Genomic DNA, 53,363 nt, shown 5'->3' on the forward strand with positions numbered 1-53,363 from the left:
CGCTGCACTACGGTGACCGCATCACCCTGAACTGAAAACCGATCACCGCCTCACCCACAGACTTTCAGACAGTCCCGGCCATGAGCGGCGCTCTGTCCGGTGGCTGAATCCCATGCCTCCCACCGTTGTGCAAGAGGCCCCTTGCGGTGATCGCGAGGGGCCTCTGAGCTGGGAGCCGGCGAGGGGACTTGAACCCCTAACCTTCTGTTTACAAGAAACCGGCCACCCCACAACCAGGGCCATCACCGCAGGTAGACCCGTGTGCGCCTAGTCGTGGGTGCCAGCAGTCGTAAGCCTCTGTTGCGGTACTTCCGTGCTGTACTTCCCGGCCAGTGGCACGGGGAGGACGACGACCACCCACCGGGGCGCGCCACCCCTTCGAACGCCCAGCATGCGCCCTCTACCGGACGGCCCAGCCCGTAGACTCATGGTGAGGGCTGGCATGGGGACTGAGTAATGAGGAGGGGCGTCATGACGGCTGAACCACTCGATCATGGCCCACTCGATCCGGAAGACATCATCCGGCGCCTGCCCCACGACGACCGAGAGCGGTTCATACAGGACTACCGCAGCGCCCTCGATGCCGCACACGAGCTCTGGCGCTACCGCCAACTCCAAGAGGTCCTTCGCCTGTGGCACATGCGAGCCACTGCCTACGCCCGCCCCGACTTCGCCGAACGAGCACAGCAAGCACGCACGGGCGACCCGGCCGTCTTCACGCCCGCGAGCGAAGCGATCCCAGGATGGTCCCAGCGCACGGACGGCGCTCGTTGAACTACCGCGTCGAGCTGCACTCGACCGCACTCGCCCAGATCGCCGGCCTACCTCCCGTAGCCTTCGACGCCCTGGTGACCTCCCTCGCCGACGTGGCCGAACGCCCCTGGGACGCCATGGCCCTCGCCAACGACGAACCCGAATACCGCCAAGTCATCTTCGGCACCTACGGCCTGGTCTCCTTCTACGTCGACGACACAGCCGAAATCATCCGCGTCTTCGACATCACCTGGACCGGCTGACACCAGTACGGACCTTGGCGCGCTGGGCGGCGGATTTACAGTCCCACCGCTCAACTCCTTTGGCCTGCGTCTACGTCGAGCGTTTGGCGAACTTCGGCCTGTATTCGGCACAGTCACCTGCCAGACACTCTCCAAAGAGTCGAACCTTCTGTACTGTAGGCAGCCCTCCATGAGGAACGAGGAGCCGACATGGCCGGTCCGCGTTCGTACGACAGAAACACCCTGTCATCCTTGGGCTATCTGAGCGGCGGACTCTGCTACTACCCAGGTTGCCCTGATCCGGTGTTCCGCGAGAGAGATGGCTACTGGCACCTGATTGGCCAGATCGCACATATCCGTGCCGCTAACTGCAATGGTCCACGCTACGACTCCTCCATGACTGACGATGAGCGTCGTGCCATCGAGAATCTCATGATTTTCTGCCATCCTCATCACAGTTTGATCGACAAACTTGACAACGCGCCACGGTATCCCGTCGCCGTCCTGCACCGTTGGAAGGCTCAGCACGAAGCTGATCCCAACGAGGCAGTGAAACGTCTTCGTGAAGTCAGCCCCTCTGGACTACGGAAGATCGTCGCGGACGGTCTCCAGCAGCATGACGCCCTCATGTTGAGGGCCATCGCACGCTTGGAGACGTCCGACCAAGAAGCAGCGTCTGTGATGCGCAGCCTCATCGAGGAACTGACAGAAGCGTATGCCATACAACGTCAGAGCCTTAATCCTGAAATGGTGGAGCTGCTCAACCTGGCGGCTGACAAACTGACACACTTCGGCGGTTTTGAGAGGATCGAGCTGCTTAACCTGGCCGCTGACAAACTAGCGCACCACAGCTACGTGCCTGAAGCGCTCGACAGCGCCGTCTCACGTCTCGAACAAGCTGCCAGGCGACTTCCCGAGTACTAAAAGGACCGCTCTCGGACGCATCAGCTAGACCTGAGGCAGGTGTTGCCGCGTTCCTGCGAAGGTCGCAGCAACTTTAGATAGCTTGAAGATTTTTCGCAGGCAGCGAAGATGCCAAACCTGCTGTTTACAAGCGAGCTCAGGACCGTCCAGGGCTGTCCCCACAAGTCCCCTGGCCAGCCCCGCGACGTCCCGCCCGTCCACACCCGTCCAAGATCATCCAACCCCGTTGTTAGCACCGCCGCTAGCACGCTCAGTCGCTCGGAAGGTGACCGTCCTCTCGGAGCTTGGCGTGTGCCTGGTCGCGAAGCCGCATCAAGTCGCCGTAGTCGTAGCCGATCCTGTCCAATTGATCGCAGGCCCACCCCAGTTGCCTCGGTGAGGCCACCTTCCACAGGTACCCAAGTTGTGCAGTAGCTCGCCGGCGACGTTCGCGTCTCCGCTTGTGACCCAGAGAACCCGTGAGGCTTAGACACGCATCGGCGAGTTCGCGGATCCACAAGGCGAAGTCCTCGCACTGGTCCTGAGCGGGCAGTCCTACCGGCCTGCGCCGGCCCGCCGTGGCCCGGATCTGCATGAAGGCGACGGACACCAAGTGCGCTACCGCTTGCTCCGGCGAGGGGCGTCGCGCCCGCATGTCACTACCTCCGCATCACCAGGTCCCTGGCCTGGTGATCGTCTCAAGACGCTAGGCCCAGCGCCAGAAGTTGCACCAACCCAGGGAAGGAGGCGGCGGGCGCTGCACTGGGCCACAGCGGATTTACAGTCCCAACCGTCAAACGCGCCTGACCTGCAGCTACGCCGACCGGTCCCCAGACTTCGGCCGGTATTCGGCATGGCGAGCTTCCCCTAGGCTCTACGCTCTTCGGCCGACGCGGTCTACCGTGAGCCTCGAAGCGGCCAACCTGCTGAAGGACGCACCATGGCACAGATCGAAGTCAAGGGGTGGAGCGCCGACCACTACACGCCGAGGGCAGAGAAGAGCAGGGCGCGCAAATGTGCCCAGGGAGGTTCTGAGGTCTGCGGGCGTGAGGCGGAGTTCACGATCGTCTACCCAAACGGCGAGTCGATCGCCACGTGTCCAGATCACCTCATCACGTACGTCCATACGAGGATCAAGGACGACGGCTGAACCCCGAACCTTCAGCTTGGGAATCAAACCGATCACGGCCGTCAGGCTGCCGACCTGGGACTAACGCGTTCCGCGAGTGACCGTGAATGCCCCTTGATCACCGTGGCTAATCGCCCGCTAATCGCCCGTCGTCCGCCACTACCTACACCGAACGGCCGGCCTCCACCCGTAACCGCCAGGTCTCTTGGCGCCGGTGCGTGGCCGGCTCGCTACGAGCCTCACAAGCAAGATCCACACTCGTTCTGACCCGTCTGCTGACCTGCTAGGCAGCCCGCCCCGGAAACGCCTCGGTTCCACCAGCGTCCAGGCCCCGCTGTTAGCAGCTCCGTGAGCAAACCCGAGCACTCCGCGCCAGCCGGTGCGGACTCGTTCGCACGCACGGCGCGCAAGATGTAACAGACCGTCTCGCGCGAACGGCTGCCCCGGCTCACGGGGGACCCAGGAGCGGCGTGAGCCCCCGGTTCGACCTTGCTCAACCACCTCTTCAGCGACGCCTGCCGCATGACCTCTTCGTCCCGATCGATCGGCGATCACGGACCTTTATCGCACCACCCGGTTTGCAACGTGCCGGCGTACCGGCTACGTAAGCCGTTGTGAGCCTACGTTTGCTGTACTCAACTGCTGGACAGCAACCCTACTGACCTGCGGCAGCACCCACGGATCGGAGGGCAAACCGACTTTAGTCCGCAAGGCCAACCACGGCCCGAACACCGGAGGCGGCGCAGCGCGGGGGGGACCTCACAACCGATAGGACCAAGTGCGATTTCCGTACTAGATCGCATACGACTGCTCAGACACCAGCCTTCTACGTCAGACTGTGGATCAGAGTAACTACGGCGGTGACGAGTCCTGCTATGGCGGTGATGAGGACGGATACGGCCGTCAGATGGTCTGTGATCCTTTTTGGTTCCCGCTGAGAAGGATGTTGGTGGCGAGCCATCGTGACGGACCTGCTTTCTTGATCGGAAAGAATCTGTTGCCAGAACGCTCAGTTGGCTGGCAGACGTTCATGATGATGGCACTGGACTGAGCGGTAGTCGCGCGAGCGCGATGGAACCAATGTGACAGTTAGGCGAGGCTTCGTACCCATGAGTGGCCCGGCGGACGTGTTACAGGCCGTCTAGCTGCTGCGGAGCAAGATCGGTCAAATTTTTGACGCAAAGGCGGCCCCACCCATCGTGGACGTTTGCGCTCCACTCTGGGTGGACGTTCGCGATCACGTGGCGTGGGGACAATCGTCAGAGTAGACCGAGGCGTATACTTAGTGAGGCCCCGAATCCGGGCTACAAACGGGGAGGTTCCGGCATGATCGAATCGTGGCTGTGGGTTGCCTTCCCGACGGATTGGATGGCGCTGCACAGAGTTCGCGGGTCTACGGATGATCGACACGGCGTAGTCCGGATCCTGCGCTACAGGATCTTTGACTTCATACTGAAGGAGGCCCCGAGTTGTGCCGCCCTCCAGGAACCGAGTTGGCTCATTGACGCCATGATCTGCGCGTCGATTGAGGAGAGTCGAAGCGCGCAGCGGCTCGGAGAGGAGGTCGTCCGTCTCAGAAGCACTGGCTTTACCTGGGAACAGATTGGCGGGTTGCTTCATACGAACAAGACCGCGGCGCATAAGCGGTTTGGCCATCGTCCGATGAAAAGGGGGCCACGCGTCAACCTCTCAGAGTTCAGCGATGAGAACCTGATTGAGCAAATCTCCCCTTTGGTCTTTGCACGCGAGATCGAGTGGGCCGCACCAGTTGTGCTCCGCGATCTGGTAGTTCAAGCGCGCTGCCAGGGGCATCCTTGGTCAGAAATCAGTGCCGCACTTGGCGTAGGGGAAAGTGCAGGTCAGAAGCGCTTCGGGCAGGGGCTGCCGCCAATGCGAATAAGACAACTAATGGTTGAGCTATCTTGGGCGGCCAATGTCGCGTACTCCCCAGCGGCTCGGAAATGTTTTCGCAAGCGACTGGAGATCGCAAAGAAGCGAGGATACGGGGGCTATTGAGAACCATTACTCCTCAGGGTTGGGCTAGAAAGTCATCTCGGACGCCTTGCATTTCAAGAACGTACAGACTCATCCAGATTCGCCTTTAGCGCCTGTATTGACAACGCCCCGAGCCCCACTCGCCGACCGGTCCGGGGTGCTCGTTCGCGCGAACGACGCGCAAGGTGCGACAGACCGTCTCGCGCGAATGAGTGCCCCGGCTCGCGGGGGTCCAGGGGGCGGCGCAGCCCCCTGGTTCGCGAACGTTCGATTGGCGGCCTGTATCGACGATCTTGCAACCTTCGCCTGTGCATCGCGCGGCATGCCGACCTTCACGGATTTCGGTATGGTCAGAGGAGCAATCACCGAGCAACCAAAGGGAAGGAATCAGATGCCTCAAGATAAGCGCGACAAGGGGACAAAGCCGGACAGAAGTGAAGAAAGGGGGCAGAGGCGCGTAGAGGAGGGACAAAAGGGGCAACGAGGCGTGCGGGGAGGTCAGCAAGGGAGCGGCAAGGAGCCATCGGCCAAACCCCCCGCCCCGCCCCTTCCCCCCAAGTCTAAGGGCCAGGGGCAAGGAGGTAATTGACGGTCATCAGCACTATTTTCCTAGCGGGAACACAGACAGCACCGACAGGGTGTGGCGTCGCCTGCTCGCCGTCCGGCGGGCGGTACAGAATTGGTTCGACCAAAATCAGATCTCGATCCGGTAGGTCATCTCCTGCACGGTTGAATGATGCAAGAATCCCCTCAACGTAGGACCCATCTTCGAGGAGACAGCCTACCTGCTTATCCAAATCAGGTTTCCAGAGCTCAAAGAGTCGCCACCAAGCCGAAACTGTGGATTCATGCGGATATTCGCCTATAATTCGAGCGACCATTTGACGTGAAAATTCAGCTGTCGCTAGGAATGCCCCTAGCGTCGCAACGACCAAAAGAGCGAGTGCCCAGAAGCTGACTAGACCCGGGTGCATCCGCCAGTATTTTGCTGGGCTGGCAAAAAGGGCATTTTCGTCAAGTGCCCATGACCACAAAGGCCAGGCAACAGTGATGACGGTCAAATCAGCTACGACACCAGCCGAGACAATAGAGATCAACTCACGAAGCGCTGTCGGCTTGCGTTCGACTCCAGCACGTTCTCTACCAACCAAATATGCGAAGCCAGGGAGCAACAGCACAATGAACATAACGAGACCAGTCAGCGTCGACGGCATTGCTTTACCTCCACAGCAGACGCAGCCGAAATGATCAGGCGTGTCTTGCCTGACACCAAGGTGACCCTATCGACAGCATGCACAGTCGATGGCTTGTGTATGAAGGAAACCGCTCTGCCTGGCCGGTCGGCCCGGGGCGGGTCGGCCCGGAGAGGCCGCATGCCCGGCCCGGACCGTCCGGCGGCGGCCGCGGAGCGGGCGCCCTTGAAGACGTAGAGAAAGTTCTCATCGGGCACGGGTACGGCCTGGCTGACCTGGGGTTATGGGATGAGCTTGGTGAGGGCTCGGCGGGTCTGGTCGGCGAGGCTGACGGCGGCGCCTAGGCGGTTGTCGATGGTGAGGTGTGCGGCCTCGGGTGGGTCTTCGGTGTTGAGGCCGGCGGTGTATTCGTCCCAGTGGGCGAGTTTCCAGCCGTCGCGGGCGGCGTCGCGTAGCTCGATGTACTCGTGCATGGTGTCGATGTCGCTGTGTACCCAGATCGCGGTGACGTCCACGCCCTTGGCCTGGCAGCGGTGGGTGAGGCGTGGCAGCCATGAGGGGTTGTTGAGTTCGTCGATGAACGGGGCCGCGAGGATGATCGAGACGCCGCAGTCGATGTTGGCGTAGGCGGCGTTCATCATGCACCGGTACTCGTGCGGGCGGACCTCGGCGCGGTAGAGGTCGGTGTGGCGGTCGTGCGGGTCGCCGTTGAGCGAGATGAGCAGGCGCTCGGCCAGGCGGCGGGTGAGGGCGTCCTTGTCGAGGAAGGCCCAGCCGGACAGGTCGGAGAGGAAACGGGCGAACTCGGTCTTGCCGGATCCGGCGTAGCCGCCGACCAGGACGAGCGTGGGGTTGCCTCCGGCATTGGCGACGGCGCGGCCGTGCCAGGCGTTCGCCAGGCGCGTGGCGAGCGGGACGGTGTCGGGGAAGAACGGCGAGAGATCGAACGGGGCACCGTCCGCGCCGGGAGTCTTGCCGCGGGCCTCGGCTGCCATGCGCTCCAAGACGGTGAGCGGGACGTTATGGACGCGCGCGAGGTGTGGCAACCAGTCGTCGGGTATGCGCTCGCCGCGTTCCCAGCGGGAGATCTCGTGTCGGGTGAGGGTGTCAGAGCCGATGAGGGCGCATAGCTCGGCGGCGAGTGCGCTTTGGCTTCTGCTGCCTCGTAGGCGCCTGAGGTAGGCGCCGAAGTCCCGTCGCTTCTCGGTGGTCATGCCGTGGCCACCTCCCGTCATCGAGTGTGGCCCACACCTGGCCCCCTGTCAGGCTCCTTTGTCGATCGTGGGACGGAGGGACGCTGGTGGTCGTGCCGTTCGGGCCTGCTCGGCGGGCTCGCCGTTCGATCGCAAGGACACCCACGATGCAGACACATGCGCCAAGGGAAGACGCGGTTCTCCGCCAGCTCCAGGAGGAGTTCACGGGGCATCGCATCTGGAGGTCTCGACGCTGGGACGGGCAGGCCGGCGACTGGGTCGCCACGCTGCTCGATCGGGCGGCGGGTGTTGACCCGACGGTGATCCGGTCGGACGCTGAGGCGCTGCGGACGGCGCTCGTCGAGGAGCGCGAGCGTGCGGCCGGTACGACCAAGAGGGCCTGGTGATGGTGTCTGCTCCCGTGCCATCACCGGACGGGGCCGCTAACGAGTCCGGGGCGGCCCCGGGGGAGGTTGAGGTGGCGCGGCCGGTGCTTGTCCCCCCGGATGCACTGGCCGCGTCGCCTCGGCCGTGGCGCGCTCGGCTGTACCTGGGGCGGCTGCGGCGTGCGCTGCAGCGGGACGGGTGGACGGTTGAGCGCCTGTACACCGAGTCGCCCGTGATGCTGCGGGTGTACTCGGCGGACGCGCCGTGCCTCGGGGACAGCGTCTCGGTCGTCCGTGAGGCTGACGGCTGGTGGTTCCGGTCGAGTACCGGTGATCTGCTCGCCCCGTGCGGCCGTGTCGACCTGGCCGCTTCGGCGGTGGCGGCCTCGTTGCGGCCGCCATGGCTGGACCTGGCGATGCGGGTTCGGAGCCCAGGCGGCATGTGATGGACGCCGGGGCGGCGCTGGTCGAGCTTGCGGCGCGCTTCGGTGTGCCGTGCTGGTGGGGGACGTACACGCGGGCGTACTGGGCGATGGTGCCCGCGTCCGGGAGGTGGCGCCTGGTGGAGGCGCTGACGCTACGAGAGCTGGCCGTGGCCATCCAAGCGTCGGACGGGTGGCCTTGGCCGTGAGGACGGCCGCGCGGCAGGGTAGACGGCTGGCGTGTCGTCGGACGGCCCTGCCGCGCGGTCCACTACGTGAGGTCGGCCGGGATGGCGACGGGCTCGCCGGGGCCGGCGGCTACAGCGGCGATGACGCGGCGGGCCGTCTCTGTTGCGTCGGTGTGGTCGGTGTGGATGATCGTGTTGAAGACCGGCGTCTCGGCCGTGGTCCGGAGGTCGGCGAGGGTCTCGTCCCATGCCTCGAGGCGCTTCGGGGTGTCGCTGTCGCCTCGGTGCTCCGAGCGCTTCGCGCAGACCTCGCGCGGTACCCACAGCAGGACGCTTGTCCATGCGAGCGGGACGGCTGCGCATAGGCGTTTCAGGTCGGCGACGTTGCCCATGTGGACGACGGGGACGCGGTGGGCGTCGACCAGGGCGGCGATGTCCTGGCGGTCGATGGCGTAGACGTTGCCGTAGCGGCGCGTCTCGACGACCAGGCGGCCCGCGCCGCGGAGCGTCTCGCGTTCGGCGTCGGAGACGAGCCGGTAGCCGGTGCTGCGGCCGGTGCCGGTCTTGAGCTTCGGCAGTAGGGCGTACCGGTCGTCCAGGCGGGCGAGTTCGGCTGTGGTGGTGTCCTTGCCGCTGGTCGGCGGGCCGTACAGGATCACGCCGGGGCTGGTCATGACAAGACCCTACGCAGGGCTTCGCGCGTCTGGTCGGCGATGCTGATCGCTGCGCCTAGGCGGTTGTCGACGGTGAGGTGAACGCCGGGCGGGCTGGTCTCGGTGTTGAGTCCGGCGGCGTACTCGTCCCAGTTCGCCAGCTTCCACGCGTCGCGCGGGGCGTCGCGGAACTCGATGTACTCGCGCATGGAGTCGACGTCGCACCGGACCCAGATCACCGCGACGTCCACGCCCTTGGCCTTGCACCGGTTGGTGAGGCGTCCCAACCATGCCTCGTCGTTGAGCTCGGAGATGAACGGGGCGGCGAGGATCGTGGATACGCCGCAATCGATGTTGTCGTTCGCGGTGTCCATGAGGCATTTGTATTCCAGGGGCCTGACCTCTTTCAGGTAGAGGTCGGTGTGGCGGTCGTGCGGGTCGCCGTCCATCGAGATCAGGAGGCGTTCGGTGAGGCGGCGGGTGATCGAGTCCTTGTCCAGAAAAGCCCATCCGGACACGTCCCCGAGGAAGCGCGCGAACTCCGTCTTGCCTGATCCGGCGTAGCCTCCGACCAGGACGAGCGTGGTCGTGCCGATGCTGCCGCTCATGGCTCGGCCTCGCCATGCGCTGACCACCCGGGCCTTGAGGGCGTCGCCGGCGGTGTGGTCCCGGTCCTGGGTCTGGTCGGAGACGCGGTCGAGCCCCTGGGTGATGGCGTTGGCGGCGTCCTCGGTGGCCGCGGGGCTGAGCGGCGCGGGGAGCGGGAGCGTCAGGTCTCCGGTCTCCTCGCCGGGGAGTGGAAGGCGAAAGCCAAGCTCGGGCTCGGTGGCCTCATACATGAGGCAGTAGGCGCGGCGGTAGTGCGGCCCCGGGTACATGCTGCCGCTCTCGTGGCCCCATAGCGTCTGGAAGTTCGCCGCGACTCTGAGCCCGCCCCGCTCGGCCACTACGCGCAACTTGTCACCGGCGGCCTCAAGACTCAGGCCGTGGGTCTCTCGACGCTCGCGCAGTCTCGTGGGCTGCCAACCGGGACGCTGCTTGGTCGTGGTCATTCGTGGCCTTCCGTTTCGCCGCAGATGTCGGCACAAAAGCGCATGTCCCGAGCCTCTGCCATGGGGGTGTGAAAGCGGACGTATAAACGGACGTGAAAGAACCCGATGAGAGAATAGTGATGGGCTGGAAGCCTCCCCTGACACGAATATTGCTGTGCCGGATGAGAGTCGGATCACAGCAGGAGGCGATCGCCAGTGGCTGGCGGCGACGAGCAGGGGCGGACACCGCAGGAGCTGTTGGAGCTGGTTCTTGCCGAGCTCGACGAGCTCATTTGCCGGACTGACCAGCTCGCGGAGGCTCTGGGAAAACGGCCCGCTCGATCCGCGCGACCCGCTCTCCGAGATCGCGGATAGCGGTGAGGACTTCCGTGAGCTGCTTCATCGCCACATCGTCCTCGCCGGTCGCCGGCGCGGCCTGGACGGACGGCGGGGCGTCGGCCTGGTCGCGGACGAACACGCCCTTGCCCTGCTGGCCGATCACGGCCCCTTCGGTCCGCAACACGCTGATGGCGGCCTTCACGACCCCGGCGGACACGTCGTACTCCTCGCGGAGCCGGGCCGTCGACGGTAGGGCCTGCCCGGCGGCGAGTCGCCCGTCCCGGATCTGTTGCCGCAGGTCATCGGCTATCTGTAGGTACCCGGGCCGTCCGGTCCTCTCGACCACTCATCTGCCTTCCGTCGGGGGCTCGGACTCAAGTTCAGCACACCCGACCCGCCAAGAAAACCATGCTGTCCTTGACAACTTAGACGGCCAAGTAGACTATGTTGCCCAAGTGGTCTTCGGAACTCTGGAGGTTCCTCGTGCGCAACATCCCGGTGGATCTGTCGGCGCTCACGTTCGTGTGCGTGTCCGCGCCGCGTCCCAAGCTGGTGAATCAGGAGACGGGGGAGGTGAAGGTGGATCGTGACGGCAAGACGGTGTTCACCGTCGGGCTGTCGGCGGCCGACGCCATGGGCCGCGTCGAACTGGTCAACGTGTCGGTGCCCGGCGACCAGGACGTGACGATCGGGCAGATCGTGACGCCGGTCGGGCTGGTGGCCTTCCCCTGGGAACAGGTCATCAACGGTCAGAAGCGGTGGGGTGTCGCCTACCGGGCGTCCCGCATCGCGCTCGCCGGTCCTGTGGCTGTGCCGGACGCTCCGGCCGGTTCCGCTGCGGCGGACGTGGCCTGAACGGCGGCCTGGTCATGACTGACTTCTACCTGATGCTCGGGGTCTCGGCCGCTGCGGCGGCCGGGCTCTGGGCCTGGCGCCAGTGGCACCCGGTGTCGTTCTGGTACGGCGTCGGCTTCCCGATGCGGGCCGCGCTGGTGTACCTGACATGGCATCACGTCGCGTCCGGCTGCAAGCTGACCCGCAACCGGCGCCGGTTCCGCCTCACCTTCGACGCCGTCCCGGTGATGGGGCTGGCGTCCCGCTCGGCCGCGACCATGGTCCAGCAGAAGCGGCGGATGCGGCGAGTCGACGTCGAACGCGCTCCCCGGCTCGGTCTGCTGCGGCCGACCCGGCTGGGCTGGCGCATGCGGCTTCGCCTGCACGACGGGCAGGTCCCGGCGGACTACGAAAAGGCAGCAGAAGGCATCGCGCACGCCTGGCGCGTGCACTCAGTGCGGGTGGTCGATGTGCGGCCGGGGTTCGTGACGCTGTGGGCGACGATGCGAGACCCACTCACCGAGGTGACCCTGTCGCCGGCGCCCGCCGAACTACTCAAGGTCCGCCCCGGCAAGCTGGAGAACGGGGCCGACTGGGTGATGGACTTCCGCACCGTCCCGCACTGGCTCAACGCCGGAGCGACACAGTCCGGCAAATCCAACCTCGCGAACGCCATCATCCGTGACCTGGCCCCGCAACCGGTCGCGCTGGTGGGCTTCGACCTCAAGGGCGGGGTCGAGTTCACCCCGTACACCCCGCGGCTGTCGGCGCTGGCCACCAACCGCAAAGAGTCCGTCGACCTGCTCTCCGACCTCGTCGGCGAGGTCGAGAACCGCATGGCCCTGTGCCGTGCGCACGGTGCCCGCAACGTCTGGACGCTGCCGGAACACCTGCGGCCCGTCCCGGTGGTGGTCCTGGTCGATGAGGTCGCCGAACTGTTCCTGATGGCCGACAAGTCCGAGAAAGAGGAGGTGTCCCGGACGGCTACCGCGCTGCTGCGGGTCGCGCAGCTCGGCCGGGCGTTCGCGGTCTACCTGATCGTGTGCGGGCAGCGCATCGGCTCCGACCTCGGACCCGGCGTCACCGCCCTGCGCGCCCAGCTCTCCGGCCGGGTCTGCCACCGGGTCAACGATCCCGAGACCGCGAACATGACGCTCGGCGACCTGGACCCGGCCGCCCTGGACGCCGCCCGCGCCATCCCCGCCGAGACTCCGGGCGTGTGCGTGGTCGCCGGTCAAGACGGCGCCTGGCACCGCGCCCGCTCGGTCTACGTCCCCGAGCATGAGGCAGAACAAGCCGCGCGCGGACACGCGCACCTGACCCCGGACTGGGAAACCCTCATCTGCTCCGTCCCGGTCCTCTTCCCCGCCGCCTAGGCGCTTCTCTCTCTCCCTCTTCCGGCTCGGCGTGAGCCCTGATCGCGCCACGTCCCTACCCGACCCATGCCCGAAACCCGTCCTGGAGGCTGCCCGATGACCGCTCGCATCCGCGTCTTTCGTCCCCGTCCTCGTCCCCGGTTCGCCGTCGTCCCGTCCCCGTCCTCCGGCTCGTCCTCGCCGTCCTCGCGCTCGTCCCGGCCGTCGGCGGTGTCGTCGTGGGACGTGTGGCCGGTCGGCGTCGAGTGGGATGAGTTCCTGTCCTTGCACGTCGCTCGCTGCCAGCGGTGCGCCGAGTCGTTCGCCTCGTCCCGGCCCGGGGAGGCCGACGACTGGGCCGACACGCACCACTGCGACGCCGAGATGGCTGCGCTGCTGGCCCTGGTCGACGTCCGGCGGGCGGCATGACCCGGCGCGTCCTCGCCGTGGTGGCCGACTCCGCACCGGTGGTGGTCCTGGCCGGTATTGCGGCGGCGGGGTCGTTCACTCACATCCGTGACACGGCCACCGACCACGGTCAGCAGGGGTGGATGGCCTGGGCCATCGCCGTGTGCATCGATCTGACCTGCGTCATGGCGGCGGGGGAGCGGCAGCGCGACAAGCGCACGGGACGCCGGACGGGGCGGCTGTCGTGGCCGACGCTGGTCCTGGTCGGCGGCATCCTGCTGTCGCTGGCCGCGAACCTGGCGCAGGCGGATCGGTCGGTGTGGGGCTGGATCACTGCCGGCACTCCCGCCATGGCGTTCCTGGTCGCGGTCTCCATGCTGGAGCGCCGCAAGACCACACCTGCGGCGGAGCATCCCTCGCCCGCCCTGGTCCCGGACAGCCTGGCCGTCACGGACTCCTTCGGGGTCCCGTCCTCGGACGCGTCCGCCGTCCCGTCCTCGGCATCGTCGCCGTCCTCGCCGTGGGTGGTGTGGGAGGACGAACGGCCCGAACCTTCCGTCAGCGTCCCGGCCGTCCGGCTGACCCAAGATCACCAGACCCGCCGGGCCGACGACGACCAGGACGCGCAGGACGGGCAAACCGAAATTCCCGTCCCCGCCCCGGCCGTCGAGGAATCCCCGGCGCCCTCGCCCGATCCCGCTCCGGCGACGCCGCTGGTCGACTTCGCCCGCCGCGTCGCCTCCGAGTACGAAGACCGGCACGGCAAGCCGATCACCCGTGACGCGCTCCGCGCCCGCCTCGGGGTGTCCAACCAGCTCGCCTCTGACCTGCTCCGCCAGATCCGCACCGACCCCGTACCCGTCGCCTAACCGCCTGGAGGCATCGCACCATGACCGCGCACTCGCACCCGATCCCCGTCGTCCCCGGTGACCTGTTCGCCCGACACCAGGTCATCACCGGCCTGCGGGCGCTGGCCGACTTCCTGGAGGCCAACCCCGCCGTCCCGGTTCCCGAGTACGGCGAGACCTTCGACGTCTTCCCCCGCGACTGCGACGACGACTGCTCGGCCGCGCTGGTCGACCACGTCGCCGCGCTCCTGGGCGTCGAGCCCGACGACGACCGGCCCCTCGGCGGGCACTACACCGCGTCCCGCTCCTTCGGCCGCATCATCTACCGCATCGTCCATGTCCCCGACCGCAACCGCCGCGAGCTCGACGCGCAACTGAGCTACCGCGACAACATCCGCATCGGCACCGACCAGGACGAGCAGGGCGACGCCGGGCGGGCGGCCTGATGCGCGTCGTATGGGGCTGGGTCTGCGGGACCTGCGGCGGGGGCGGGGTCGCCTCCGACGGGTCGACCTGCCCCGACTGCGACGGCCACGGCCACACGCTCTGAAGGGATGACCTGATGTTCCTGCGCCGCTGCGGCTTCGCCGCCTTCTGGCTCGTCCTAGGCCCGTTCGCCCTCAACCACCCCGAGAACGCCGCGCACGCCGTCCGGGCCATCTTCGGCGGCCTGGCGCTGCTGGCCGACGCGCTGTCGCGGTTCGTGACGGCGTTCTAGATCCGCCCCCGGCGTGGCCGCACAGCCGGCAAGCACACACGGCCACGCCGGGGCCATCCCCACTAGCCACCTGAACGGATAGGGAGACCCGTCCATCGTGCCGCACGCTGTCCCACACGTCTCCGAGATCGCCGCGCGCGACATGGCCGAACGTTTCAACCGGCCCGACTTCCGAGCCTGGGCCCACCGCGCCCACACCACTGGCGGGTGTGCCCAACCGATCCACCTGCGCGGCGGTGTCGACCACATCGACCCGATGACCGGCGCCGTGCTACATCGCTACTCGACCGCCCGTGAGCCGGGCGGGATGCTGCGGGTGGCGTGCAAGACCCGGCGGGCGTCGCGGTGCCCGGCCTGCGCCGAGATCTACCGCGCCGACATCTACCAACTCGTCCGCGCCGGACTCGTCGGCGGCAAAGGCGTCCCCGACACCGTCACTCAGCATCCGGCGGCGTTCGTCACGCTCACCGCGCCCTCGTTCGGGCCGGTGCACTCCCGCCGCACCGGGGCCGGCGGCGCCGTCGCCTCCTGCCACCCCCGCCGCAACGGCGGCACCTGCCCGCATGGGCGGCCGGTGTCGTGCACCGTCCGACACTCCGCCGATGACCCTCGCCTCGGGCAACCGATCTGCCCGGACTGCTTCGACTACTCCGGCGCCGTGCTGTGGAACGCACACGCCCCCGAGCTGTGGCGGCGGTTCACCCTCGCCTTCCGGCGGTACGTCGCCCGGTCGGCGGGCCTGCGCGTCGCCGAGTTGCGCGAGGTGCTCACCGTCTCCTTCGCCAAGGTCGCCGAATACCAGCGGCGCGGCCTGGTGCACTTTCACGCCGTCATCCGCCTCGATGGACCCGGCGGCCCCGACGCACCCCCGCCCGCCTGGGCCACGCATGAGCTTCTCAAGGCGGCCGTCGACCATGCAGCGGGCGCGGTGCGGGTGTCGACTCCGGCTGCGGGCGACGTCCCGGCCATGACCCACGCGTGGGGCTCTCAGGTCGACGTGCGGCCGATCACCACGTCCGGGGACCTGACCGATAACGCGGTGGCGGGCTACATCGCCAAGTACGCCACCAAAGCCGCCGAATGCGTCGGCACCCTCGACCGCCGGATCAGGGCAACTGACGACCTGGCCGACCTGCCCGTAACCGCGCACGCCCGGCGACTCATCGCCGAATGCCTCCGCTTGGGTGCCCTCGACGAATACGCCGGGCTGCGCCTCGCCGAGTGGGCGCACATGCTCGGCTTCCGCGGCCACTTCTCCACCAAGTCACGGCGCTACTCCACCACCCTCGGCCGCCTGCGGGCGGCCCGGTTCGAGCACAACCAGCGCGAAGACGCCCACGAGATCACCACCGGACGCCTCCCCTTCGACGACGACCAGGTCCTCGTTGTCTCCCACTGGCGCTACCTCGGCCAAGGCATGACACCCGGCGAAGCACTCCTCACCGCTGCCCTAACCGGCAAGCCCCTTCCGCCCTTCGACCCGTCCACCGCGCCGTATGGGAGCACGAGTTGACCGACCTGGTTCTGACCGTCGACGAAGCGGCCGAACGGCTCCGTGTGAGCCGCTGGACGCTCTACAACCTCATCCGCTCCAACCAGCTCCGCACGGTCAAGATCGGCCGCCGCCGTCTTGTCCCCGTCAACGCGCTCATCGAGTACGTCGACCAACTCACGGAAGAGGCTGCCTGATGCCAAGAACCGCAATCGCCACCCCTGACGAGCCGGAGGACGGAAAGAGGCGCAAAGGCGCCCGGCGTAGTCGAGCCAACGGGGAGGGCTCGATCTACCCCTACCGGAACGGCTATGCGGCCTACGCCTGGGTGACCACTCCCACCGGGGAGCGCAAGCGGAAGTACGTGTACGGCAAGACGCGCGACATCGTCCATGACAAGTACATCAAGCTCCTCAGCGCGGCAGCTCAACGTCCGGTCGCCACCACGGTGCCGACCGTTGAGAAGTACCTGGCGTACTGGCTGCGTGATGTGGTCGAGCCCAACCGGGAACCCAATACCTACTCGAACTACGAGCTGATGTGCCGTCTTCACATCGTTCCTGGCCTGGGTAAGAAGCGCCTCGACCGGCTCACTGTGCGGGACGTCCAGACCTGGCTGAACAAGCTTCCGGGTGCCTGCCAGTGCTGCGCACAAGGTAAGGACGTGAAACGGCCCGCTGAGCACGATGACCCTCGGAAGCGGCGGCGCTGCTGCGCGGTCGGGGAGTGCTGCGAGAGCTTTCCGAGTCGACGGACGATCACGTCGGCCCGGAACACTCTGCGGAACGCGCTCAACCACGCGATGACGGAAGAGATCATCGCGCGGAATGTGGCGAGTCTGGCCAAGGTGCCGGCGGCCCGGAAGCGCGCTCGCAAGTCGTCCACCTGGACGGTTGAGGAGGCGCGTCGGTTCCTGGAGCACACCCGAAAGACCAACGACCCGTTGTATGCCGCGTGGGTCCTGATCCTCCTCATGGGCATGCGCAAAGGCGAGGTGTTCGGCCTGCGCTGGGCAGATGTCGACTTCGCGGCAGACGAACTCAGCATCGGCTGGCAGCTACAGCGCGTCGGCTCGCGCCTGATCCACAAGGAGCGGACGAAGACAGACGGCTCCACGGACGTTCTACCGCTGCCCTCCCTGTGCACGGCTGCGCTGCAGCTCCGTGAGGGGCAGCAGACGGCGGAGCGGGAGGCGTGCAACGACTGGCACGGAAGCGATCTCGTCTTTACGACCAGGACGGGCCGACCGATCGAGCCGCGCAACGTCAACCGGGCCTTCGAGTCGCGCTGTGCCGCTGCCGGCGTCAAGCTCATCCGGGTCCATGACACTCGGCACACGTGCGGGAAGCTCTTGGCCGCGCTGGACGTCCATCCCCGAGTGGCGATGCAGATTCTCCGGCACAGCAAGATCAGCCTGACCATGGAGATCTACACCGAGGTTCCGACCGAGCAGACCAGGGCGGCACTCAAGCGGCTGGGGGAACACCTGGAGGCCGGCAACGACGACAGTGAAGGGACGTCGGCGTAGCTGTACTTCGCTGCTGTACCTGTTAGCAATGAGGCCCTCTCCGGCATCGGAGGGGGCCTCTGAGCTGGGAGCCGGCGAGGGGACTTGAACCCCTAACCTTCTGTTTACAAGACAGATGCTCTGCCAATTGAGCTACGCCGGCGGGCTCGTCCCGCATCGTAGTCGACCGCGTGGGGGGTTCGCGCGGGGGTTTCGGGTGCGGTGCGCAGCGTCGGATGGGGGCAGGGAGGCGGGCGTGAGCAGGTGATGTTCGGCCCGGGGTGATTTGCGGTGGGGAGTGGGCACATCGGGTGCAGCACTCTGAGGGAGGGCACGTGAACATCACCGGGATCATCACCGCGATCGTCATCGGGGCGATCATCGGGGCGCTGGGGCGGCTGCTGCTGCCGGGACGGCAGCCGATCGGCATCGTGCTGACCGTGCTGATCGGGATCGTGGCGGCGATCGTGGGGACCGCGATCGCGCAGAAGGCAGGGGTCGCCACGACGTCGGGGATCGACTGGATCGAGTTGGTGTTCCAGGTCGGGCTGGCCGTGGTGGGGGTGGCGGCCGTCGCGGCGTGGAGACGGAACCGGGGCCATACCAGGTGAGTTAGCGGGAGAGCGAAGCATTCGTTGGGCGGCCCTTGCGGCTTGGGCGGCGGGGGCCGCCCCGACCATGCGGTGGATCTTGCCGGCTTTGCTGGTCAGCTCGGAGGCGAGCCAGAGGGCGCCGGTGGTGGTGCCTCGAAGGTGCTCGTCGACTTGGGTGTGTCGGGCGGCAGGGTGCTGGGGTGGGGGCCTCTTGTGCGCCGTTCGTTGTTGCGGTGAGCTGGGGTGTGGGAGGCGATGATGGGCATGGTGGCCGGGCCTTCGGGGGCGGAGGCGGTGCGGTGGTGGGCGCGGATGATGCGCGATCCGATGGACGCCTACGGTGGCCTGTTCCGCCGGTACGGCGACGCGGTGCGGTTGCCGCGTGATCGGAGACGGGCGCTGTACCTGCTGTCGCGGCCGGAGCACGCGGAGCATGTCCTGGTCGCGAAGCAGGACAACTACGTCAAGGCGTTCACCTACCGGCCGCTGCGGGTGTTCCTCGGTGACGGGCTGCTGACCAGCGAGGGCGAGACGTGGCGGCGGCATCGGAGGCTTGTGCAGCCGGCCTTCGCGCAGCGGCACGTGACCGCGTTCGCGCCCGGGATGGCCGGGGTCGCGGCGCGGGGCATCGGGCGGTGGCCGGACGGCGTGATGCTGGACGCCGCCGCGCACATGCGCCGGATCACCCTGGACATCGTCGGGCGCGTGCTTTTCGGCAGCGAGCTCGCCGCGGAGTCCGACGCCACCGGCCGGGCGCTGGCGGATCTGCAGCGCAGCGCCGTGATCGGCCTCGGCGCTACGTTCTTGGGGGACGCCGGGCTGCGCCGAGTGTTCCGGCTGGTGCCGGGTGCGCAGCGGGCGGGGGCGCAGCTCGACGGGATAGTGCGGCGGGTGATCGATGAGCGCCGCGAGGCGGGCCCCGGCGGGGAGCCTGACCTGCTGGATTTGCTGATGCGTGACGACGACGCGCCGCTGTCGGACGCGGAGCTGCGCGACGAGGTGCTGACGCTGCTGCTCGCCGGGCACGAGACGACCGCCGCCGCGCTGACCTGGACGCTGATCCTGCTGTCGCGCTACCCGGCGGCGCGCGACCGGCTGGAGGCGGAGGTCGACGAGGTCCTCGGCGACGGCCTGCCGGACGCGAAGGACCTCGACCGCCTGCCGTGGACGCGGGCCGTCCTGTCGGAGTCGATGCGGCTCTACCCGCCCGCGTGGACGATCGAGCGGGACGCGGTCGCCGACGACGACGTCGCGGGGGCGGAGGTGTCGGCGGGCTCGACCATCGTGATCTCGCCCTATCTGCTGCATCGCAACCCGGATCTGTGGCCCGATCCGGAGGGGTTCCGGCCTGAGCGGTTCCTCGGTGAGCAGGACCGTCCCCGCCACGCCTACCTGCCGTTCGGCGGCGGGCGGCGCATCTGCGTCGGGGCGAGTTTCGCGATGATGGAGGCGGTGCTGGTGCTCGCGCTGATCGCTCGGGAGGCCCGCCTCGATCTCGCGCCGGGCGTCGCCGTCCCGTCGCGGGCGGAGGTGACGCTGCGGCCGGCGCGGCCCGTCCCGATGCGCGTGTCGCGGCGCTAACTGGACGGCTAATCGAAAAGGGGTCTTGGCAAAAGGGGGTGGCGGCCCTACATTCCGGGAGCGGCGGTAAGCGGGCGCTTGCCGCGTCCACCCCGGGAGGCTCCTGTGAAGAGGTACACCCGCGCGCTGCGCGGCCTGGCCGCAGCGGCGCTGGCGTCCCTGCTCGGCACCGCCGCGGTCGCGGCGCCCGCGCGGGCGGCCGACAAGTACCCGCCCGGCGACATTGGGACGTCGCTGGTGAACTTCTTCAACAGCCCGGACGCGGTCTCCGGCGCCAACGACTGGAACTGCAAGCCGAGTCCCGAGCACCCGACGCCGGTCGTGCTCGTCCATGCCACGTTCGTGAACCTCGGCACCAACTGGAGCGTGCTGTCGCCGATGCTGGCGAACGAGGGCTACTGCGTCTTCGGCTTCAACTACGGCATGACGCAGCTGTCCCTCGACCGAATCGGCGGGCTCGGCGACATCGCGGAGTCCGCGAAGACGCTGGACGCGTTCGTCGACAAGGTCCTCGCCGCGACGGGTGCGAAACAGGTCGACCTGGTCGGGCACTCCCAGGGCGGGATGATGCCGAACTACTACATCAAACGGCTCGGCGGCGCCCCCAAGGTCCGCACGTTCGTCGCGCTGGCGCCCAGCAACCACGGCACGACCATCCTCGGGATCGTCGACCTGGGCAAGACGCTGAACCTGCTCGGCTTCGCCAACCAGGCCCTGACCGAGGCGGGCGCGCCCGGGCTCGTCCAGCAGGAGGCCGGGTCGGACTTCCAGAACGCCCTGTTCGGTGACGGCGACACCGTTCCCGGGCCGCGCTACGTGGTCATCGAGACCAAGAACGACATCGTCGTCACCCCGTACACGAACGCGTGGCTGAAGGGGGACGGTGTCACCAACGTCCTCGTCCAGGACCAGTGCCCGGACGACTATGTCGGCCATGTCGGGATGTTCAACGACAGCCCGGTCATGCAGAACGTCCTTAACCAGCTCGGTGCGAACGCTCCCGGGTTCAAGCCGACGTGCACCGGCTACGGCCTCCCCATGTGACCGCTCAGCCGGAGGCCTGTTCCACCTTCCGGGTCTTCGGTACCGGGAGGCGGAACAGGCCGCCGAGCCTGCGGACGGCCTCGGCGTCGCCCGACACCGAGGCGCTTCCGTCCTCGATCGCCGCGCCCAGCGACGACCGGCCCGCCGCCATCGCGATCAGCGCGTCCTCGCTCATGGCGATGGACGCGTCGGGCCGCTGCGCCGGCCCGTGCACCATCCGGACCTGGCCGTCGTCGACGAGCGCATGGAACATCTCGTCCCCGACGCGGAACTCGTACACCGAATGCAGGCCGGCCGAAGCGTCCGGGACGAAGCAGGCCTCCAGGCCGAGCACCGCCCATCCGGGATGGAACGTCTCGCCCTCGCGCGGTTCGCCGAGCGCCCACGTCATGCCCCAGCGCGCCAGCGCCAGCACCGCCGGTCCCAGCTCCTCGCCCGCCTCGGTGAGCGCGTAGGCGGCGGCGCGGGCGGGCGGCGGCAGCGTGACCTTGTGCGCGAGCCCTTCGCGTTCGAGGTGCTTCAGCCGCGCCGCGAGCAGCCCGGTGCCGAGGCCGCGCAGGCTCGCCTGCAGGTCGCCGAACCGTTTCGGCCCGGTCAGCAGCTCGCGGATCAGCAGCAGCGTCCAGCGCTCGCCGATGATGTCGAGGGTCCGCGCCGTCGCGCAGTACTGGTTGTAGGTCCGCTGCTCCACCGCATCACTCTAAGCGCCCGCCTCCAGGATCAGCCTTGCCAGGACGTCCGGGCGGGTAAGCATCACGTCGTGCGGGCCGTCGATCGGGACCGTCCGGTATCCGATGGCCTTGCCGCACTGCTCGAACGGGACGGTCTGCGGCCGGCAGAAGATCGCCGTGCCGGGGATGCGGTCGACGGCGCCGGTGAGCCGGGTCGGCTCGGTGAACGTGCGGGCCGGCTGGGGGCGCATGCGGCCGGACAGCCAGGCCGCGTCGTCCGGGTCGTCGATACCGAAGGCGGCGGGCGGGGGGACGGCGACCCGCCCGTCCGACGTGCGGTCTTGAAGCGCCTGGACGAACGGGCTGGGCGCCAGGTCGTACAGGCTCGTCCCGCCGGGCCCGGCCCAGCCGTCCACGAGGACCATATGGCGGACGCGTTCGGGCCTCTGATCGGCGGCCTCCCGGACGACCAGTCCCGCATAGCTGTGCCCGACGAGCACGACGTCGTCGTCATCGACGCCGTCCAGCGCCGCGACGACCTCGCCGGCGTGGTCGTGGAGCCCGACGTCTCCCTCCCCGAGCGCGGGGGCGAGCGTGCGGGCGCCGGCGTCGCGCAGCAGCGGGACTACCCGGTCCCAGGACCAAGGGCCGTGCCAGGCGCCGGCGACGAGGACGAACGTGGTCATGACGAAACCTCCATGCGGACGAGGGGACGGACGCGACCGGCGAACTCTTCGAGGGCGGTTTCGTGGTCGTCGGTCGCGAAACGGACCACGATGTGGCGGGCGCCCGCCTCGACGTACCGGTCCAGCCAGGCGGCGGCGTCCTCCGGCGTGCCGGCGAACATCGCCTGGATCGAGGCGACGAACTCCAACGGCGCGTTGTAGTAGCGCTCGATGCTCTTCCGGAGCCGCTCCCGCGCGCGCTCTGGGTCGTCGTCCAGGCAGAACGTCGCGTACAGGGCGGAAGTGACCGGACGTTGCGCCGCCTGCCGGATCGTGTCCGCCTCGTGCGCGTAGGTGCCGTGGTCGGGCGGATAGGGCAGCCAGCCGTCCGCGATGCGGGCGACCCGGCGCAGCGCGGGCCCGCCGCCGGCGAGCCAGATCGGCGGGCCGCCGGGCCGGGCGGGCGGCGGCGCGATGCTCACGTCCTCGAAGGCGAAGTGCTCGCCCTTGAACGAGACGGCCTCCCCGGACCAGAGCAGCCGCATCGCCTCGATCGACTCCTCCAGCCGGCGGCCCCTGGTCGCGAAGCCGACGCCGAGCGCCGTGAACTGCGCCCTGGTCGCGTCCGTCGGGAAGCCCGCGCCCATGCCGGCGATCACCCGTCCGCCGCTGAGCCGGTCGAGGGTGCCGAGCTGGTGCGCGAGCAGGATCGGATGCCGCAGCGCGGGCAGCAGCACCGCCGTGCCGAGCGCCACCCGTTCCGTGGCCTGCGCGACGGCGGCCATGAGCAGCAGCGGGTCCGCCCGCTGCCGGGTGATGGGGCTGTCGCCCGCCCAGACCGAGTCGTAGCCGAGCGTTTCGGCGAGCCTTGCCTGCTCGACGAGCCGGCGCGGCGCGTGCTCGCCCGTGACGGTCTGGTCGCGGGTCGGCAGCAGGTAGCCGAACCGTGTCTCCGCCATGAGTCACCTCCGTGGTCGTTCCGGAGTGATCCTAGACATTGACTTCCTGTTTTTGAAGTCTATGATTCAGTTTCAAGAAGTCCATCGAAGGGAGCACGGATGACAGCGCCGCTCTACACGGCCGAGGCGCGCGTGACCGGCGGCAGGAACGGGCACGGCCGCACGTCCGACGGCCGCCTCGACCTCACCCTGCGGATGCCCAAGGAGATGGGCGGCGACGGCGAGGGCGTCAACCCCGAGCAGCTCTTCGCCCTCGGCTACGCCTCCTGCTTCGGCTCCACGCTCAGCGTGCTCGGGCGGCGCAAGGGCCTCGCGGCGGACGACGCCGTGATCGACGCGAAGGCGATGCTCATCCCGTCCGGAGGCGGCCCCTTCAAGCTGGGCGTCGAACTCGCCGTCGAACTGCCCTCGCTCGACGGCCCTCAGGCGGCCGAACTGGCACGCGCGGCGCACCGGTCGTGCCCGTACTCCAGTGCGACGCGCGGCAACATCGACGTCGCGATCACCGTCAACGGGACGCCCCTGTAGCCGCCCGTTTCTCCCGCTGGTCCCGGCCCCGTGCCCGGACCAGCGGGAGGAACATCTCGTCCACGATCTCCACCAGCACCCCGTCGGGCACCGGACGGTCGGTGAGGAGCATCTCGTGCCGGACGAGGTCGGCCGGCATCCTGGCGATCCGCGGCGTCACCGCCTCCGCCGAGACCTCGCCCCGCTCGGCTGCGCGGCCCAGGATGATCGCCATCGCGTCCGGGATCACCTCGAACGTCTCCGGATCCAGCTCGTGGGCCTCCGCCATCAGGCCGTGGACCAGGTCCGAGCCGAACTCCCGGAAGCGCCGCGCCATGTGCCGCAGGACGGCCAGGACGTCGCCGCGCAGGCTCCCCGTGTCGGGCACGTCGTCCGCGATCGAGGTGTACCGGTGCCGCATCGCGGCCAGCGCGAGGTCGGCGCGGTTCTGCCAGCGCCGGTAGATGACCTGCTTGCCGGTCCGCGCGCGCGCCGCGACGTTCTCGATCGTCAGCCCCGCGTAGCCGGACGCGTCGAGCTCGTCCCAGGCCGCGTCCAGGATCGCCGCCTCCAGCGCGGCCCCGCGCCGCCGCGCCTTCGCCTCCCCGGTCACGGCCCCTCCTCCCATAAGAGACCTTGCGTCTCTTGTTCGAGTCAGCCTACACTCCCGGTCGTTAGAGACGGTTCGTCTCTTAAGGGAGGTCCGCATGACCACCGGCACCCGCACCGCCGCGCCCGAACCGCTCGACCCCGCCCTGCTCAAGCTCGCCGGGATCCTCGTCGCCGGCGCCATCGCCCCGCTGCTCGACAGCACGATCGTCAACGTCGCGATCGCCCGGCTCGGCCACGACCTCCACGCCCCCGTCGCCACGATCCAATGGGTGATCACCGCCTACCTGCTCGCCCTCGGCATGGCGATCCCGCTGACCGGCTGGGCCGAAGGGCGATTCGGTGCCCGCCGGATGTGGCTGTCCTCCCTCGGCCTGTTCCTGCTCGGCTCGGTCCTGTGCGGGCTCGCCTGGAACGTGGCCTCGCTGATCGCCTTCCGCGTCGTGCAGGGCGTCGGCGGCGGGCTGATGATGCCGGTCATGCAGACCTTGCTGATGCGCGCGGCCGGAGGCCGGCAGATCGGCCGGCTGATGGCCGCGATCAGCATGCCCGCGCTGGTCGGGCCGATCCTCGGCCCCGTCATCGGCGGCCTCATCGCGGGCAACGCCAGCTGGCGGTGGATCTTCTACGTCAACGTGCCGCTGTGCCTGGCCGCCCTGGCCCTCGCCTGGCGCGGCCTCCCCGACACCCCGCCGCGCGGCGGCACAAAGCCCGACATCACCGGAATGCTGCTCCTGTCGCCCGCGCTCGCCGCGCTCATCTACGGGCTCTCGCAGGTGAACGGCGGATTCGGGTGCCCCTCCGTGCTCGTCCCCCTCGCCGCCGGGGCCCTGCTGCTCGCCGCGTTCACCGTCCACGCGCTGCGCACGCCGTCCGAACCCGCCATCGACCTGCGCCTGTTCCGCAAGCGCACGTTCGCCGCGTCCGCGGCCTTGCTGTTCCTGTCGGGACTGTCCCTGTTCGGCGCGATGCTGCTGCTCCCGCTCTACTACCAGCAGGTTCGCGGCCACGGCGTGGTCGAGGCCGGTCTCCTGCTCGCGCCGCAGGGCCTCGGGAGCCTGCTCGTCCGCACCCGCCTCGGCGCCCTCACCGACCGCCTCGGCCCCCGCCCCGTCGTGCTGGCCTGCCTCGTCCTGACCGTCCTCGGCACCCTCCCCTTCGCCGTGGCGGGGCCGGACGCCGGCGAATGGCTCCTCGGCGCGTCCCTGGTCGTCCGCGGGGCCGGGCTCGGCGGCGTCACCCTCGCCGTCATGACCGCCGCCTACCAGGGGCTCGGCCCGGCCGAGATCCCGCACGCCAGCAGCGCCACCCGGATCATCGTGCAGATCGGCGGCTCCTTCGGCGCAGCCGTCCTCGCCGTCGTCCTCCAGCGCCAGCTGGCCGGCGGCGCCGCGCCGTCCACCGCGTACGCGCACACCTTCTGGTGGTCCCTCGCCTTCACCGCCCTCGCCGCCGCCCCCGCCCTGACCCTGGCCGGACCGGGCCAGATTCGCGATAGCGAACCGGCCGACCACGGAACGTGAAAGCCTGCCGCCCAGGCCGCTCCCAGCCGTGGTCACGACCGCGGCGGCCTCCAGTGAACGCTCGACGCGGGGAGTGGCACGTGCAGCAGATGCTCAAAGGGGCCAATGCGGAACTGGCGAAACTGACCGAGGCGCCGGGCCCGGTCACCGTGGCGCTCCGCTGGTCCGACCCGTCCGGGACGGGCGAGGCCGACGTGGCGGCGCTGCTCCTCGGCCCGTCCGGCAAGGTCCGGGGCGACGCGGACTTCGTCTTCTACAACCAGTCCGCCACCGACGACGGCTCGGTCCAACTGCTCGGCAAGTCACCGACCGGCGGGGGCGGCGAGGACCGCATCGTCCTCGATCTCGCCGTGCTGTCCGCCGACGTCGAACGGGTCGTGCTGACGGCCAGCCGGGACGCGGACGCGACGTTCGGCGAGCTCGACGACCTCGGCCTCACGCTCTACGACGGCTCCGGCGCGGCACTGCTCGGCTTCGACATCTGCGACGCCGGCCCGGAGACCGCATTCGTCTTCGGTGAGCTGTACCGGCGCGGCGGGGGCTGGAAGTTCCGGGCCGTCGGCCAGGGATACGAGTCCGGACTCGCCGGTCTGGCCACCGACTTCGGCATCAACGTCGACGACTCCGGCGAGGAGGACGCCGGCACGGCACCTCTGGACGTCCCGGTCGCCGAAGAGAGCCCGGCGGGGCCCGCGCCGAAACGGCCCGCGCGGGTGCGCACCGCGAAGCGGCGCAGCACGCTGCCGAAGGCGCCGAAGACCGATCTCGCCGACCATCCGTCCTGGCAGGGCGCCCGGCTGTTCCCTGTGGCGGGGCTGCGCAACGACCACGAGCGGGAGGCGCGCGCGACCTCGACGCTGCTGGCCGTCATGGCGCAGGTCCCCGAGTTCGGACGGCGACTCACCGCCCGTTTCAACGCACCGGCCGGGACCGTCCAGACCTTCGTGGAGACCTCGTTCAAGACGGGAGGCCGACCGGGTTCGGCCGGCCGCGAAGAGCAGGGGGAGACGAAGGTCCGGCCGGACGGGGTGATCCGCGTCGCCCGCGCCGGGCGGATCTGGACGGCGCTCGTGGAGACCAAGACCGGCGGCAGCCCGCTCAAGGCCGACCAGGTCGAGGCGTACCTGGAGGTGGCGTCGCGGAACGGTTACGAGGCCGTGATCACGCTGTCGAACGACCTGGCGCTGGACGGCGAGCATCCCCTCACGGTCGACAAGCGGCGGCTGAAGAAGGTCGCCCTGCGGCACCTGTCGTGGGCCGAGGTCGTCCACGAGGCGCACATGCTCTGCCACCACCACGGGCTCGCCAATCCCGTCCACACGTGGATGCTCGGCGAACTGCTGCACTATCTGCGTCACGACAACTCCGGCTGCCAGGGATTCCAGGACATGGGCGCGTCGTGGGTGCCGCTGCGGAACGCGATCAAGGCGGGGACGCTGCGGCCCGGCGACCGGCATGTCGCCCGGGTCGCCGAGAACTGGGAGAAGCTCGTCCGGCAGTTGTGCCTGCGGCTGAGCGGCGAGACCGGCCAGACCGTCGCACCGGTCAGGCGCAGGGGGCGGGGCGGGGACGCGGCGGCTCGCCGCGCCGACACCGTGGCGTCGCTGATCGAGACGGGACGGATGGCGGCGCAGGTCCGGATGCCGACGGCGGGCGGGCCCGTCCGCATCGAGGCCGACCTGCGGACGGGGCAGATCGAGACCTCGGCGCAGATCCCGTCGGCCGAGCGGGCCCGCGCGCTCACCCGCGTGCAATGGCTGCTGCGGCAGCTGACGGAGGCGCCACCGGAACTGCGGATCGAGGCGCTCGGGGAGGGGCGGGACGCGGGGCCGTGCGAGCTGCTGAAGAACCTGCACAGCGAGCCCGGCCTGCTCGTCCCGGCGGACGGGGCGGGGATCGCCTCGTTCCGGCTGACGCTGCCGACCGGCATGGGCACCAAGCGCGGGACCGAGGAGGCGGGCTTCGTGCGCAGCGTCGACGCGGCCGTTGACCGCTTCTACCAGCGGGTTCTTCGCGCCGAAGGGAGTGAGATTCATGTTTCTGTCTAAGTCGGCACTGTGGTGCGTGAATCTTTGATCTCATAGAGCAGCGAAATCAGCACATAGAGTCACGTCGGGTCTAGGGGGGACTATGGTCGGGGACTCGAAGGTGTCGCGGGACGGGGCGGGCCGGCGCGGGGGGGCCGATCGTCCCGGGCGTTATGCGCCGCTTGCGCGGGACGCGCGGTTCATGCGGCTCAGGAGGAGGTTCCTGCGGGCGGCCGTGGGGATCACGGTCGTGTTCTTCGGGTGGTACGCGGTGTACGTCGCGCTGTCGGCGTTCGCGCGGGGGTTCATGGCGCGTCAGGTCGCCGGGCCCGTCAACGTGGCGCTGCTGCTCGGGCTGCTGCAGTTCGCGTCGACGTTCCTGCTGGCCTGGGGGTACGTGGCGTACGCGCGGCGGCGGCTGGACCCGCTGGCGGCGGAGCTCCGGGCGCGGCGCCCGCCGTCCTACGGGAACGGGGCGGCGCGATGATGCCGGCACTGGACGGGCGGGCGCTGACGTGCACGCTGTTCGTGGTGTTCGTGCTGATCACGCTCGGCATCACGGTGTGGGCGCGGGCCAACACGAGCGGCGCCGACGACTTCTACGCGGGCGGGCGGACGTTCAACGGCGCCCAGAACGGGATCGCGCTCGCCGGTGACTACATGTCGGCGGCGTCGTTCCTCGGCATCGCCGGCCTCATCGCGCTGTCCGGGTACGACGGGTTCCTGTACTCGATCGGCTTCCTGGTGGCGTGGCTGCTGACGCTGCTGCTGGTCGAGCTGATGCGCAACGCCGGGCGGTTCACGATGGCGGACGTGCTGGCGCACCGGGTGCGGAGGCAGGCGCCGGTGCGCCGCGCGGCGGTCGTGTCGACCGTGACCGTGTCGGTGTTCTACCTGCTCGCGCAGATGGTCGGGGCGGGCGCGCTGGTGTCGCTGCTGCTCGGCATCCACCGCGGCCGGGAGTTCCTCGGCATGTCCGCCGGGACGGCGCGGACCGCCACGATCATCGCGGTCGGCGCGCTGATGATCTGCTACGTCATGTTCGGCGGGATGAAGGCGACCACCTGGGTGCAGATCATCAAGGCGGTGCTGCTGATGGCCGGGGCGCTGGTGCTGACCGCACTGGTGCTCGCCCGGTTCGGCTTCGACTTCGGGGCGATGCTCGGGTCCGCCGCCGACGCCAGCGGCAAGGGCGACGCGTTCCTGCGGCCCGGCCTGCGGTACGGCGCGGACGTGCCCGGCGACGCGTTCCAGACGATCGTCAACAAGCTCGACTTCATCAGCCTGGCGATCGCGCTGCTGCTCGGCACGGCGGGCCTGCCGCACATCGTCGCCCGGTTCTTCGCGGTGCCGGACGCGCGGGCCGCGCGGACGTCGGTGTCGTGGGCGATCGGTCTCGTCGGCGTGTTCTACCTGATGACGCTGGCGCTCGGGTTCGGCGCGGCGGCGCTGGTCGGGCGCAAGGCGATCGTCGAGCAGGACCCGTCCGGCAACACCGCCGCGCCGCAGCTCGCGCAGGCGCTCGGCCGGCACCTCGGCGGCCAGGTCGGCGGCGACATCCTGCTGGCGTTCATCGGCGCGGTGGCGTTCGCGACGATCCTCGCCGTGGTGTCGGGGCTGGTGCTGGCGTCGTCGACGTCGCTGGGGCACGACTACTTCGGCCAGGTGCTGATGTTCGGGCGGCCGCGCGAGTCGCAGGAGGTGGCGGTGGCGCGGTTCGCCGCGTTCCTCGTCGGTTCGCTGGCCATCGTGCTGGCGGTCGTGGCGCGGAACCTGAACGTGGCGTTCCTGGTGGCGCTGGCGTTCGCGATCGCGGCGGCGGCGAACCTCCCGGCGATCGTGCTGACGCTGTTCTGGCGGCGGTTCAACTCGGCGGGCGTCGTCGCCGGCATCTACGGCGGGGTGATCAGCTCGCTGGTGCTGGTGTTCTTCTCCCCGGTCGTGTCGGGGAAGGTCGACCCGGTGACGGGGCAGAATCTGGCGCTGTTCCCGAAGGGCGTCGACTTCCATCTGTTCCCGCTGGAGAACCCGGGCATCGTGTCGATCCCGATCGGGTTCGCGTGCGCCGTCGCCGGGACGTTCCTCGGCCGCGAGAAGTCCGACCGGGCGCTGTACGACGATCTGTCGGTGCGGGCCCTGACGGGCGCCGGCTCCCACTGAGGCGAGCGCGGGCCGGGCGCGGCGGCGGTTACGGCGCGGCGGCCCGCGACGCGGTCGCGCGGTCGGGTTACCATCGGTCGCGGACCTTGGTTACCGGCTGGTAAGGGACGACTGACTCCGGGTGCGCGGACGACCTGATCCGCGCTGTCCCGGACCGTCCCCGAATGTGCCGAGTGCCCGGGCGTCCGATCGATCGCGTGGCAGAATGTCAGACCGCGCCGTGGACCACGGCGGGCGGCCGGGAGGAGGTGCGGCGGCGTGTCCCATGCCGGTCGGCGCCGTGCCCCGCGCGCACGTCCGGCGGCGCGGGCGGGTGCCCGGACGACCGCGGTCCTCGCCGTGCTCACCCTGGCCGCCGCGGTGGCGGTGCCCGCGTCCCTGGTCCGCGACGAGGCCGACCCCGCCGCGCGCTCCGTCCGCGGCGCGGCGGCGGGCGCGGCGCTGCGGACCGCGACCGACCAGATCCGCGCCCGCGAATGGCACCTGACCGCGCTGCGCGCCCAGAAGGCCTGGCGCTACTCCAAGGGCGCCGACGTGACGATCGCCGTCCTCGACACCGGCGTCGACAAGGGCCACCCCGACCTCACCGGGCGGGTGCTCAGCGGGCCCGACCTGACCGGCGGCGCGCGCAGCCCCGGCGGCCGCTACTGGGGTCTGCACGGGACGTCCATGGCCAGCATCATCGCCGGTCACGGCCACGGGCCCGGCCTCGCCCAGGGCATGCTCGGGGTCGCGCCGCAGAGCCGGATCCTGTCCGTCCGGGTGACGCTGGAGAACAACGACCCGCTGCGCAAAGCCGGCGCCCAGGCCACCACCGGCGCGCGCGACGCCGTCGCCCTCGGCATCCGGTACGCGGTCGACCACGGCGCCGGGATCATCAACATGTCCCTCGGCGGCGGGCGGCAGTCCTACAACGGCAACCCCGCCCAGGAGAGCGCGATCAAGTACGCGCTGAGCAAGGGCGTCGTGCTGATCGCCTCGGCGGGCAACGACGGCTCCGGCGCCGACCGCAAGAACTTCCCCGCCGCCTACCCGGGCGTGATCGCGGTCGGTGCGCTCGACCGCAAGCTCCGCCTGTGGAAGGACAGCAACCGCAACTCGCACGCCGCCGTGTGCGCGCCCGGCGTCGACATCGTCAGCGCCGACGCCAGCAACGGCTACGTGGTCGGGACGGGCACCAGCGCGTCGTCGGCGATGGTCGCCGGCGTCGCCGCGCTGATCCGCTCCCGCTACCCCAAGCTCAGCCCCGAGGAGGTCCGGCAGGCGCTGGTCAAGGGCTCCCCGGCCCGCCGCGGCCACCCGACCGGCTCGCCGAACTGCGCCGGGACGGTCGACGCCGTCCGCGCCCTCGTCGCCGCGAACACCCTCAACAAGACCTCGCGGGGGCCGGTGGAGCCGGCGCCGGCCGCGTCCGCCACGCCGGCGCCCGCCGCCGACTCCCCGGCCAAGGACTCCGGCGTCCTGGTGCCGCTGGTGCTCGGCGGCGGCGGTGTCTTGGTGATCGTCGGACTGGTGCTGGGCTGGCGGCAGCGGCGCCGCCCGGGCGACGAACCCGACGACGTGCTCCCGTTCGACGACGATGGGCTCCCCGACGACGACCCGACGCCCGGTTACCGGCTGCCCGGCGCGCCGTCCGAACCCGCCTCCATGCCGTCGCCCGGCGCGGTGCCCGGTGGGGCGCCGCCGATCGCGCCGGTCAACACCGCCCCGTTCCAGAGTTCGCACCCCTACGCCGGCCCAGGCCTGCCGCCGCCGGGTGCCTACCCGGACGCCCCGGCGGCGCCGCCCGGTCTGCCGCCCGTGCACGGCCGGCCGCCCGTCCCGGAACCGGTCGCCGAGGCCGAACCGTACGTGCCGGAGCACGCGCTCCCGCCGGACCAGTGGGACGAGACGCCCTGGCAGACCGGCCCGCCGCCGGACGGCATCCCGCCCGGACCGCCGAGCCAGCCCCCCGTCATGGCGAGCGAGCTGCGGCCGTTCGTGCCGGGCGAGTTCCCGGTCGGCGACTTCCCCGTCGGCGGGCTGAACGGCGCGCTCCCCGGCCCGGTGGAGGGCTTCTCCCCGAACGGGCGGCACCTGCGCGAGGACCGTCCGGTCAACGGCCACGACCACGGCAACGGCCGCCATCCCGCGAACGGCCGCAACGGCCACGACCCGCGCAACGGCCACGACTTCGGCAGCGGCGAGGACCTGAGCGGCGGGCTCAACGGCTCGGCGCCGGGCGGCGCGGGCCCGGCGCCCGCCGACGACGTCCCGGCCCTGGACGACGAGGACTGGGAGAGGTTCCGGCGCAGCGCCCTGGAAGGATCCGGGCTGCCCGAAGCCGAGTTCCCCACCGCGCCGCAGGACCCGCCGGACGCCGGGCCGCGGCCGCCCGTGGCACCGCCGCACGCCGTACCGCCGCTGGACGACGCCTCCACCGGCGGCTTCCCCGCGCCGCCGCCCGTCCCTCCGGTGCCGCCCGCCCCGCCCGCCGGCCCCGGGGACGACGACCCGCGCGGACGCCGGACGCACCGCCCGTACTCCTCCAACGAGGACGACGACTACCGTCCGCCCTGGTGGTGAACACAGCGGTGAGCACCGCGGCGGGGGACACCGAAGGCGGCGCCGTACTCCGGCGGGCGTAGCGCGGGAGCCTCCCGCCGTCCGATTCGCACCCCCGGACCCGTCGCGCAGCATCGAACCATCCGCTCACAGGAAGGTCGATGAACGATGGTGACGACACTCGCGACGCATCCGGGCCCGTGGCATGACGGCGGCGCCCCCGGCTACTGGCCCATCTTCCCGATCATGTTCGGGCTGTTCTGGCTGGCCGTCCTCGGCACCGGGTTCTACCTGATCCGGCGCAGGACGGCGACGGCCGCCGCGTCCGCCGCGTCCAGCGCGGCCGCTGCGGCCGCGTCCGACCCGCTGGCGAAGGCGCAGGCGCTCCTCGCCGAGCGGTTCGCGCGCGGGGAGATCGACGAGGACGAGTACCTCATGCGGCAGTCGACGCTGCGCAACGGCGGCTGACCGGCCGCGGTCAGTCCAGCCCGGCCTCTTCGAAGATCTTGTCGATGCCGTCCGGGTCCATCGGGTCCCGGGCGGCGGCGTCGGCGAACCGGGTGAGCAGCCGCGCGAACTCGGCGCGCTCGGTGTCGGTCCAGTCGTTCATCAGCCCGTGGTAGTAGGCGCGGCGGTACCGGTCGGCGACCTGCTTGACCCGGCGTCCGGCGTCGGTCAGGCCGAGGTTGGCGCGGCGCGCGTCGACGGGGGAGGGGCGCCGGGACACCAGCCCGGCGTCGATGGCGTGCCCGACGAGGCGGCTTGCGGTGGACGGGTCGATCTCCAGCCGGTCCGCGACGGCGCCGACGGTGATCTCGCAGGACGCCTCCCCGTCGTCACCGACGCCTTCGCCGACGGCGCCGACGGCGTCATCGGCGGTGTCGCCGGACGGTTCGGGGGGCGGGTCCTCGGTGAGCGCGGCGACGGCGTTCACCACCATCAGGTTGGAGATCTGCAGGGGCCGTCCGCCGGGTCCGCCTGCGGTGCGCGCGCGGATCCGCTTCATCATGTCGGGCTTGATCCAGACCCGGCGCAGGTGGAACAGGGCGGCCCCGATCGCGGCGAGGACGGGGTCGGGCCGGTCGCCGCTCACCGGACGCCTCGGACCGTTGTCCAGCCTGCGGTCTCGTGGCGGGGCGTGTCCGTCGCCATGCAAGGGTCTCCCGTTCAATTCCTGCCACCGCGGACAGCGGACGGTGCGCGCCTTCAACTCTAACGGCTGTACGGTGCATATGTTCTTTATGCGCCCTTTATCCCGGCCGTTCGGGCCGAATCCGGGACTGTGGTGACCGTCGTGCCCGCGGTGCGGCCTGGGACACGGGACAATGGAGAGCCGCAGGTGAAGCGGGATGTGGTGCACTGAACGACCGGCCCGCGTTCCCCCGGAACCGCCGGACGATGTCGGCCCGGACGCGTAGCATGGCACCCGGCCGAACCCGGACGACCCGGGATCAGTGACCACAGAGGGGACCTGATGCGAGCGGCGAACGCCCCCGGCGACGTCCCCGGCGACGTCCCTCCCCAGGACGGCGGCGACGGCGGCATGGACGACGGCTCATCCCTGAAACGCGTGACCGACCAACCGACCGACCCATCCGCGACCGGTGAGGACGGCCTCGACGAGGACACCGTCTTCCCGGCCGACCTCCTCTCCGAGCGCGACCGCCGGATCCTCTCCTTCGAGCGGAAGTGGTGGAAGTACGCCGGAGCCAAGGAGCAGGCCATCCGTGAGACCTTCGACATGTCGGCGACGCGGTACTACCAGCTCCTGAACATCCTGATCGACCGGCCCGAGGCGCTCGAGTGCGACCCGATGCTGGTCAAGCGGCTGCGCCGGATGCGGTCGCAGCGGCAGCGGCAGCGCGCCGCGCGGCGGCTCGGCATCCGGCCGTAAGTCGACCACCATAGGTCGGCGTGAACTCTCCCCGCTCTGTGACGGCCGTCGGCGCCGACGGCCTGGACGCGATCCGTACCGACCCCTCCCGGGCCGTGCTCGGGTTCGACTTCGACGGCACCCTCGCGCCGATCGTGGACGATCCCGCCGCGGCCCGGGCCCATCCCGAGGCCGCGCCGGCGCTGGCCCGGCTGGCGCCGCGGGTGGGCGCGCTGGCGATCATCACCGGCCGGCCCGCCGCCGTGGCCGTCGAGTACGGCGGCTTCGAGGGCGTCGACGGGCTCGTCGTGCTCGGCCAGTACGGGCTCGAACGCTGGGAGTCCGGCGTGCTCACCGAGCCCGACCCGCCGCCCGGGATCGCCGAGGCGCGCGCGAAGCTGCCCGGCGTGCTGGAGGCGGCGGGCGCCCCGCCCGGGACGTTCGTCGAGGACAAGACGCACGCGCTCGTCGTGCACACCCGGCGCTGCGCCGAGCCGCAGGTCGCGCTGGACCGGCTGCGCAGCATCATCGCGGCGCTCGCCGAGCGCACCGGGCTCGCGGTCGAACCCGGACGGTACGTGCTGGAGCTCCGTCCACCGGGTGTGGACAAGGGGCGGGCGCTGCGCTCGCTCGCCGACGCGTTCGCGGCCGGGCGCGGCACGGCCCCGTCCGCGGTGCTGTTCGCCGGCGACGACCTCGGCGACCTGGCGGCGTTCGATGCGGTGGACGCGCTCCGCGCCGAGGGCGTGCCGGGGGTCACGGTCTGCAGCGGCTCGAACGAGGTGATCGAGCTCGCCGAGCGCGCCGACGTGGTCGTGGACGGCCCGGCGGGCGTCGTCGAGCTGCTCGGGACGCTGCTGGACGGCTGATTCCGCGCCGGAGTGACAAGTGCCGTAACCAGATTTGTCGCATCTCGCGTGACTCTTGTGGCAGGTGTGGACGCAACGTCCAATTGCGCCAAAATATGGTGGATTGCGGTATGTGTGGTTCATCGGGGGGCCACGCGAGCGACCACGGGAGGTTGGACGGTGGACACGGATCCGGGAATCCCACGCCGTCCGGGCGACATTCGGGACACGCCGCCGCGCGGCTTCGCGGCCCCGGCGGCGGATCCCGCGCTGGCCGGGCCCATCCCGCCCGGCGCTCCGGCACGCCCGATCGTCCACGCACCCCCGCCCGGCGGGCCGTACGCCGCCGGGCCGTCCGGCGCGGGAACGCCGCCCCATGCCTGGGGCCCGGTACCCGCACCCCAGCCCACCGGCCCGACGCAACCGCCCGGTCCCGCGCAACAGTCGGGGCCTGCGCGACCGCCCGGGCCCGTGCCATCGCCAGGGCCAGTCCACACAACGGGGCCCATCCACACGACGGGACCTATCCGTTCCACCGGGCCCATGCGTTCAACGGGGCCCGTGCAGGGCGTGTCCCGGGGGGACATGGCGTGGTCCGATGTTCCCGCCGCGCAGGACGATTTCGCTGCGCGCGACGCCCCCCGGCGCGGGGAGGCGTCTGAGGAAGGGCCCGTCCCCGGTCCGATGGGTGCGCGGGAGACCAGTGGCGTTCAGGTGCGGCTCGGGTCCCGGGCGCGCGCCCGGGAGGAGCGGTCGCGCGGGGGCGGTGGCCGTCGTGGTGGCCGCCGCGGCGGTCTGATCGCGGGCGGCGTGCTCGCGCTGGCCGCGCTGGTCACGGCGGGGCTCGTGCTGGCGCCGGGCTCCGGCGGCGGCAAGGGCGGCGACGGCGGGCTGGCGCCGACCTCGGCGGAGCAGCGGCCGGCCGGCGGGTCGGCGAAGCTGCCGCGCACCGGCACGCCTGTCGAGGTGGGCACGGCGGACGGTTCCAAGTACCGGCTCGCGACGGTCGGCGGCGGTGTCAGCGACGACGGCGTGGTGACCACGTTCCAGTCGTCGCCGCCGTCCGGGACGTCGTTCGCCTACATCGAGTACGTGCTGACGAACCCGACCGGCCAGAAGGTGCTGCTGGACTACCCCGGCGACATCTTCGTGAGGCGCGACCTCGTCACGAAGACGGCGCGCGGACGGTGCATGCCGCAGGCCGGCGTGCCGGAGGACATGTGCACGCCGCCGACGCAGAGCCGGGTCGTGCGGAAGCTCGCCGGCGGCGACCTCATTCCTGGGGACGGCGGGGACAAGTACCTGTCACCGGGCGCGTCGTACCTGGTCCGCGCGACGGTGGACGTGCCGGTCGCGCGGCGGCTGACCCGTGCGGACATGGGCCTGTACGTCTGGAAGCAGCTGTACATGGCCGACCAGCTCGCCAAGCAGGTGCCGTTCCCCAGCAAGTAAGCGGGTACGCCGAGGCGGCCGAAAGACGCCCGGACACGTGGACGCCGTGACCGTCCGGGTGATCCGGACGGCCACGGCGTCGTCGGCCGATGGCCTGCCTGGGGGCGTGCGGCCGCAGGGTCGAAGGACCCGCGGGCGCGGACCCGCGAGGGTGGCTACTCGGCCTCGGGGTCATCGGCGAGGATCCCGTAGAGGCGGCGCCGGGCGTCGTTGATGACGTCCAGCGCGCGCGCCTTCTGGGCGTCGCTGCCGACGGCCATGACCTGTTTCATGGCGCCGAGGAGCTGGCCGAACGCCTCGCGTTCGCGCAGCGCGTTCGCGCCCGCGGCCTCGGTGACCTCGTCCCAGGGGGCGGTGGTCTGCGCCGCGGCCTGCTCGCGGCCGGTGTCGGTGAGGGAGAACAGCCGCTTGCCGCCCTCCTCCTGGCTGGTGACCAGGCCCTCGTCCTCCAGCATCTGCAGGGTGGGGTAGACCGAGCCGGGGCTCGGCCGCCAGACGCCGCCGGTGCGCTCGTCCAGCTCCTGGATCATCTCGTAGCCGTGCATCGCCCGCTCGTTGAGCAGGGCGAGCAGTGCCGCGCGGACGTTTCCGCGCCGGGTGCGCCGGCCTCGCCCGCGTCCGTGGTGGCCGGGGCCGAAACCGGGACCGCCCGGACCGAATCCCGGGCCACCGGGACCGCCGGGGCCCCACGGGCCGAACGGATCTCCGCGGCGCGCGCGCCCTTCGGGTCCGCCTGGTGCGCCGGGTCCGCCGGGGCCGCGCCTTCTCATGGTGTGCTCACGCATCGCTGTCTCCTTCGTTAGGCCCGATCACGCCAGTCGTGATCGGTTGCGATGCATTAACGATATATCGGAACCGCTCGCGATGCAACACCCAGGAGGCGGGGCGGCCCTCAGCGCAGCCGGGGAAGGAGATCGGCGACCCGGCCGAGCTGCTCGCCGATCTCGTCGAGGCCGGTCGCGCCGAGCCGCAGGACGAGGTGCCGGGCGCCCGCGGCCGTGTACTCCGACAGCCGCGCCGCGACCTCGTCCGCGCCTCCGGTGACCACGGCCTGGATCTGCCGCAACTGGTCCAGCGGCAGCCCGTAGTTGGCGAGGGCGAACCGCTCCAGCGTCCGGTTCCCCTTGACCGGGTCGTCCTCGACCAGGACGGACGTGAAGAGCGCCGGGGTCACGGCGTCCTGAGCGCGCCCGTGCTCCTCCGCAGCGCGGTGGACGCCGGACAAGGCCGCCTTGTAGTCGGCGGGGTCGGGCGGGTAGGGGAGCCACCCGTCGTACATGCGTCCGATGCGGGACAGCGCGGTGGGCGTGATGCCGGCCAACCAGATCGGCGGCCCGTCCGTGCGGAACGGCGCCGTCATGGTGGGCAGATCGTCGAAGTGCAGCAACTCGCCGTGGAACGACTTGTTCTCCGGCTCACGCCACAGTTGCCGCCAGAGCGACACCGTCTCGTCCAGCCGGGTGAACCGTCTCTCCCACGGAACCTGGGACGCCGCGTACATCGGCTTGCCGAAGCGGCCCGGGAAGCCCGCCCCGACCGTCACGGTAAGGCGCCCTTGCGAGAGCAGGTCGAGCGACGCGAGCGTCTGCGCAGCCTGCACGGGACGGCGGAGAACCGCCATGAGCGCGGCCGTCCCCAACGTGACGCGCTCGGTTACCGCTGCGGCGGCGGCCAGCATCGACAGCGCTTCGATACGCGACTCGGTGATGCCGTCGTTCACCCACAGGGAGTCGAAGCCGAGCCGTTCGGCGCGTGCGGCGAAAGCGATGAGGTCGCGTGGATCCGCCCCACCCCACTGGGCTTTTCCTATGGGGATGAGGACGCCGATGCGGACGTCGTCGTTGTTCACAGGGTTCATTCGGTCCATGGGCCGCCATCCTGCGAGGCCCTCGGAGCAGCGGCAATTCCCTACGGGGAATGGCAGGGACGCCGGTCCTGCGGCTAGAACTGCTGCTGTGAGCTTCCCTCAGGCGCTACGCGAGCGCCGCCGCCATCGCCGCCTCAGCCAGCTCGAACTCGCCCTGCGCGCCGGCACGACGCAGCGGCACGTCAGCTTCCTGGAGAGCGGGCGGTCCGAGCCGGGACGGGCGATGGTCGTCCGGCTGGCGGAGTCGCTCGAACTGCCGCTGCGGGAACGCAACGAGCTGCTCACCGTCGCCGGCTACGCGCCCGTCTACCCGCGGACGCCCCTGGACGACCCCGCGCTCGCCCCCGTCCGCACCGCGATCGAGCACGTCCTGGCCGCGCACATGCCGTACCCGGCGATCGTCATCGACCGGTACGGCGACCTGGTCACCGCGAACGCCGCGTTCGGCGTCCTCACCGAGGGCATGGCACCGGAACTGCTCCAGCCGCCCGTCAACGCCTACCGGATCGCCCTGCATCCGGACGGGCTCGCGCCGCGCGTCGCCAACTTCGCAGACTGGGCGCGGCACGTCCTGGACGCCCTGCGCGACACCGTCCAGCGCAACCCCGACGACCGGCTCGCCGCCCTCCACGCGGAGCTGACCGGGTACGTCGGCCCGCGGACGGAGCCGGCCGGCGCGCTCGGCTTCGCCGTCCCGCTGCACCTGCGGTCACCGGACGGCGACCTGCGGCTCATGACGACCATCACGACGTTCGCCACGGCCACCGACGTCACCATCGCCGAGCTGAAGCTGGAGGCGTTCCTGCCGGTGGACGAGGCGACCGCCGCCATCCTCGCGAAGCGGGCCGCCGACCGGCCGTGAGGCGCTGGAATCGACCCGGACGGCGGGCTCAGGGGCCGGTGACCTTCAGGTTGTCGAGGATGTCCTTGGTCGCGTTGCGGTTGTCGGTCTCCTTCACGCGGATCCACAGCCCGAACTTGCCCGACTTGTCCTTGAGGCCGACCTCGGTCACCGTCGGCGTCCCGCTCTTGCAGGCGGTGAACCGCATGATCGTCCCGGTCAGCGCGCCGTCCGGCGTGGTGTAGTTCTCCGGCGGGCTCTTGGTGCACTGCGCGTGCACGGCCGCGGTCGGCGGCGGCAGGTGCCCGGCCTGGGCATCGGTGGTCACGCCGATGAACACGCCCGGTCCCGCCCCGTTCCCGAGGAACTGCAGCTTGTTCGGCGTCGCGCGCAGCACCGGGCGCGGGCCCGCGTCGTTCAGGTGCACGGTCGACGGCACCCAGGTCTGCTCCTGCTGCATCGGCCACGCCTTCGGCACCGCGGTCTTGATCTTGCCGGACGCGTCCGCGACCGCCGCGAAGTCCTTCGGGACCTTCGGCGCCTTGCCGGCCTTGTCCTTGCCGTCGCCGCCGCCACCCGACAGCATGCCGAGGGCGAGCCCGACGACCAGCGCCAGCACGAGGACCACCGCGGTGATGATCAGCGGCGTGACGAACTTGCGCGACGACCCGCCGCCTCCCTGGCCTCCCTGGCCGCTCGGCCCTCCCGGACCGGACGGCCCGCCCGGACGGGCCGCGCCACCGCCGCCGGAGCCCTTGAGCTTGCCGAACAGACCGCCGCCCTTGCCCTTGCCCTGGCTCTGGCCGGGGCCCGGGGGCGGCTGGAAGCCGGTGGGCGGCGGGCCGAACCGCCCGCCCGGCCCCGGCCCCATCGGAGCGCCCTGAGGGCCGCCCTGCTGCTGCGGCGGTGGCTGCGTCGGGAACACGGCCGTCTTGTTGTCGCCGCCCGTCTGCGGGTTCGGCGGGACGGGCGGAGGCGGCTGCGCGGACGGGTAGGACGCGGGGCCGAACGACCGCGTCCGGTCGTCGTCGGGGGAGGTGGGCGCCTCCTGGTGTCCGCGCGGGTCGCTGCGGCCGCCCGGGTCGTCCAGGATCGTCTGCTCGCCGCCGCCCGGCGCCGGCCGGCCCGGCCCCGCCGGGAGTTGCAGCTGCGAAGTGCGGTCGTCGTCGGCGTCCTGCGTCTGGTCGAGCCGGGTCCGCAGCTCCGGCGGCGCGCTCGCCTGCGCGGGCGGCCCCTGCGCGGGCGGCCCCTGCACAGGCTGGCCCGGCCCGGCGGCCATGGTCTGCCCCGGCCCGGGCGCCTGGACGGGCGCGGGCGGGCGGTCCTGGTGCGATCCGCCGTGGTAGTAGTCCTGGAGGGTCTCGTCAGGCTCGATCCGCGGCGCCGGCGGCGCGTACCCGGCCGGCGGCGGTGCGTTCGAGGGCGCCGGTGCGCTCGACGCGGCCGGGCTCCCGGCGGACGTCGGCCGCAGCGTCGACAGCGCCTCGGCGAACGCCTCGGCGGTCGGCCACCGCTTCTCCCGCTCCGTCTCCAGCGCCCGCAGCACGACCTGGTCGAACGCCGGCGACAGCCCCTCGCGCAGCTCGCTCGGCGGCGACTTCACCGGCGCCGGGCCCGGGGCCCGCCCGGTGAGCATGTGATAGGTCAGCGCGCCCAGCCCGTACACGTCGGCCCGCACGTCCAGCCCGCCGCCGAACCGCGCCTGCTCGGGCGACATGTACCCGGGGGTGCCGACCGGCAGCGTGAACGCCCCCGACGCGTGCGCCAGCGCCTTGGCCAGCCCGAGGTCGGCGATCAGCAGCTTCTCGCCGCCGTCCCGCGTCGACTGGAAGAGCACGTTCGACGGCTTGAGGTCGCGGTGGATCACGCCCAGCGTGTTGATCACCTCGACGCCGTAGGCGATCTCCTCCGCCATCGCGACGGCCTCGCTGACCGGAAGTGGCCGTTCGCGCATCCGGTCCGCGAGCGTTCCGCGGTCGGCGTAGGACATCACGAAGTAGGGTCGTCCGTCGGGGAGCTCGCCGATGTCGTGCACCCGCACGAGCCGCTCCGAGTCGGCGCGGCGCAGGATCCGCGCCTCCTCCAGGAAGCGGTTGCGCACGTCGAGGTCGTCGAGGAGGCTTCCGGACAGCACTTTTATCGCGACCTGTGAGGCCAGCGCGTCGTCGTGCCCCAGCCACACGGAGGCGAACGCCCCGGAACCAAGGACGCGATCGATTCGGTAACGGCCGACAGTAGGTGGGAAGGACACTCCCGTATCATGCCCAACAAACGGGGTGAGTGTGCGAACGAGCATTGAGGCACGGCATGGCATTCGATGAGCGGACCGAAGAGCTGGCAGTCAAGGCCGCCCAGGGTGATCAGGCTGCCCTCAACGAGCTGCTGCGCAAGATCGAACCGGACGTACTGCGGCACACCGCCCGGTTCCTGCCCTGCCGGCAGGACGCCGAGGAGGCGTGCCAGGACGCGTTGCTGCAGGTCGCGAGGAACATCCACCGGTTCGAGGGCCGGTCGCGGTTCAGCACGTGGCTGCACGTCGTGGTGGCGAACTCCGCCCGCTCCACCTACCGGTCGCTGAAGCGCCGGTCGGTCGAGCAGGCCGGCGAGCTGCCGCAGCAGCGTCCCGACCCGCGCCGCACCAGCGTCATCGCCGGCTCCCGCGTCGACATCCTGGACGCCATGGAGGACCTGGAGGCCCGCAAGCCGGACCTCATCCAGGCGCTCGTGCTCCGGGACGTCTCGCAGCTGGAGTACGCGGAGATCGCCGAGCAGCTGAAGCTCCCGCTCGGCACGGTGAAGTCGCGCATCCACGAGGCCCGCAAGCAGTTCCGGGAGACGCTCGGAGAGTCCTACACCTGACCCTCCCGCCGTCCCGCCGCCGGAACCCGTGCGGGCCGGCGCCCGTCAAGCATCGGTAATCGCGCGGCAACCGTGCGTTCAGTCGCCGGATCCGGCGGCGGCCGCTCCGCCAGCATGCGGTGCATGTCATCCGGCCTCGACACCCCGTCCGAACGACCGATCTTCGTCTTCGGCTGCCCGCGCTCAGGGACGACGCTGCTGCGGCTCATGCTGCACGCGCATCCCCGCATCGCGATCCCCACCGAGACGCGGTTCGTGCTCCCCGCTTATACGGCGCGGGCACAGTTCGGTGACCTCGCGGACAGCGAGAACAGGCGCGCGCTCGCCGACTGGCTGACCGCGCGGCCGGCCACCCGGTTCCGCGACCTCGGCCTGGACGCCCGCGAGATCACCGAGGAGATCGTCGCGGGGCCGCCCACCCTCGGCTCCGCCCTCGCGGTCGTCTTCCGCGCCTACGCCCGAAGGCATGGCAAGGCCCGCTGGGGCGACAAGCGGCCGAGCTACATCCGGCACGCCGGCGCGCTGCTGCGGATGTTCCCGGACGCCCAGTTCGTCCACCTCGTCCGCGACGGCCGGGACTGCGTCGCCTCCCTCAAGGAGATGCCCTGGTACGACCAGGACGTCAACCACGCCATCTCGGTGTGGCGCGAGGCGATCGACACCGGCCGGCGGCTGGCCCTGCGCCTCGGCCCCGACTCCTTCTACGAACTGCAGTACGAGCGGCTCGTCGCCGACCCCGCCGACGAGCTGCCCCGGCTCTGCGAGTTCCTCGGCGAGGACTACCACCCGTCCATGACGGCCCCGCAGGCCCTCGCGCAGCAGACCGTCCCGCTGCAGAAGAAGTGGCACGGCCTGACCCGCGACGCCGTCACCTCCACCCGCGTCGGATCCTGGGCGCAGCGGCTGGACGCCTGGGAGATCAGCCTCGCCGAGGCCGCGTTCGGCGACCGGCTCGCCGAGTACGGCTACGAGCCCAGCGGGCTGCCCAAGCCGACCACCGCCCGGCTCGCCCGCTTCGCGCGGACGGCCGCGCACCGCCGCATGGCGCACCGCAAGGCCGACCTGCGCGAGCGCTGGCAGCGCCGGCACGAGCCGAGCCCCGTCGACTGCCGCCTCGCCCCGGCCGCCGTCCCGGCCACCGCACCGCAAGGGCGGCCGGACTAGCCGAGCGACCCGGAGCAGCCGAGCGACCCGGAGCAGCCGAGCGGTCCGGAGCAGCCGAGCGGAGGGTCAGTCGAGGGCGGCGAGCTGGTCGGCGAACCAGCGCCCCGGCGGGAGGGCGGTCGCGGCGGACGCGAGCCGGGCGCAGCGCTCGGCCCGCTGGTCGCGCGGCATCAGCAGTGCCTGGTGCAGCGTCTCCGCGGTCTGGGACACGTCGAACGGGTTCACCATAAGGGCGTCCTCTGACAGTTCCGCCGCGGCGCCTGCCTCGCGGGACAGCACCAGTGCGCAGCCCCGCTCCGACAGGACGGGCCCCTCCTTCGCGACGAGGTTCATCCCGTCGCGGATCGGATTCACCAGCAGCACGTCGGCCAGCCCGTAGGCGGCGAGCGACCGCGGATAGTCGTCGTTCACCTGGAGGATGAGCGGCTCCCACGTCGCGGTGCCGAACTCCTCGGTTATCTGCTTGGCCATCCGCTGCACGGCCGCCGTGTACTCCCGGTACTCGGGCAGGTCGTAGCGCGACGGATAGGCGAACGCCAGGTGCACCACCCGTCCGCGCCACTCCGGATGGTTGACGAGCATCTCCCGGTAGGCGGCCAGCCCGCGCACGATGTTCTTGGACAATTCGGTCCGGTCGATGCGGACGATGAGCTGCCGGTCGCCGACCTGCTCGCGCAGCGCGCGCGCTCGCTCCGCCACGTCCTGCTGGGCGGCCCGCTGACGCAGCTCCGTCCCGTCCACACCGAGACCGTGCACGCCTACACGCGTCGTATGCCCCGCGCATGTGACGGTACGGGCGGCGCGGTCGACGCGTGCGCCGAGCACCACCTCGCAGCAGTCGAGGAAGGCCGAAGCCCACCGCTCGGTGAGGAAGCCCGCGTGGTCCGCGCCGAGGATGCCCTGCAGTATCTGCGCGCCGATGTCGTCCGGCAGGAGACGGAAGTATTCGGGCGGCGCCCAGGGCGTGTGCGAGAAGTGCACGATCTTCAGATCTGGGCGCCGTTCGCGGAGCATCCGCGGTGCCAGCGACAGGTGGTAGTCCTGGATCGCTGCCTTCGCGCCCTGCGCCGCGTCCCGCGCAAGGGCGTCGGCGAACGCCGCGTTGTACGCCTCGTAGGACTGCCAGTCCCGCCGCGCGCGCGCGTCGAAATGCGGGCTGCGCGGGGTGTCGTACAGCAGGTGGTGGACGAACCACAGCGTCGAGTTGGCGACCGCGTTGTACGCGCGGTGGAACGTCGCCGCAGGGATGTCGAGCATCCGGACGGCCGCGCCGCCGGTGTCGTGTCCCGCGAGGTCGATTCGCCCGTCCGGTGCACGACGCGCCGCCGTCCGGTCGGCCTCGCCGAGGCTCGAGCACACCCACAGCACGTCCTGCTTGGACGCGACGCCCGCCAGGCCCGACACCAGGCCGCCGCCGCCCCGCCGCATGGTCAGCCCGCCGTCGTCGGACAGCGAGAACGACACCGGGCCGCGGTTCGAGGCCACCACCACTTGGCTCATACCGGCAGGGTCTCAGTTGTGACGGGGGTGCTTCAAAGTGGCGAGGGGGATGACTTCGGCGCCGCGTGAAAGGTAGGCATCTGTACCGATCCCGTTGTGATTACGGTGATCTGCTCCGGGTACCCGGGCGGAATGAGCCGGTCCGAGACGACCAAGACCGTCCTCGTCGCCGGGGCGGCGAACCTGATCCTCGCCATCGCCAAACTGATCGCCGGAACGCTGGCCGGATCCAGCGCGATGCTGGCCGAGGGCGCGCACTCCGTCGCCGACACCCTCAACCAGGGCTTCCTGCTGACCTCGCTGCGCCGCAGCGCCCGCCCGCCCGACCGCAGCCACCCGTTCGGCTACGGAAACGAACGCTACTTCTGGTCGCTGCTCGCCGCGTTCGGCATCTTCGTCGCCGGCGGCGGCTTCTCCATCTTCGAGGGCGTCCTCGCGATGACCGGGCACGGCGGCTCCGAGGGCGACGTCTGGATCGCCTACGGCGTCCTCGGCCTCGGCGCGCTGCTGGAGGGGACGTCCTGGGTCCGCGCGTACACGCAGGCGCGCCGCGAGACCCGCGAGAACGGCCGCGACATCGTCGACCACGTCCGCCGGTCACCCGACGTCACCTTCAAGGCCGCCCTGTTCGAGGACACCGCCGCCATGATCGGCCTCGCGTTCGCCGCCGCCGGGCTCGTCCTGCGGCAGCTCACCGGGTCGCAGTTCTGGGACGGCCTCGCCTCCGTCCTGATCGGCCTGCTGCTCGTCGTCGTCGCGTTCGTGCTCGGCCGCGACAGCATGGGCCTCATCATCGGCCGCGCCGCCGACCCCGCCGCGCTGCGCGAGATCCGCGCCGAGATCGCCGCCGCGCCCGGCGTGACCGGCATCGACGAGCTGCTCACCATGCACTTCGGCCCGGACGAGCTGCTCGTCGCCGCCCGCGTCAACTTCTCCGACGACATCAGCGCCGACCAGGCCGAGGACGTCGCCGGCGAGATCGACCGGCGGCTCAAGGAGCGCGTCCCGATCGTCCGGCACGTCTTCCTCGACCCCACCCAGCGCACGCCCGGCCGCGCCCCCGCCACGGACGCCGCCGACGCCGCGGGCGAGCCGGCGTGATCAAGACCACCTCGGGGTAACGTCTCACTGGCCGGACCCGCCTGTCTGCCATCCGGTCACGTCATGTAAAGTTCGCATACGAGCTCAAACGGCTCGACCACAACTGAATACCGCTCATCCAGAGGGGTGCAGGAAGCGCAGTGGCCGACGGGCCGGTCTTCCAGCTCAGCCCCCTGACAACTGAATACCGCTCATCCAGAGGGGTGGAGGGACCGGCCCTGCGAAGCCCCGGCAACCACCCGGCTGACGCGCGCTCGCGATCCTGCGAGGCCGGCCGGGAGATGGTGCCAACTCCGGCCTGCGACCAAGGTGGCGCAGGAAAGATGGGGAGAAAGGCCTCGCCCTCATGGCACTCACGTCTGCCACAGACCTCGGACCCGCTACCGCCCTCGTCTGCCGCGAATGCGGCTCGAAGCGCGACCTCGGCCCGTTCTACGCGTGCGAAGAATGTTTCGGCCCGCTGGAGATCGCCTACGACTTCGGCGGGATCACTCGCGCGGACATCGAGTCCGGCCCCCGCAACATCTGGCGCTACCGCGGGCTGCTGCCCGTCCCGTCGACCGTCGCCGACACCCCCAACACCGAGCCCGGCCTGACCCGGCTCGTCCGCGCCGACAACCTCGCCGAGAGCCTCGGCCTGCAGCGCCTGTGGGTGAAGGACGACAGCGGCAACCCGACCCACTCGTTCAAGGACCGCGTCGTCGCGGTCGCGCTCGCCGCCGCCCGCGAGCTGGGCTTCAAGGTGCTGGCCTGCCCGTCCACCGGCAACCTCGCCAACGCGGTCGCCGCCGCCGCGGCCCGCGCCGGGATCCGCAGCGCCGTGTTCGTCCCGTCCAACCTCGAGTCGCAGAAGATCGTCACGACGGCCGTGTACGGCGGGACGTTCGTCACCGTCGACGGCAACTACGACGACGTGAACCGGCTCGCGTCCGAGATCGCGGGCGAGCAGGAGGACTGGGCGTTCGTCAACGTCAACGTCCGCCCGTACTACGCCGAGGGCTCCAAGACGCTCGGCTACGAGATCGCCGAGCAGCTCGGCTGGCGGCTGCCCGACCAGATCGTGGTCCCGGTCGCGTCCGGCTCCCAGCTCACCAAGATCGACAAGGCGTTCCAGGAGCTGATCAAGCTCGGCCTGGTCGAGGAGAAGCCGTACCGCGTGTTCGGCGCGCAGGCCGCCGGCTGCGACCCCGTCTCCGCCGCGTTCAAGGCGGGCCACGACGTCGTCCGGCCGGTCAAGCCCGACACCATCGCCAAGTCCCTGGCGATCGGCAACCCCGCCGACGGCCCCTACGTCCTCGACGTGACGCGCCGCACCGGTGGCGCCGTCGAGGACGTCACCGACGCCGAGGTCGTCGAGGGCATCCGCCTCCTCGCCCGCACCGAGGGCATCTTCGGCGAGACCGCCGGCGGCGTCACCGTCGGCTGCCTGCGCAAGCTCGTCGGGTCCGGCGCCCTCGACCCGTCCGCCGAGACCGTGATCATCAACTCCGGTGACGGCCTGAAGACGCTGGACGCCGTCGCCCCCGTCGCCAAGCCGAGCGCGAACATCGCCCCGACGCTGGAGGCGTTCCGCGCCGCCGGCCTCGCCTGAGAACGAGAAGGAGCCAGCACATGAGCAGCGTGTCCGTCCGCATCCCGACGATCCTGCGGACCTACACCGGCGGCGAGGCGGAAGTGAAGGCCGAAGGCGGCACCCTGCGCGACGTGGTCGCCGACCTGGAGGCCAGCTACACCGGCATCTCGGCGCGCATCCTGGACGACGCCGGCAAGATCCGCCGGTTCGTCAACGTCTACGTGGGCGACGAGGACGTCCGGTTCGCCGACGGCCTGGACACCGCGACGCCCGCGGGCGTCCAGATCTCGATCATCCCCGCCGTCGCCGGCGGCTGACCGCCACCGGCCAACCGCCCTTCGTCCCCGGGCACCGTCGTAGCCGCCGGGTAGGGTCGACTCCGATCACGCCGAGTCGACCCCGCCCGCGGCGCTGCGCCGCGGAGACGCGGATGATCCGCGGTCCCCGCGAGGGCAGGGGCGGGGCATGGTCGAACGGCGGGCTGGGGAATGGCGCAGGGCACGGTCAAGTGGTTCAACGCCGACAAGGGGTACGGCTTCATCGCCGTTGACGGAGGCCGTGACGTCTTCGTCCACCACTCGGCGATCCAGATGGACGGTTACCGCATCCTCGAACAAGGCCAGCGCGTCGAGTTCGAGATCACCCACGGCGACCGCGGCCCCCAGGCCGACACCGTCCGCCCCCTCTGACCCCACCCGCGGACCACCGATGAGTTCGCCCGTTCCCACCGGTCTCAACACGGGACGGCAACCCTGAGGGAGGGTCCTGTGGGCAAGGTGATCGTTTCCACCCAGATGACGGTCGATGGCGTGATCGACCGGATCGACGAGTGGTTCACGCCGGCGGGCGAACACGAGGAGTCCGGCAGCTTCGACCAGCTCTTCGCCGCCGACGCCCTCCTCCTCGGCCGCAAGACGTACGAGGGCCTGGCGAGCGTCTGGCCGACCATCACGGACACCCGGGGGTTCGCGGACCGGGTCAACGGCATGCCGAAGTTCGTCATCTCCCGCACCCTGCAGGGGCCGTTGGAATGGAACGCAAGCCTGCTCGAAGGCACCCTCGCCGAGGCCATCTCCGAGCTGAGGCAGCGCCATACGGGGAACCTCGTGTCCTACGGCTGCGGTGAACTGGCCCATCACCTGGCCACCCAAGGCCTCGTGGACGAGATCCGGTTCTGGGTCCACCCCGTCATCCTCGGCCACGGCACGCGTCCGTTCCACTCCCTGGAGCCGCCGGTGCACCTGACCCTGACGGGCACCACGACGTACCGTTCAGGAGTAACCCTCCTGACCTACCGCCCAAATCCCAAATAAGAAGCACGAACGCTCGGGTCCCTCGCAAGCCTTTGCTGCACGCTCCGGGCGGTCAGACGCAGGGCCGCGCAGCGGACTGAGCGCCGCCACCCCTTGACGGCAGGACGACGGGCGGCGGAGTTCATCAAGCGGCGTCATCACCAGCCTCAAGGCTCGCGCGGACGGTGTGAAGCGTCCCGTTCCGGCCAGTCCTGAACTGGTCGCCATCCTGCGGGCGCACATGGGACGGCTGAGGACGGTCGGCTGCTGCAGCGAGGGCGGGAATCGACTGGCGCCCGTCAACTGCGAGACGGTCTGGCGGCCCCAGTTCGCTACGCCGCTGGCGGAACGGCCGTACGACCTGCGGCATGCGTGCCTGTCGCTGTGGCTGAGCGGCGGCGAACGCGGCTGCTCGTGCTGGGCACTCCATCGCCATGTTGCAGAGCACGTATGCTCACTGTATTGACGGCGATGAGGACATCATGAACCGGCGCATCGATGCAGCGCTGGGGGCTCCTCCTACTCCGGTCGCGGAACGCGCGGAACGGATCGTCATCCCTACCTCCCACCCTCGGGCACGTGTTCCGCGAATACCGGCGCACGGTCGCACACGGCGGATCACCTCGACACATGTCCGGCGGCGAGTCGCGTCCCTCCGGCGCAGGTCAGGGCGACGCCGAGCAGGTGGATGAGGACGACTGCGGCGTGGATGCGCGACGCTTGCACTCGGCAGGGTAGAGTGCTAAAAAACGGTTGGCACTCTACTGTGGAGAGTGACAGCTTCACAGTCTGGGTCGGGGCGATGAGGCCCCAGTCCGGTGGCGGAATGGCAGCCGCCGGAGCGGGGGCCGTCCGTCGCGGGCGTCGGCTCGATCCTTTAAGCCACCTTGTTCCGGGAGGACTAGGAGCCTATGGCTGCAAAGATGATCGCGTTCGACGAGGAGGCCCGTCGCGGCCTCGAGCGCGGCATGAACCAGCTCGCCGACGCCGTGAAGGTGACCCTTGGTCCCAAGGGGCGCAACGTCGTGCTGGAGAAGAAGTGGGGCGCCCCCACGATCACCAACGACGGCGTATCGATCGCCAAGGAGATCGAGCTCGAGGACGCCTGGGAGAAGATCGGCGCCGAGCTCGTCAAGGAAGTAGCGAAGAAGACCGACGACGTCGCCGGTGACGGCACGACGACGGCGACCGTCCTCGCCCAGGCGCTGGTGCGCGAGGGTCTGCGCAACGTCGCGGCCGGCGCGAACCCGATGTCGCTGAAGCGCGGCATCGAGGCCGCGGTCGAGCGGGTGAGCGAGGAGCTGTCCAAGCTCGCCAAGGACGTGGAGACCAAGGAGCAGATCGCCTCCACGGCGTCCATCTCCGCGGGCGACCCGCAGATCGGCGAGATGATCGCCGAGGCGATGGACAAGGTCGGCAAGGAAGGCGTCATCACGGTCGAGGAGAGCCAGACCTTCGGTCTGGAGCTCGAGCTGACCGAGGGCATGCGCTTCGACAAGGGCTACATCTCGCACTACTTCGTGACCGACCCCGAGCGGATGGAGGCGACCCTCGAGGACCCGTACATCCTGATCGTTCAGGGCAAGGCGTCGGCCAACAAGGACCTGCTGCCCGTCCTCGAGGGCGTCATGCAGTCCGGCAAGCCGCTGCTGATCATCGCGGAGGACGTCGAGGGCGAGGCCCTGGCGACCCTGGTCGTCAACAAGATCCGCGGCATCTTCAAGTCCGTGGCCGTGAAGGCCCCGGGCTTCGGCGACCGCCGCAAGGCCATGCTCGGCGACATCGCCACGCTGACCGGCGGCCAGGTCATCAGCGAGGACGTGGGTCTCAAGCTCGAGAACACCACGACCGACATGCTGGGCCGCGCCCGCAAGGTCGTCATCACCAAGGACGAGACCACCATCGTGGACGGCGCCGGTGACGCCAACGAGATCGCGGGCCGGGTCAACCAGATCCGCACCGAGATCGACAACACCGACTCCGACTACGACCGCGAGAAGCTCCAGGAGCGCCTGGCCAAGCTCGCGGGCGGTGTGGCGGTCATCAAGGCCGGCGCCGCGACGGAGGTCGAGCTCAAGGAGCGCAAGCACCGCATCGAGGACGCCGTCCGCAACGCCAAGGCCGCGGTCGAGGAGGGCATCGTCCCCGGCGGTGGCGTCGCGCTGCTGCAGGCCGGCACCAAGGCGTTCGACAAGCTGGAGCTCGCGGGCGACGAGGCCACCGGTGCCAACATCGTCAAGCGCGCTCTGGAGGAGCCGCTGAAGCAGATCGCCGTGAACGCCGGCCTCGAGGGCGGCGTCGTGGTGGAGAAGGTCCGCAACCTGACCCCGGGTGAGGGCCTGAACGCCGCGACCGGCGAGTACGTCAACATGTTCGACTCCGGGATCCTCGACCCGGCCAAGGTGACCCGGTCCGCGCTGCAGAACGCCTCGTCGATCGCCGCGCTGTTCCTGACCACCGAGGCCGTCATCGCCGAGAAGCCCGAGAAGAACCCGGCCCCGGCGGGCGACCCGTCCGGCGGCATGGGCGGCATGGACTTCTGATCAGGTCCTGAGCCGTACGGTCGTTCCCGGCCGTCCGCGCGTCCTCGCGCGGACGGCCCGGCGACCCGGTGACGAAAGGGGCGGTTCCCTCGCGGAACCGCCCCTTTTCGCACGCCCGGGGACCGGCGGATGCTGTGGGCGGCGCGAACGTCTCGGCGCGCTGGACACGAAATATTCGGAGTACCTCGCCGCCGACTTCCCCGAGACCCTGCCGGGCCCTGTGAGGCGGGCACTCGGCATCACCGCGGGACATCGTCGTGGAGGGCCGGCTGCCCTAACCGACGCGTTTCCGCACCTGCGCCACCCGGTGTTCTCCGGGACGCTGCGGCAGAGCCCGGACCCGGCCGTCCAGGTCGTGCAGGACGACCCCGTCATGTGGTGCGAGAGCTGCAGTGGCAGGACGGCAAGGGCATCTGGATCGTTGGCGGTTCTCTGTAGTCCGAGATCGATCGCCTCATCGTCAAGATGGCACCGCTCACCATCGGCAACCCGCGTCCCGCTCTTCAACGCGGCGCTGACTTCGGCCCGTGTACCTGGCGCCTCGCCGACCACGTCGTGATGGGCAGTGGCGCGATGCACCTACGACCGCGCCTCCGCCGAAGGCGAGCCCGCCTGGCCGGCGAGCACGCCGGAACACCCTGTGGGAGGCCCCGGGGCGACCGCGGGGCACAGGAGCATCGCCCCGGCGCTACATCGTCCAGTGGCCGTCCAGGTCAGGCGGCTGCCGGTGCCGGCCTCGCGGGCTCGCGCGCCGAAGCGGGACGGCGAAAGACCTTCCGCTGCGGAGCCGGGCTTGGCAGGATCGCCGCTTGGACGGCGCGGCACCCGCGCTGTGCGACGGACGTGAAGGGCGGCCCGCGTGCGCGGCCGATGAGGCAGGAGAACGCGTGAGCGAAGTGTTCAGCTCCCCGGTGCTCAGGGTGGAACAGCCCCGCAGGGGTCCGTTCGCCAAGTCGCGATACCGGGTCCTCGACGGCGAGGGCACCGTCCTGGCCGTCGCGGGGGAGACCGGAGAGAAGAACCGCGCGGAGACGCTGCGAAAGCTGTTCCCGGGCAAGTCCGACCTCGACGCCCACGTCGTGCTGCTGACCACGCCCGGCGGCGACCCGCTGTTCGTGGTCGACAAGCGGCGGGGACGGGAGCTGACGGAGGTCTCCGACTCCGAGGGCGTCCTTGTCGGCTCGTTCGTCACCGAGCGCGTCGGCCGCCGGTACGTCCTCAGGGACGCCAAGGGCGGCCGGCTCGGCACGGTCGCGGTGGACCTGCCGCGCAACAACTTCGAGGTGATGGACGCCGACGGCGGCAAGGTGGCGCACGTGCGCAAGAAGTGGGCCGGGCTCGCCACCCACCTGCTGACCACGGCGGACAAGTACTCCATCGAGATCTTCGGTCCCGTCCGCGAGCCGCTGCGCACCATGGCGGTGATGACGGCGATCGTGATGGACCTGAACCTGCACGAGTCGAAGGACATCACCTGACGAGTGCCCCCGCCCCCTTCCGGCCGAGGCGGGCGCCATCCCTCCTGCGCGCCACCGCAAAGAAATCTTTTCGACCGGATGGAACGCGTGGAATGCCCCTTTCGGGGCGGACGTTCCGGGACAAACGCCAAGGTCACAGCGGCCTGACGGGGAAGGCCGATGCCGGAGACGTCCGAACCGTCCCACCCGGTTGTCGCGAGCCGGTTTGACGTCGGCGGACGGTGGGCATACTGTTCACTTCGCCCCACGGGGAGCAGGACGCCGACAGGCGGCCGGCCCGGAGGGGAAACCACCACTCAGCAGCCGACGCGGCTTCGCCGTGTCAGCCGTGCCATGGTGGGGTCGGAGAAGGCCCGATTTTGCAAAACGAGCCGGATCTGATGAAATGGCTTCACCGCCCGGAAGGGACGCGCAAGCGGACCAGAAAGGCAATCGGAAAAGCCCGGAAATTGACACTCCGAGCGGATCTGATAAAGTAAGAGCAGTCGCCCCGGGGCGGG

The 53,363-nt window shown here is 70.4% G+C and carries 55 protein-coding genes, 1 tRNA gene and 1 riboswitch; of the genes, 40 read left to right on the forward strand and 16 right to left on the reverse strand.

Features of this window, described 5'->3' with window-relative positions; translation table 11 throughout:
• The first annotated feature begins 471 nt into the window (after nucleotides 1-471).
• The 5 genes from ABD296_RS32455 (at nucleotide 472) to ABD296_RS32475 (ending at nucleotide 5,043) form a co-directional block, all read left to right on the forward strand.
• Nucleotides 472-774 carry a DUF6247 family protein gene (locus ABD296_RS32455; RefSeq protein ID WP_344275953.1) on the forward strand — a complete coding sequence of 101 codons (303 nt, stop codon included), beginning with the start codon at nucleotides 472-474 and terminating at the stop codon, nucleotides 772-774.
• Nucleotides 771-1,016, forward strand: coding sequence for a type II toxin-antitoxin system RelE family toxin (locus ABD296_RS32460; RefSeq protein ID WP_344275956.1), 246 nt, complete (start codon nucleotides 771-773; stop codon nucleotides 1,014-1,016). The genes ABD296_RS32455 and ABD296_RS32460 overlap by 4 nt, the downstream gene beginning before the upstream one ends.
• Nucleotides 1,017-1,205: 189 nt before the next feature.
• Nucleotides 1,206-1,919 carry a hypothetical protein gene (locus ABD296_RS32465; RefSeq protein WP_344275959.1) on the forward strand — a complete coding sequence of 238 codons (714 nt, stop codon included), beginning with the start codon at nucleotides 1,206-1,208 and terminating at the stop codon, nucleotides 1,917-1,919.
• 919 nt (nucleotides 1,920-2,838) lie between these two features.
• Nucleotides 2,839-3,048, forward strand: coding sequence for a hypothetical protein (locus tag ABD296_RS32470; RefSeq protein WP_344275962.1), 210 nt, complete (start codon nucleotides 2,839-2,841; stop codon nucleotides 3,046-3,048).
• Between the two features lie 1,305 nt (nucleotides 3,049-4,353).
• On the forward strand, nucleotides 4,354-5,043 hold the full coding sequence (locus tag ABD296_RS32475) for a hypothetical protein (protein WP_344275964.1): 690 nt from the start codon (nucleotides 4,354-4,356) through the stop codon (nucleotides 5,041-5,043).
• Between the two features lie 539 nt (nucleotides 5,044-5,582).
• Here ABD296_RS32475 and ABD296_RS32480 read toward each other — a convergent pair.
• Both ABD296_RS32480 and ABD296_RS32485 read right to left on the reverse strand, forming a co-directional pair.
• On the reverse strand, nucleotides 5,583-6,236 hold the full coding sequence (locus ABD296_RS32480; RefSeq protein WP_344275967.1) for a DUF6338 family protein: 654 nt from the start codon (nucleotides 6,234-6,236) through the stop codon (nucleotides 5,583-5,585).
• A gap of 260 nt (nucleotides 6,237-6,496) precedes the next feature.
• Nucleotides 6,497-7,429: an AAA family ATPase gene (locus ABD296_RS32485; RefSeq protein WP_344275969.1), complete on the reverse strand. Its 933-nt coding sequence runs from the start codon at nucleotides 7,427-7,429 to the stop codon at nucleotides 6,497-6,499.
• Between the two features lie 146 nt (nucleotides 7,430-7,575).
• Here ABD296_RS32485 and ABD296_RS32490 point away from each other — a divergent pair, with 146 nt between their 5' ends.
• The 3 genes from ABD296_RS32490 (at nucleotide 7,576) to ABD296_RS32500 (ending at nucleotide 8,425) form a co-directional block, all read left to right on the forward strand.
• Nucleotides 7,576-7,815, forward strand: coding sequence for a hypothetical protein (locus ABD296_RS32490; RefSeq protein WP_344275972.1), 240 nt, complete (start codon nucleotides 7,576-7,578; stop codon nucleotides 7,813-7,815).
• Between the two features lie 83 nt (nucleotides 7,816-7,898).
• On the forward strand, nucleotides 7,899-8,240 hold the full coding sequence (locus ABD296_RS32495; RefSeq protein WP_344275975.1) for a hypothetical protein: 342 nt from the start codon (nucleotides 7,899-7,901) through the stop codon (nucleotides 8,238-8,240).
• Nucleotides 8,240-8,425, forward strand: coding sequence for a hypothetical protein (locus ABD296_RS32500; protein ID WP_344275978.1), 186 nt, complete (start codon nucleotides 8,240-8,242; stop codon nucleotides 8,423-8,425). The genes ABD296_RS32495 and ABD296_RS32500 overlap by 1 nt, the downstream gene beginning before the upstream one ends.
• A gap of 62 nt (nucleotides 8,426-8,487) precedes the next feature.
• Here ABD296_RS32500 and ABD296_RS32505 read toward each other — a convergent pair whose 3' ends face one another.
• The 3 genes from ABD296_RS32505 to ABD296_RS32515 form a co-directional block, all read right to left on the reverse strand.
• On the reverse strand, nucleotides 8,488-9,078 hold the full coding sequence (locus ABD296_RS32505; RefSeq protein ID WP_344275981.1) for an ATP-binding protein: 591 nt from the start codon (nucleotides 9,076-9,078) through the stop codon (nucleotides 8,488-8,490).
• On the reverse strand, nucleotides 9,075-10,109 hold the full coding sequence (locus tag ABD296_RS32510) for an AAA family ATPase (RefSeq protein ID WP_344275984.1): 1,035 nt from the start codon (nucleotides 10,107-10,109) through the stop codon (nucleotides 9,075-9,077). Before ABD296_RS32510 ends, ABD296_RS32505 begins: the two co-directional genes overlap by 4 nt.
• 268 nt (nucleotides 10,110-10,377) lie before the next feature.
• The gene (locus ABD296_RS32515; RefSeq protein ID WP_344275987.1) at nucleotides 10,378-10,773 is read right to left on the reverse strand and encodes a winged helix-turn-helix domain-containing protein; all 396 of its coding nucleotides are present in this window, start codon (nucleotides 10,771-10,773) and stop codon (nucleotides 10,378-10,380) included.
• A gap of 137 nt (nucleotides 10,774-10,910) precedes the next feature.
• On the opposite strand from ABD296_RS32515, the gene ABD296_RS32520 reads away from it, so the two are divergent.
• The 9 genes from ABD296_RS32520 to ABD296_RS32560 all read left to right on the forward strand — a co-directional run bounded on the left by ABD296_RS32520 (nucleotide 10,911) and on the right by ABD296_RS32560 (nucleotide 17,610).
• A complete protein-coding gene (locus ABD296_RS32520; protein ID WP_344275990.1) occupies nucleotides 10,911-11,282 on the forward strand; it encodes an SCO3933 family regulatory protein in 372 nt (123 codons plus the stop codon).
• Nucleotides 11,283-11,296: 14 nt separating this feature from the next.
• Entirely contained in the window at nucleotides 11,297-12,637 is a 1,341-nt protein-coding gene (locus tag ABD296_RS32525) for an FtsK/SpoIIIE domain-containing protein (RefSeq protein ID WP_344275993.1), read from the forward strand.
• A 96-nt stretch (nucleotides 12,638-12,733) separates the two neighbouring features.
• Nucleotides 12,734-13,045 (forward strand): hypothetical protein, encoded by a 312-nt coding sequence (locus tag ABD296_RS32530; protein ID WP_344275996.1) that lies wholly within the window; start codon nucleotides 12,734-12,736, stop codon nucleotides 13,043-13,045.
• On the forward strand, nucleotides 13,042-13,893 hold the full coding sequence (locus ABD296_RS32535; RefSeq protein WP_344275999.1) for a DUF2637 domain-containing protein: 852 nt from the start codon (nucleotides 13,042-13,044) through the stop codon (nucleotides 13,891-13,893). Before ABD296_RS32530 ends, ABD296_RS32535 begins: the two co-directional genes overlap by 4 nt.
• 20 nt (nucleotides 13,894-13,913) lie before the next feature.
• Nucleotides 13,914-14,318 carry a hypothetical protein gene (locus tag ABD296_RS32540; protein WP_344276001.1) on the forward strand — a complete coding sequence of 135 codons (405 nt, stop codon included), beginning with the start codon at nucleotides 13,914-13,916 and terminating at the stop codon, nucleotides 14,316-14,318.
• A gap of 116 nt (nucleotides 14,319-14,434) precedes the next feature.
• The gene (locus ABD296_RS32545) at nucleotides 14,435-14,590 is read left to right on the forward strand and encodes a hypothetical protein (RefSeq protein ID WP_344276003.1); all 156 of its coding nucleotides are present in this window, start codon (nucleotides 14,435-14,437) and stop codon (nucleotides 14,588-14,590) included.
• A 97-nt stretch (nucleotides 14,591-14,687) separates the two neighbouring features.
• Nucleotides 14,688-16,103, forward strand: coding sequence for a replication initiator (locus ABD296_RS32550; RefSeq protein WP_344276006.1), 1,416 nt, complete (start codon nucleotides 14,688-14,690; stop codon nucleotides 16,101-16,103).
• Nucleotides 16,100-16,279: a helix-turn-helix domain-containing protein gene (locus ABD296_RS32555; protein WP_344276009.1), complete on the forward strand. Its 180-nt coding sequence runs from the start codon at nucleotides 16,100-16,102 to the stop codon at nucleotides 16,277-16,279. The genes ABD296_RS32550 and ABD296_RS32555 overlap by 4 nt, the downstream gene beginning before the upstream one ends.
• On the forward strand, nucleotides 16,279-17,610 hold the full coding sequence (locus ABD296_RS32560; RefSeq protein ID WP_344276012.1) for a site-specific integrase: 1,332 nt from the start codon (nucleotides 16,279-16,281) through the stop codon (nucleotides 17,608-17,610). The genes ABD296_RS32555 and ABD296_RS32560 overlap by 1 nt, the downstream gene beginning before the upstream one ends.
• Nucleotides 17,611-17,679: 69 nt before the next feature.
• On the opposite strand, the gene ABD296_RS32565 is transcribed toward ABD296_RS32560, so the two are convergent.
• Nucleotides 17,680-17,752 (reverse strand) — tRNA-Thr (locus tag ABD296_RS32565).
• A 172-nt stretch (nucleotides 17,753-17,924) separates the two neighbouring features.
• On the opposite strand from ABD296_RS32565, the gene ABD296_RS32570 reads away from it, so the two are divergent.
• From ABD296_RS32570 to ABD296_RS32580, 3 genes are all read left to right on the forward strand, one after another.
• A complete protein-coding gene (locus tag ABD296_RS32570; protein WP_344276015.1) occupies nucleotides 17,925-18,200 on the forward strand; it encodes a GlsB/YeaQ/YmgE family stress response membrane protein in 276 nt (91 codons plus the stop codon).
• Nucleotides 18,201-18,425: 225 nt separating this feature from the next.
• The gene (locus tag ABD296_RS32575; protein ID WP_344276018.1) at nucleotides 18,426-19,763 is read left to right on the forward strand and encodes a cytochrome P450; all 1,338 of its coding nucleotides are present in this window, start codon (nucleotides 18,426-18,428) and stop codon (nucleotides 19,761-19,763) included.
• A gap of 105 nt (nucleotides 19,764-19,868) precedes the next feature.
• Nucleotides 19,869-20,807 carry an esterase/lipase family protein gene (locus ABD296_RS32580; protein ID WP_344276021.1) on the forward strand — a complete coding sequence of 313 codons (939 nt, stop codon included), beginning with the start codon at nucleotides 19,869-19,871 and terminating at the stop codon, nucleotides 20,805-20,807.
• A 4-nt stretch (nucleotides 20,808-20,811) separates the two neighbouring features.
• Here the strand turns inward: ABD296_RS32580 and ABD296_RS32585 are convergent, their stop codons facing one another.
• Genes ABD296_RS32585 through ABD296_RS32595 form a run of 3 tightly spaced genes read right to left on the reverse strand, consistent with a single transcriptional unit; the run spans nucleotide 20,812 to nucleotide 23,102 of the window.
• A complete protein-coding gene (locus ABD296_RS32585; protein WP_344276024.1) occupies nucleotides 20,812-21,498 on the reverse strand; it encodes a winged helix-turn-helix transcriptional regulator in 687 nt (228 codons plus the stop codon).
• 9 nt (nucleotides 21,499-21,507) lie between these two features.
• Nucleotides 21,508-22,164: an alpha/beta fold hydrolase gene (locus ABD296_RS32590; RefSeq protein ID WP_344276027.1), complete on the reverse strand. Its 657-nt coding sequence runs from the start codon at nucleotides 22,162-22,164 to the stop codon at nucleotides 21,508-21,510.
• The gene (locus ABD296_RS32595) at nucleotides 22,161-23,102 is read right to left on the reverse strand and encodes an LLM class flavin-dependent oxidoreductase (protein ID WP_344276030.1); all 942 of its coding nucleotides are present in this window, start codon (nucleotides 23,100-23,102) and stop codon (nucleotides 22,161-22,163) included. Before ABD296_RS32595 ends, ABD296_RS32590 begins: the two co-directional genes overlap by 4 nt.
• A gap of 99 nt (nucleotides 23,103-23,201) precedes the next feature.
• On the opposite strand from ABD296_RS32595, the gene ABD296_RS32600 reads away from it, so the two are divergent.
• Nucleotides 23,202-23,630 (forward strand): organic hydroperoxide resistance protein, encoded by a 429-nt coding sequence (locus ABD296_RS32600; protein ID WP_344276033.1) that lies wholly within the window; start codon nucleotides 23,202-23,204, stop codon nucleotides 23,628-23,630.
• Here ABD296_RS32600 and ABD296_RS32605 read toward each other — a convergent pair.
• Nucleotides 23,611-24,222 carry a TetR/AcrR family transcriptional regulator gene (locus ABD296_RS32605; RefSeq protein WP_344276036.1) on the reverse strand — a complete coding sequence of 204 codons (612 nt, stop codon included), beginning with the start codon at nucleotides 24,220-24,222 and terminating at the stop codon, nucleotides 23,611-23,613. The two genes, ABD296_RS32600 and ABD296_RS32605, sit on opposite strands and share 20 nt — an antisense overlap.
• 94 nt (nucleotides 24,223-24,316) lie before the next feature.
• Here ABD296_RS32605 and ABD296_RS32610 point away from each other — a divergent pair, with 94 nt between their 5' ends.
• The 6 genes from ABD296_RS32610 to ABD296_RS32635 all read left to right on the forward strand — a co-directional run bounded on the left by ABD296_RS32610 (nucleotide 24,317) and on the right by ABD296_RS32635 (nucleotide 32,940).
• Nucleotides 24,317-25,741: an MDR family MFS transporter gene (locus ABD296_RS32610; RefSeq protein ID WP_344276039.1), complete on the forward strand. Its 1,425-nt coding sequence runs from the start codon at nucleotides 24,317-24,319 to the stop codon at nucleotides 25,739-25,741.
• 89 nt (nucleotides 25,742-25,830) lie between these two features.
• Complete coding sequence (locus tag ABD296_RS32615) at nucleotides 25,831-27,789, forward strand: TerD family protein (protein ID WP_344276108.1); 1,959 nt, start codon at nucleotides 25,831-25,833, stop codon at nucleotides 27,787-27,789.
• A gap of 181 nt (nucleotides 27,790-27,970) precedes the next feature.
• Nucleotides 27,971-28,255 carry a DUF485 domain-containing protein gene (locus tag ABD296_RS32620; protein WP_407061538.1) on the forward strand — a complete coding sequence of 95 codons (285 nt, stop codon included), beginning with the start codon at nucleotides 27,971-27,973 and terminating at the stop codon, nucleotides 28,253-28,255.
• Nucleotides 28,252-29,928, forward strand: coding sequence for a solute symporter family protein (locus tag ABD296_RS32625; RefSeq protein ID WP_344276045.1), 1,677 nt, complete (start codon nucleotides 28,252-28,254; stop codon nucleotides 29,926-29,928). The genes ABD296_RS32620 and ABD296_RS32625 overlap by 4 nt, the downstream gene beginning before the upstream one ends.
• Nucleotides 29,929-30,186: 258 nt before the next feature.
• Nucleotides 30,187-32,493: a S8 family peptidase gene (locus ABD296_RS32630; RefSeq protein WP_344276049.1), complete on the forward strand. Its 2,307-nt coding sequence runs from the start codon at nucleotides 30,187-30,189 to the stop codon at nucleotides 32,491-32,493.
• A gap of 147 nt (nucleotides 32,494-32,640) precedes the next feature.
• The gene (locus tag ABD296_RS32635) at nucleotides 32,641-32,940 is read left to right on the forward strand and encodes an SHOCT domain-containing protein (RefSeq protein WP_344276052.1); all 300 of its coding nucleotides are present in this window, start codon (nucleotides 32,641-32,643) and stop codon (nucleotides 32,938-32,940) included.
• Nucleotides 32,941-32,950: 10 nt separating this feature from the next.
• On the opposite strand, the gene ABD296_RS32640 is transcribed toward ABD296_RS32635, so the two are convergent.
• Nucleotides 32,951-33,565: a MarR family winged helix-turn-helix transcriptional regulator gene (locus ABD296_RS32640; protein WP_344276055.1), complete on the reverse strand. Its 615-nt coding sequence runs from the start codon at nucleotides 33,563-33,565 to the stop codon at nucleotides 32,951-32,953.
• A gap of 450 nt (nucleotides 33,566-34,015) precedes the next feature.
• Here ABD296_RS32640 and ABD296_RS32645 point away from each other — a divergent pair, with 450 nt between their 5' ends.
• The 3 genes from ABD296_RS32645 to ABD296_RS32655 all read left to right on the forward strand — a co-directional run bounded on the left by ABD296_RS32645 (nucleotide 34,016) and on the right by ABD296_RS32655 (nucleotide 36,645).
• Nucleotides 34,016-34,366, forward strand: coding sequence for a DUF3263 domain-containing protein (locus ABD296_RS32645; RefSeq protein ID WP_344276111.1), 351 nt, complete (start codon nucleotides 34,016-34,018; stop codon nucleotides 34,364-34,366).
• A 20-nt stretch (nucleotides 34,367-34,386) separates the two neighbouring features.
• On the forward strand, nucleotides 34,387-35,214 hold the full coding sequence (otsB, locus tag ABD296_RS32650) for a trehalose-phosphatase (protein ID WP_344276058.1): 828 nt from the start codon (nucleotides 34,387-34,389) through the stop codon (nucleotides 35,212-35,214).
• 693 nt (nucleotides 35,215-35,907) lie between these two features.
• Nucleotides 35,908-36,645, forward strand: a complete 738-nt coding sequence (locus ABD296_RS32655; RefSeq protein WP_344276061.1) for a hypothetical protein — start codon at nucleotides 35,908-35,910, stop codon at nucleotides 36,643-36,645.
• Nucleotides 36,646-36,800: 155 nt separating this feature from the next.
• Here ABD296_RS32655 and ABD296_RS32660 read toward each other — a convergent pair whose 3' ends face one another.
• Both ABD296_RS32660 and ABD296_RS32665 read right to left on the reverse strand, forming a co-directional pair.
• Nucleotides 36,801-37,430 carry a PadR family transcriptional regulator gene (locus ABD296_RS32660; RefSeq protein WP_344276063.1) on the reverse strand — a complete coding sequence of 210 codons (630 nt, stop codon included), beginning with the start codon at nucleotides 37,428-37,430 and terminating at the stop codon, nucleotides 36,801-36,803.
• Nucleotides 37,431-37,537: 107 nt separating this feature from the next.
• Entirely contained in the window at nucleotides 37,538-38,503 is a 966-nt protein-coding gene (locus tag ABD296_RS32665; RefSeq protein ID WP_344276065.1) for an LLM class flavin-dependent oxidoreductase, read from the reverse strand.
• Between the two features lie 97 nt (nucleotides 38,504-38,600).
• Here ABD296_RS32665 and ABD296_RS32670 point away from each other — a divergent pair, with 97 nt between their 5' ends.
• On the forward strand, nucleotides 38,601-39,374 hold the full coding sequence (locus ABD296_RS32670; RefSeq protein ID WP_344276068.1) for a helix-turn-helix domain-containing protein: 774 nt from the start codon (nucleotides 38,601-38,603) through the stop codon (nucleotides 39,372-39,374).
• 28 nt (nucleotides 39,375-39,402) lie between these two features.
• Here ABD296_RS32670 and ABD296_RS32675 read toward each other — a convergent pair whose 3' ends face one another.
• Complete coding sequence (locus tag ABD296_RS32675; RefSeq protein ID WP_407061539.1) at nucleotides 39,403-41,535, reverse strand: serine/threonine-protein kinase; 2,133 nt, start codon at nucleotides 41,533-41,535, stop codon at nucleotides 39,403-39,405.
• Nucleotides 41,536-41,660: 125 nt separating this feature from the next.
• Between ABD296_RS32675 and ABD296_RS32680 the strand changes: the two genes are divergently transcribed.
• Both ABD296_RS32680 and ABD296_RS32685 read left to right on the forward strand, forming a co-directional pair.
• Complete coding sequence (locus ABD296_RS32680) at nucleotides 41,661-42,212, forward strand: RNA polymerase sigma factor (RefSeq protein ID WP_344276074.1); 552 nt, start codon at nucleotides 41,661-41,663, stop codon at nucleotides 42,210-42,212.
• A gap of 123 nt (nucleotides 42,213-42,335) precedes the next feature.
• Nucleotides 42,336-43,376, forward strand: coding sequence for a sulfotransferase family protein (locus ABD296_RS32685; RefSeq protein WP_344276077.1), 1,041 nt, complete (start codon nucleotides 42,336-42,338; stop codon nucleotides 43,374-43,376).
• A 66-nt stretch (nucleotides 43,377-43,442) separates the two neighbouring features.
• On the opposite strand, the gene ABD296_RS32690 is transcribed toward ABD296_RS32685, so the two are convergent.
• On the reverse strand, nucleotides 43,443-44,876 hold the full coding sequence (locus ABD296_RS32690) for an alpha,alpha-trehalose-phosphate synthase (UDP-forming) (protein ID WP_344276080.1): 1,434 nt from the start codon (nucleotides 44,874-44,876) through the stop codon (nucleotides 43,443-43,445).
• 132 nt (nucleotides 44,877-45,008) lie between these two features.
• Between ABD296_RS32690 and ABD296_RS32695 the strand changes: the two genes are divergently transcribed.
• The 7 genes from ABD296_RS32695 (at nucleotide 45,009) to ABD296_RS32725 (ending at nucleotide 52,863) form a co-directional block, all read left to right on the forward strand.
• Nucleotides 45,009-45,977, forward strand: coding sequence for a cation diffusion facilitator family transporter (locus tag ABD296_RS32695; RefSeq protein ID WP_344276083.1), 969 nt, complete (start codon nucleotides 45,009-45,011; stop codon nucleotides 45,975-45,977).
• A gap of 188 nt (nucleotides 45,978-46,165) precedes the next feature.
• A riboswitch (SAM riboswitch) is annotated at nucleotides 46,166-46,307 on the forward strand.
• A gap of 16 nt (nucleotides 46,308-46,323) precedes the next feature.
• Nucleotides 46,324-47,568, forward strand: a complete 1,245-nt coding sequence (thrC, locus tag ABD296_RS32700) for a threonine synthase (RefSeq protein ID WP_344276086.1) — start codon at nucleotides 46,324-46,326, stop codon at nucleotides 47,566-47,568.
• Between the two features lie 20 nt (nucleotides 47,569-47,588).
• Nucleotides 47,589-47,867 carry a MoaD/ThiS family protein gene (locus ABD296_RS32705; RefSeq protein WP_344276089.1) on the forward strand — a complete coding sequence of 93 codons (279 nt, stop codon included), beginning with the start codon at nucleotides 47,589-47,591 and terminating at the stop codon, nucleotides 47,865-47,867.
• Nucleotides 47,868-48,038: 171 nt separating this feature from the next.
• Complete coding sequence (locus tag ABD296_RS32710; RefSeq protein WP_344276092.1) at nucleotides 48,039-48,239, forward strand: cold-shock protein; 201 nt, start codon at nucleotides 48,039-48,041, stop codon at nucleotides 48,237-48,239.
• A gap of 78 nt (nucleotides 48,240-48,317) precedes the next feature.
• Nucleotides 48,318-48,863, forward strand: coding sequence for a dihydrofolate reductase family protein (locus ABD296_RS32715; protein ID WP_344276095.1), 546 nt, complete (start codon nucleotides 48,318-48,320; stop codon nucleotides 48,861-48,863).
• Nucleotides 48,864-49,753: 890 nt separating this feature from the next.
• The gene (gene groL, locus ABD296_RS32720; RefSeq protein ID WP_344276098.1) at nucleotides 49,754-51,385 is read left to right on the forward strand and encodes a chaperonin GroEL; all 1,632 of its coding nucleotides are present in this window, start codon (nucleotides 49,754-49,756) and stop codon (nucleotides 51,383-51,385) included.
• 887 nt (nucleotides 51,386-52,272) lie between these two features.
• Nucleotides 52,273-52,863, forward strand: coding sequence for a phospholipid scramblase-related protein (locus ABD296_RS32725; RefSeq protein WP_344276102.1), 591 nt, complete (start codon nucleotides 52,273-52,275; stop codon nucleotides 52,861-52,863).
• Between the two features lie 296 nt (nucleotides 52,864-53,159).
• Here ABD296_RS32725 and ABD296_RS32730 read toward each other — a convergent pair.
• On the reverse strand, nucleotides 53,160-53,363 hold a 204-nt coding region (locus tag ABD296_RS32730; protein ID WP_344276105.1), incomplete at its 5' end, for a hypothetical protein.

This window comes from Actinomadura napierensis, from assembly GCF_039529375.1.
GTDB classification, from domain to species: Bacteria; Actinomycetota; Actinomycetes; order Streptosporangiales; family Streptosporangiaceae; genus Spirillospora; species Spirillospora napierensis.

What these genes read in the sequence shown, in the direction of transcription:
- ABD296_RS32500 (WP_344275978.1), top strand. Translation starts at nt 8,240, where the DNA reads ATGGACGCCGGGGCGGCGCTGGTCGAGCTTGCGGCGCGCTTCGGTGTG.
- ABD296_RS32690 (WP_344276080.1), bottom strand. Translation starts at nt 44,876, where the DNA reads ATGAGCCAAGTGGTGGTGGCCTCGAACCGCGGCCCGGTGTCGTTCTCG.
- ABD296_RS32680 (WP_344276074.1), top strand. Translation starts at nt 41,661, where the DNA reads ATGGCATTCGATGAGCGGACCGAAGAGCTGGCAGTCAAGGCCGCCCAG.
- ABD296_RS32595 (WP_344276030.1), bottom strand. Translation starts at nt 23,102, where the DNA reads ATGGCGGAGACACGGTTCGGCTACCTGCTGCCGACCCGCGACCAGACC.
- ABD296_RS32490 (WP_344275972.1), top strand. Translation starts at nt 7,576, where the DNA reads ATGCAGACACATGCGCCAAGGGAAGACGCGGTTCTCCGCCAGCTCCAG.
- ABD296_RS32455 (WP_344275953.1), top strand. Translation starts at nt 472, where the DNA reads ATGACGGCTGAACCACTCGATCATGGCCCACTCGATCCGGAAGACATC.
- ABD296_RS32560 (WP_344276012.1), top strand. Translation starts at nt 16,279, where the DNA reads ATGCCAAGAACCGCAATCGCCACCCCTGACGAGCCGGAGGACGGAAAG.
- ABD296_RS32525 (WP_344275993.1), top strand. Translation starts at nt 11,297, where the DNA reads ATGACTGACTTCTACCTGATGCTCGGGGTCTCGGCCGCTGCGGCGGCC.
- ABD296_RS32620 (WP_407061538.1), top strand. Translation starts at nt 27,971, where the DNA reads ATGCGGCTCAGGAGGAGGTTCCTGCGGGCGGCCGTGGGGATCACGGTC.
- ABD296_RS32505 (WP_344275981.1), bottom strand. Translation starts at nt 9,078, where the DNA reads ATGACCAGCCCCGGCGTGATCCTGTACGGCCCGCCGACCAGCGGCAAG.
- ABD296_RS32610 (WP_344276039.1), top strand. Translation starts at nt 24,317, where the DNA reads ATGACCACCGGCACCCGCACCGCCGCGCCCGAACCGCTCGACCCCGCC.
- ABD296_RS32645 (WP_344276111.1), top strand. Translation starts at nt 34,016, where the DNA reads ATGGACGACGGCTCATCCCTGAAACGCGTGACCGACCAACCGACCGAC.
- ABD296_RS32540 (WP_344276001.1), top strand. Translation starts at nt 13,914, where the DNA reads ATGACCGCGCACTCGCACCCGATCCCCGTCGTCCCCGGTGACCTGTTC.
- thrC (WP_344276086.1), top strand. Translation starts at nt 46,324, where the DNA reads ATGGCACTCACGTCTGCCACAGACCTCGGACCCGCTACCGCCCTCGTC.
- ABD296_RS32480 (WP_344275967.1), bottom strand. Translation starts at nt 6,236, where the DNA reads ATGCCGTCGACGCTGACTGGTCTCGTTATGTTCATTGTGCTGTTGCTC.
- ABD296_RS32530 (WP_344275996.1), top strand. Translation starts at nt 12,734, where the DNA reads ATGACCGCTCGCATCCGCGTCTTTCGTCCCCGTCCTCGTCCCCGGTTC.
- ABD296_RS32535 (WP_344275999.1), top strand. Translation starts at nt 13,042, where the DNA reads ATGACCCGGCGCGTCCTCGCCGTGGTGGCCGACTCCGCACCGGTGGTG.
- ABD296_RS32465 (WP_344275959.1), top strand. Translation starts at nt 1,206, where the DNA reads ATGGCCGGTCCGCGTTCGTACGACAGAAACACCCTGTCATCCTTGGGC.
- ABD296_RS32695 (WP_344276083.1), top strand. Translation starts at nt 45,009, where the DNA reads ATGAGCCGGTCCGAGACGACCAAGACCGTCCTCGTCGCCGGGGCGGCG.
- ABD296_RS32475 (WP_344275964.1), top strand. Translation starts at nt 4,354, where the DNA reads ATGATCGAATCGTGGCTGTGGGTTGCCTTCCCGACGGATTGGATGGCG.
- ABD296_RS32660 (WP_344276063.1), bottom strand. Translation starts at nt 37,430, where the DNA reads ATGCGTGAGCACACCATGAGAAGGCGCGGCCCCGGCGGACCCGGCGCA.
- ABD296_RS32635 (WP_344276052.1), top strand. Translation starts at nt 32,641, where the DNA reads ATGGTGACGACACTCGCGACGCATCCGGGCCCGTGGCATGACGGCGGC.
- ABD296_RS32625 (WP_344276045.1), top strand. Translation starts at nt 28,252, where the DNA reads ATGATGCCGGCACTGGACGGGCGGGCGCTGACGTGCACGCTGTTCGTG.
- ABD296_RS32510 (WP_344275984.1), bottom strand. Translation starts at nt 10,109, where the DNA reads ATGACCACGACCAAGCAGCGTCCCGGTTGGCAGCCCACGAGACTGCGC.
- ABD296_RS32705 (WP_344276089.1), top strand. Translation starts at nt 47,589, where the DNA reads ATGAGCAGCGTGTCCGTCCGCATCCCGACGATCCTGCGGACCTACACC.
- ABD296_RS32615 (WP_344276108.1), top strand. Translation starts at nt 25,831, where the DNA reads ATGCTCAAAGGGGCCAATGCGGAACTGGCGAAACTGACCGAGGCGCCG.
- ABD296_RS32590 (WP_344276027.1), bottom strand. Translation starts at nt 22,164, where the DNA reads ATGACCACGTTCGTCCTCGTCGCCGGCGCCTGGCACGGCCCTTGGTCC.
- ABD296_RS32485 (WP_344275969.1), bottom strand. Translation starts at nt 7,429, where the DNA reads ATGACCACCGAGAAGCGACGGGACTTCGGCGCCTACCTCAGGCGCCTA.
- ABD296_RS32545 (WP_344276003.1), top strand. Translation starts at nt 14,435, where the DNA reads ATGTTCCTGCGCCGCTGCGGCTTCGCCGCCTTCTGGCTCGTCCTAGGC.
- ABD296_RS32710 (WP_344276092.1), top strand. Translation starts at nt 48,039, where the DNA reads ATGGCGCAGGGCACGGTCAAGTGGTTCAACGCCGACAAGGGGTACGGC.
- ABD296_RS32600 (WP_344276033.1), top strand. Translation starts at nt 23,202, where the DNA reads ATGACAGCGCCGCTCTACACGGCCGAGGCGCGCGTGACCGGCGGCAGG.
- groL (WP_344276098.1), top strand. Translation starts at nt 49,754, where the DNA reads ATGGCTGCAAAGATGATCGCGTTCGACGAGGAGGCCCGTCGCGGCCTC.
- ABD296_RS32685 (WP_344276077.1), top strand. Translation starts at nt 42,336, where the DNA reads ATGTCATCCGGCCTCGACACCCCGTCCGAACGACCGATCTTCGTCTTC.
- ABD296_RS32470 (WP_344275962.1), top strand. Translation starts at nt 2,839, where the DNA reads ATGGCACAGATCGAAGTCAAGGGGTGGAGCGCCGACCACTACACGCCG.
- ABD296_RS32665 (WP_344276065.1), bottom strand. Translation starts at nt 38,503, where the DNA reads ATGAACCCTGTGAACAACGACGACGTCCGCATCGGCGTCCTCATCCCC.